Annotated in this window: 32 protein-coding genes, 2 tRNA genes and 2 pseudogenes (1 of these 36 only partly in view); 16 read left to right on the forward strand and 20 right to left on the reverse strand. The window is 68.5% G+C overall.

Annotation, left to right across the window (positions count from 1 at the left end; all coding sequences use genetic code 11):
• Together ACFWWR_RS11045 and ACFWWR_RS11050 are read right to left on the reverse strand one after the other, a co-directional pair.
• A protein-coding gene (locus ACFWWR_RS11045) for a protein kinase (RefSeq protein ID WP_384302885.1) crosses the window boundary here: on the reverse strand, positions 1 to 28 show its start. The gene continues 2,111 nt to the left of window position 1, outside the view; 28 of the gene's 2,139 nt are visible here — the first part of the coding sequence; its start codon is at positions 26 to 28; its stop codon lies off the left edge, out of view.
• 203 nt (positions 29 to 231) lie between these two features.
• The gene (locus tag ACFWWR_RS11050; protein WP_307676052.1) at positions 232 to 780 is read right to left on the reverse strand and encodes a DNA-binding protein; all 549 of its coding nucleotides are present in this window, start codon (positions 778 to 780) and stop codon (positions 232 to 234) included.
• Positions 781 to 963: 183 nt separating this feature from the next.
• Here ACFWWR_RS11050 and ACFWWR_RS11055 point away from each other — a divergent pair.
• Positions 964 to 1,036 (forward strand) — tRNA-Ala (locus ACFWWR_RS11055).
• Positions 1,037 to 1,214: 178 nt separating this feature from the next.
• On the opposite strand, the gene ACFWWR_RS11060 is transcribed toward ACFWWR_RS11055, so the two are convergent.
• A complete protein-coding gene (locus ACFWWR_RS11060) occupies positions 1,215 to 1,928 on the reverse strand; it encodes a DUF5324 family protein (RefSeq protein ID WP_383862239.1) in 714 nt (237 codons plus the stop codon).
• Positions 1,929 to 2,293: 365 nt separating this feature from the next.
• Here ACFWWR_RS11060 and ACFWWR_RS11065 point away from each other — a divergent pair, with 365 nt between their 5' ends.
• Together ACFWWR_RS11065 and ACFWWR_RS11070 are read left to right on the forward strand one after the other, a co-directional pair.
• Entirely contained in the window at positions 2,294 to 2,827 is a 534-nt protein-coding gene (locus ACFWWR_RS11065; protein ID WP_383862236.1) for a peptidylprolyl isomerase, read from the forward strand.
• A gap of 100 nt (positions 2,828 to 2,927) precedes the next feature.
• Entirely contained in the window at positions 2,928 to 3,815 is an 888-nt protein-coding gene (locus ACFWWR_RS11070; RefSeq protein WP_383862233.1) for a rhomboid family intramembrane serine protease, read from the forward strand.
• 264 nt (positions 3,816 to 4,079) lie between these two features.
• Here the strand turns inward: ACFWWR_RS11070 and crgA are convergent, their stop codons facing one another.
• Positions 4,080 to 4,334 carry a cell division protein CrgA gene (gene crgA, locus ACFWWR_RS11075; protein WP_217243031.1) on the reverse strand — a complete coding sequence of 85 codons (255 nt, stop codon included), beginning with the start codon at positions 4,332 to 4,334 and terminating at the stop codon, positions 4,080 to 4,082.
• Between the two features lie 140 nt (positions 4,335 to 4,474).
• On the opposite strand from crgA, the gene ACFWWR_RS11080 reads away from it, so the two are divergent.
• The 6 genes from ACFWWR_RS11080 to ACFWWR_RS11105 are packed head-to-tail and all read left to right on the forward strand — an operon-like array spanning position 4,475 to position 8,663.
• Positions 4,475 to 5,254: a DUF881 domain-containing protein gene (locus ACFWWR_RS11080; RefSeq protein WP_383862230.1), complete on the forward strand. Its 780-nt coding sequence runs from the start codon at positions 4,475 to 4,477 to the stop codon at positions 5,252 to 5,254.
• A 28-nt stretch (positions 5,255 to 5,282) separates the two neighbouring features.
• Positions 5,283 to 5,969 (forward strand): class E sortase, encoded by a 687-nt coding sequence (locus ACFWWR_RS11085; RefSeq protein WP_383862227.1) that lies wholly within the window; start codon positions 5,283 to 5,285, stop codon positions 5,967 to 5,969.
• 52 nt (positions 5,970 to 6,021) lie between these two features.
• Positions 6,022 to 6,183 carry a hypothetical protein gene (locus ACFWWR_RS11090; RefSeq protein WP_383862224.1) on the forward strand — a complete coding sequence of 54 codons (162 nt, stop codon included), beginning with the start codon at positions 6,022 to 6,024 and terminating at the stop codon, positions 6,181 to 6,183.
• Positions 6,180 to 6,818, forward strand: coding sequence for an aminodeoxychorismate/anthranilate synthase component II (locus ACFWWR_RS11095; RefSeq protein ID WP_383862221.1), 639 nt, complete (start codon positions 6,180 to 6,182; stop codon positions 6,816 to 6,818). Before ACFWWR_RS11090 ends, ACFWWR_RS11095 begins: the two co-directional genes overlap by 4 nt.
• Positions 6,815 to 7,897: a class E sortase gene (locus ACFWWR_RS11100; protein WP_384302887.1), complete on the forward strand. Its 1,083-nt coding sequence runs from the start codon at positions 6,815 to 6,817 to the stop codon at positions 7,895 to 7,897. Before ACFWWR_RS11095 ends, ACFWWR_RS11100 begins: the two co-directional genes overlap by 4 nt.
• Before the next feature lie 13 nt (positions 7,898 to 7,910).
• On the forward strand, positions 7,911 to 8,663 hold the full coding sequence (locus ACFWWR_RS11105) for a class E sortase (protein ID WP_383862217.1): 753 nt from the start codon (positions 7,911 to 7,913) through the stop codon (positions 8,661 to 8,663).
• Positions 8,664 to 8,746: 83 nt separating this feature from the next.
• On the opposite strand, the gene pknB is transcribed toward ACFWWR_RS11105, so the two are convergent.
• The 6 genes from pknB to ACFWWR_RS11135 all read right to left on the reverse strand — a co-directional run bounded on the left by pknB (position 8,747) and on the right by ACFWWR_RS11135 (position 16,946).
• Positions 8,747 to 10,768 (reverse strand): Stk1 family PASTA domain-containing Ser/Thr kinase, encoded by a 2,022-nt coding sequence (pknB, locus tag ACFWWR_RS11110; protein WP_384302890.1) that lies wholly within the window; start codon positions 10,766 to 10,768, stop codon positions 8,747 to 8,749.
• A gap of 170 nt (positions 10,769 to 10,938) precedes the next feature.
• On the reverse strand, positions 10,939 to 12,417 hold the full coding sequence (locus ACFWWR_RS11115; protein ID WP_383862211.1) for a peptidoglycan D,D-transpeptidase FtsI family protein: 1,479 nt from the start codon (positions 12,415 to 12,417) through the stop codon (positions 10,939 to 10,941).
• Positions 12,414 to 13,856 carry an FtsW/RodA/SpoVE family cell cycle protein gene (locus ACFWWR_RS11120; RefSeq protein WP_217243022.1) on the reverse strand — a complete coding sequence of 481 codons (1,443 nt, stop codon included), beginning with the start codon at positions 13,854 to 13,856 and terminating at the stop codon, positions 12,414 to 12,416. Before ACFWWR_RS11120 ends, ACFWWR_RS11115 begins: the two co-directional genes overlap by 4 nt.
• Before the next feature lie 27 nt (positions 13,857 to 13,883).
• A complete protein-coding gene (locus tag ACFWWR_RS11125; RefSeq protein ID WP_384302934.1) occupies positions 13,884 to 15,443 on the reverse strand; it encodes a Stp1/IreP family PP2C-type Ser/Thr phosphatase in 1,560 nt (519 codons plus the stop codon).
• Between the two features lie 98 nt (positions 15,444 to 15,541).
• Positions 15,542 to 16,060 (reverse strand): FHA domain-containing protein, encoded by a 519-nt coding sequence (locus ACFWWR_RS11130; RefSeq protein WP_383862207.1) that lies wholly within the window; start codon positions 16,058 to 16,060, stop codon positions 15,542 to 15,544.
• Positions 16,061 to 16,070: 10 nt separating this feature from the next.
• Positions 16,071 to 16,946, reverse strand: a complete 876-nt coding sequence (locus ACFWWR_RS11135) for an FhaA domain-containing protein (protein ID WP_383862203.1) — start codon at positions 16,944 to 16,946, stop codon at positions 16,071 to 16,073.
• A 486-nt stretch (positions 16,947 to 17,432) separates the two neighbouring features.
• Between ACFWWR_RS11135 and ACFWWR_RS11140 the strand changes: the two genes are divergently transcribed.
• Positions 17,433 to 17,516, forward strand: a tRNA-Leu gene (locus ACFWWR_RS11140).
• Positions 17,517 to 17,708: 192 nt separating this feature from the next.
• Here the strand turns inward: ACFWWR_RS11140 and ACFWWR_RS11145 are convergent.
• Both ACFWWR_RS11145 and ACFWWR_RS11150 read right to left on the reverse strand, forming a co-directional pair.
• Positions 17,709 to 19,508 carry a hypothetical protein gene (locus ACFWWR_RS11145; RefSeq protein WP_384302892.1) on the reverse strand — a complete coding sequence of 600 codons (1,800 nt, stop codon included), beginning with the start codon at positions 19,506 to 19,508 and terminating at the stop codon, positions 17,709 to 17,711.
• Complete coding sequence (locus ACFWWR_RS11150) at positions 19,505 to 20,428, reverse strand: hypothetical protein (RefSeq protein ID WP_384302894.1); 924 nt, start codon at positions 20,426 to 20,428, stop codon at positions 19,505 to 19,507. Before ACFWWR_RS11150 ends, ACFWWR_RS11145 begins: the two co-directional genes overlap by 4 nt.
• A 183-nt stretch (positions 20,429 to 20,611) precedes the next feature.
• On the opposite strand from ACFWWR_RS11150, the gene ACFWWR_RS11155 reads away from it, so the two are divergent.
• Complete coding sequence (locus ACFWWR_RS11155) at positions 20,612 to 20,836, forward strand: multiprotein-bridging factor 1 family protein (protein WP_384302896.1); 225 nt, start codon at positions 20,612 to 20,614, stop codon at positions 20,834 to 20,836.
• 251 nt (positions 20,837 to 21,087) lie between these two features.
• Here ACFWWR_RS11155 and ACFWWR_RS11160 read toward each other — a convergent pair whose 3' ends face one another.
• Together ACFWWR_RS11160 and ACFWWR_RS11165 are read right to left on the reverse strand one after the other, a co-directional pair.
• Positions 21,088 to 21,540: a hypothetical protein gene (locus ACFWWR_RS11160; protein ID WP_384302898.1), complete on the reverse strand. Its 453-nt coding sequence runs from the start codon at positions 21,538 to 21,540 to the stop codon at positions 21,088 to 21,090.
• A 1,075-nt stretch (positions 21,541 to 22,615) separates the two neighbouring features.
• The gene (locus ACFWWR_RS11165; protein WP_384302900.1) at positions 22,616 to 24,193 is read right to left on the reverse strand and encodes an alpha/beta hydrolase; all 1,578 of its coding nucleotides are present in this window, start codon (positions 24,191 to 24,193) and stop codon (positions 22,616 to 22,618) included.
• A 1,008-nt stretch (positions 24,194 to 25,201) separates the two neighbouring features.
• On the opposite strand from ACFWWR_RS11165, the pseudogene ACFWWR_RS11170 reads away from it, so the two are divergent.
• The 4 genes and pseudogenes from ACFWWR_RS11170 to ACFWWR_RS11185 form a co-directional block, all read left to right on the forward strand.
• Positions 25,202 to 25,297, forward strand: a pseudogene (locus ACFWWR_RS11170) (flavoprotein); the annotation flags it as partial.
• A 419-nt stretch (positions 25,298 to 25,716) separates the two neighbouring features.
• Entirely contained in the window at positions 25,717 to 26,493 is a 777-nt protein-coding gene (locus tag ACFWWR_RS11175; RefSeq protein WP_384302902.1) for an ABC transporter ATP-binding protein, read from the forward strand.
• A gap of 122 nt (positions 26,494 to 26,615) precedes the next feature.
• Positions 26,616 to 29,132, forward strand: coding sequence for an ABC transporter permease (locus tag ACFWWR_RS11180; RefSeq protein ID WP_384302904.1), 2,517 nt, complete (start codon positions 26,616 to 26,618; stop codon positions 29,130 to 29,132).
• A 434-nt stretch (positions 29,133 to 29,566) separates the two neighbouring features.
• Entirely contained in the window at positions 29,567 to 33,274 is a 3,708-nt protein-coding gene (locus tag ACFWWR_RS11185) for a hypothetical protein (protein WP_384302906.1), read from the forward strand.
• Here ACFWWR_RS11185 and ACFWWR_RS11190 read toward each other — a convergent pair.
• From ACFWWR_RS11190 to ACFWWR_RS11205, 4 genes are all read right to left on the reverse strand, one after another.
• On the reverse strand, positions 33,268 to 33,762 hold the full coding sequence (locus ACFWWR_RS11190) for a hypothetical protein (protein ID WP_384302908.1): 495 nt from the start codon (positions 33,760 to 33,762) through the stop codon (positions 33,268 to 33,270). The two genes, ACFWWR_RS11185 and ACFWWR_RS11190, sit on opposite strands and share 7 nt — an antisense overlap.
• 254 nt (positions 33,763 to 34,016) lie before the next feature.
• The gene (locus tag ACFWWR_RS11195) at positions 34,017 to 34,664 is read right to left on the reverse strand and encodes a hypothetical protein (protein WP_384302909.1); all 648 of its coding nucleotides are present in this window, start codon (positions 34,662 to 34,664) and stop codon (positions 34,017 to 34,019) included.
• Between the two features lie 71 nt (positions 34,665 to 34,735).
• Positions 34,736 to 35,137 (reverse strand): hypothetical protein, encoded by a 402-nt coding sequence (locus ACFWWR_RS11200; RefSeq protein ID WP_384302911.1) that lies wholly within the window; start codon positions 35,135 to 35,137, stop codon positions 34,736 to 34,738.
• Positions 35,138 to 35,934: 797 nt separating this feature from the next.
• Positions 35,935 to 38,271 (reverse strand): alpha-L-fucosidase, encoded by a 2,337-nt coding sequence (locus ACFWWR_RS11205; protein ID WP_384302913.1) that lies wholly within the window; start codon positions 38,269 to 38,271, stop codon positions 35,935 to 35,937.
• Between the two features lie 342 nt (positions 38,272 to 38,613).
• Here ACFWWR_RS11205 and ACFWWR_RS11210 point away from each other — a divergent pair, with 342 nt between their 5' ends.
• A complete protein-coding gene (locus ACFWWR_RS11210) occupies positions 38,614 to 40,053 on the forward strand; it encodes an RICIN domain-containing protein (RefSeq protein WP_384302915.1) in 1,440 nt (479 codons plus the stop codon).
• Positions 40,054 to 40,141: 88 nt separating this feature from the next.
• On the opposite strand, the pseudogene ACFWWR_RS11215 reads toward ACFWWR_RS11210, so the two are convergent.
• A pseudogene (locus ACFWWR_RS11215) lies at positions 40,142 to 40,505 on the reverse strand (RidA family protein); the annotation flags it as partial.
• On the reverse strand, positions 40,454 to 40,795 hold the full coding sequence (locus ACFWWR_RS11220) for a hypothetical protein (protein WP_384302917.1): 342 nt from the start codon (positions 40,793 to 40,795) through the stop codon (positions 40,454 to 40,456). The gene ACFWWR_RS11220 and the pseudogene ACFWWR_RS11215, both read right to left, overlap by 52 nt.
• Between the last annotated feature and the right edge of the window lie 138 nt (positions 40,796 to 40,933).

Here is a 40,933-nt window from a genome sequence, read left to right on the forward strand (position 1 = left end):
CGTACCGGCCGGCGAAGACCTCACCCATGGCTGTGCGTCGCCCCTCCCCCTTCGGCTGCCCCCCTTGCTTCTCCCTGCTTCCCCCGTGATGAGCGATACGACCCCTCTCGCGTCCTCGTCGGTGTGGGACACACCCCCGCGTGTCCCTCCCGGCGAGGACGCGCCCCCTCGCGTTCCTCCTCGGCCGTCGGCCCGGCTGCCGAACCCCCTTCGGCGGGCCGGGCCGCGGTTTCAGCTCTGGTGGGACTGGTAGTGCGTGACCGCGTCGGAGGTGCGGCCCGCGCCGTACACCCGGAGGAACTCTGCCAGTTCCGGGTGGGTGGGGGCGAGAGTGTCGGCCGCCTCGATGATGTCTCCCGCGGCCGCCACCGAGCGCAGCAGCGACTGGATCTCGCGGACCACCCGCTTGACCGTGGGCGCTCCCGAACTGCTGGTCGTCTGTGTGGTGTTGCTGAGCACCGAACCCCCCTGCGACTTCTTGATCTCCTCCATGCGGTCGGTCGCCTCGGCCGCGCTGACGCTGCCGTCCGCGACCTGCCCCGCCAGGTCCTGGAGCAGTTGCACCCGCTGGACCACGGCAGGATTGCCGATCTTCGCCCGCTGACCGCTCATCAGCTGCGAGAGCATCGGCGCGGACAGTCCCAGCACCCCCGCGAGACGAGCCTGGTTGAGACCAAGATCGTCTATGAGCTTACGGAAGAGCGCCCCCAGCGGCTCCCCGTACCAGTTCCGCTGCAGTTCCCGCGCTCTTGCGGTGGCTTCCTGCTGTGCGGCGTCCATTGCGTCTCCCCATCGCTTCCCCAAAAAACGGTGGTTCGCTGTAGCGAACCACGCGGAGCATCTTACGGAGAGTGGTCGTTCACGGGGACCCCCAATCTTTTTGCGAGATCCAGGGGATGACCCGGTACTCTGGTCTGCGTCGCCTCCCGGTACGCGGTTCTTCCGGGTGGTCGGCCATCTTCCGGGGCCTTAGCTCAGTTGGTAGAGCGCTGTCTTTGCATGGCAGATGTCAGGGGTTCGACTCCCCTAGGCTCCACACAGGAAATGCCCCCTGAACTGCGGAAACGCAGTTCAGGGGGCATTTTTTTCGTCACCGGGTCAGGGCTCCGGCACGAGCAGGCGGCGTTTCACGTGAAACACGCGCAGCCCAGGGCACACGTGCAGACCAGAGTGGGGCGGTAGACCATCGGTCTCCGCCCACACCAGGATCTTGCTCAGCCGCGTTCGTCGCGGTGTGCAGCCTCCTCCTCGGCCTGCTTGGCCTGTACCTCCGGGTCGAGCACGGCCTGGCCGCTGCCGTCGACCGAGGTCAGGCGGCTCGACTCCGGTACCTCCGTCGCGGCGGGCGGCTCGACCAGCCAGTCTGGGTTGGCCTGCTTGTCCCACCACTTCCATGCGGCGAAGGCGCCGCCGGCGACGAGACCCGCCACCGCCAGTGCCTTGGCGAGCCGGCCGGCCCGCGCCCGCCGCTGATGCTTGCGGACCAGCTTCTGGATGTCCTTCGGCGAGACCTGACCGCGCAGCGCTGCCAACGCGGCCGTGCTTCGGGCCGCGGCCTCGTCGCGGACGGGGCCTGTCACGGCCACCGCCTGCTCGATCCTCGGCCGGGAATAGTCGGCGGCCTGCTTGGCCGCCTTACGGGTACGGGTCGCGGCCTCGTGGGCGGCCTGGTCGACCTTCGGCGGGACATGTGCGAGAGCCTGCGAACGGGCGGACTCCAGACGCGGCGCGAGATGGGCGTCGTACTGGACACGAGCCTGTTCGGCGGCCTGCGTCACCTTCGGCGCGAGCCGTACGCGTGCCTCTTGCGCGTAGTGCGAGGCCCTGTCCTTGGCCGTGTCGGCGTAGGGCGCCACCACTTCCGCGGCGTGCAGCACGCTGTCCTTCGCCGAGCCGGTCGCGGCGCGCACGCTGTCGATGCGGGTCACGGGTTCCTCCTCCTCGGTGGCGTACGGTATTTCGACTTTCCACCCTTTTACGGATCATGCCTGCCGGGGAGCTCTTAGGCATGTGTAGGGCGGGCATCCGGGTCACAGCCACAGACTCCGGAGCATCTGCGATCAAGAACTTCTCAAGAACTGATCACGTGCAATAGCGGATGAATACAGGGCAACGGGAGCTTGTCGTCGACAATGCCACGGATCGCCGCGCAGCGCCCCCGCCCCGTGACCACTCGACCGGATTTCTGTGGGCGAATCCGCCGAACGCCCGGTCCCCGGGCGGGTGCCGGGCGACGCACGGCACGAACCGTGCAAGGATCGGAAGGGCACAGAAGAACAACGGAAGGCAGATCGTGGCCGAGCAGCTTTACGCCACCCTGAAGACGAACCACGGGGACATCGACGTCCGGCTTCTGCCGAACCACGCCCCCAAGACGGTCCGTAACTTCGTCGAGCTCGCCCAGGGCGAGCGGGAGTGGACCCACCCCGCCACCGGCGAGAAGTCCACCAAGAGGCTTTACGACGGCACGATCTTCCACCGCGTCATCAGCGGCTTCATGATCCAGGGTGGCGACCCGCTCGGCACCGGGATCGGTGGCCCGGGCTACGAGTTCGAGGACGAGTTCCACCCCGACCTCTCCTTCAACAAGCCCTACCTGCTGGCCATGGCCAACGCCGGCCCGGGTACCAACGGCTCGCAGTTCTTCGTCACCGTCTCCCCGACGGCCTGGCTCAACCGCAAGCACACCATCTTCGGCGAGATCACCGACGCGGCCAGCCAGAAGGTCGTGGACGCCATCGCCGCCGTGCCGACGACCCGCCCCAACGACCGGCCGGTCAACGACATCGTCATCGAGTCGGTCGTCATCGAGACCCGCGAAGGCTGAGACAAGACCTCTCCGGCCTGCGCGAAGGGAACCAATCGCCCCGCTCGTCCGTAAGGATGGGCGGGGCGGTGCATGTGTGTACGACGACTTAGGGGATGTCATGGACCAGGCGGCAAGCAGCTCGCAGGGTGCCCAGAGCCTGCCCGGCTGCTATCGGCACCCGGACCGCGAGACCGGTATTCGCTGCATCCGCTGCGAACGGCCCATCTGCCCCGAGTGCATGGTCAGCGCCTCCGTCGGCTTCCAATGCCCCGACTGCGTCCGCAGCGGTTCCGGCACCGGCCACGCCCCGACCGCCACCCAGCCGCGCACCATCGCCGGCGGCACGATCGCGGCCGACCCCCGCCTGCTCACCAAGATCCTGGTCGGCATCAACGTCGCGGTGTTCATCGCGGTCCACGTCCGGTCCGCCCTGCTGAGCGACCTGGTCCTCATCGGCGCCTGGCCGCCCGCCCCCTTCGCGCCCACCGAAGGCGTCGCCGGCGGCGAGTGGTACCGCCTGGTCACCTCGATGTTCACGCACAACGAGGTATGGCACATCGGCTTCAACATGCTCAGCCTGTGGTGGCTGGGCGGCCCCCTGGAAGCCGCCCTCGGCCGAGCCCGCTACCTCGCCCTCTACTTCGTCTCGGGCCTGGCCGGCAGCGCACTCGCGTATCTGCTCGCCTCCCCGACCACGGCCACCCTCGGAGCCTCCGGGGCCATCTTCGGCCTCTTCGGCGCCACCGCCGTCCTCATGCGACGCCTCGACCACGACCTGCGGCCGATCATCGCCCTGCTGGTGATCAACCTCATCTTCACGTTCAACCCGGGCTTCAACATCTCCTGGCAGGCCCACATCGGCGGCCTCGTGGCGGGCCTCATCACCGGTTACGCCATGGTCCACGCACCGCGCGAGCGCCGCGCCCTGGTCCAGTACGGCACCTGCGCGCTGGTTCTAGCTGTAATCGTGGTCATGACACTCCTGAGGACCGCACAGCTCAGCTGAAGCGGGCGTTCTCGCAGCTGAGCGGCTGTTGTCCACAGCGAGTGGCCAGTCCTGTGCATACCGTGCGGGAACAGCTGTGCCCCCTGTCGCTGACCTGAGTTTCCGCAGGTCAGGCAGGGGGCGAACAGGGTTTCGGATACCGGTGTGTCAGTCGTACCGGCGTCAACACCCGATGGGTTATCCACAGATCGTCGTCTTTTCCCCAGCGAGCTGTGGAAATTTGCCCAGGGCTGTGGATAACTCAGCGGATACCCCTGGGCAGAGCTACTTCCACTGCGTGGAGACACCGAATCCGGCGGCGATGAAGCCGAAGCCCACCACGATGTTCCAGTTGTCCAGAGAGTCGATCGGAAGCGAACCGTCGGTCACGTAGAAGACGACGATCCAGGCCAGGCCGATGAGGAACATGGCCAGCATCACGGGTGCGACCCAGGAGCGGCTGTTCAGCTTGATGGTGGTCGCCTGCTTCGCCGGGGGCGGCGTGTAGTCGGCCTTCTTGCGGATACGTGACTTCGGCACGAGGGTCTCTCCTGTCGATGCGCTGTGGCCGCGCAGGGAACTGGGGCGGGCTCCGGGGCAGCGTACAAGGGGACACTTAGTGCTCCCCCGGGCGTCCGTTAGCGTAGTGCTTCCGCGCCGCCGAAGGAGATAAGGGTACGTTGAGCAATTCTGCCGACTTCCCCGGGACGGGATCCAGCCCAGCCGGCCGGCGACGTTTTCGGCCCGTGCGGGTGCTGACGGCGGCCGTCTTCGCTCTCGCGGGGCTCATTTTCTTCACGAGCTTCGACACGGCCAAGGGCACCAACATCCGGACGGACACGTCCTTGCTGAAGCTGTCCGACCTCATCCATGAGCGCAGCCGCAAGAACGGCGAGCTGGACGAGTCCAACGGCGTCCTGCGTCGCGACATCGAGTCGCTCGCCGAGCGTGACGACGGCAGCACCAAGGCCGAGGACGACAAGCTCGCGGCCTTGGAGGAGAACGCGGGCACGCAGAAGCTCTCGGGCAAGGCGGTCTCGGTCACGCTCAACGACGCCCCGCCCAACGCGACGGCCAAGCTCCCCGGCTATCCCGAGCCCCAGCCCGACTACCTGGTCATCCACCAGCAGGACCTCCAGGCCGTGGTGAACGCCCTGTGGCGGGGCGGGGCCAAGGGCATCAAGGTCATGGACCAGCGGCTGATCTCGACCAGCGCCGTGCGCTGCGTGGGAAACACGCTGATTTTGCAGGGCCGGGTCTACTCACCGCCGTACAAGATCACGGCGGTCGGGGACCCGGACGCGCTGCAGAAGGCGCTGGCGGAGAGTCCGGCGATCCAGAACTACATGGTGTACGTCAACGTCTACGGGCTCGGATGGAAAGTCGAAGAGGACGGGGCGGTGACTCTGCCCGGCTACTCGGGCACAGTGGATCTGCAGTACGCGAAGCCCGTGGAGTGAGTCCCGAGTAGGCCCCCAGGAGCTGCCGGTGCGCGTCGTGATCAGGACCGTCAGCGAGTTATGCATCACTGTCGGCGCCCTGATAGTCCTGTTCGTCGTCTATACGCTCTTCTGGACCGGTGTGAAGGCCGACCATGTGATGGACGACCAGATCGACCTGTTGCAGGAACGGTGGTCACAGGAGCCCGTGCGGCCCACGGCGACGGCGGGTGGCTCCGAGAGTCCGCCCGAACCGGCGGCGTACGCGGCGGGGCAGCCGTTCGCGATCATGTACATTCCGCGGCTTGGTTTCACGTGGAACAAGCCCGTGCTGGAGAACACCGCCACCAACACCCTGAAGAAGGGCCTCGGGCACTACGCGGGAACCGCGCAGCTCGGGCAGCGGGGCAACTTCGCGGTCGCCGGCCACCGGCGGACGTACGGCGATCCCTTCAAGGACTTCCCGAAGCTGCGACGGGGCGACGCGGTGGTGCTGACGGACGGGACGACCTGGTTCACGTATCGGATCGACAAAGGCCCTCACAAAACCGTGCCCTCGGACGTCGAGGTGATCGACCCTGTGCCACGTAAGTCCGGGTATACGCGTCCGGGCCGCTACCTCACCCTGACCACGTGCGATCCGGAGTGGGGGCACAGCCACCGGCTGATCGTCTGGGCGCATCTGGACTCCACACAGCCTGTGGAGGCAGGGAAACCACCGGCCCTGCGCCGTTAGTCTGGTGCGGTACGGCGTGAGTCTGGTGCCGTGGTGCGACAGAAGGGACGGCATGTACAGCTTTATCTGGCGGCATCTGCCGGGGAACGCCTGGGTGAAGGCGATCATGTCACTCGTGCTGGTCGTTGCTGTGGTCTACGTCCTTTTCCAGTACGTCTTCCCGTGGGCCGAACCGCTGCTGCCCTTCAACGATGTGACGGTGGACAACCAGTGAGTGCGCGGATTCTCGTCGTCGACAACTACGACAGCTTCGTCTTCAACCTGGTCCAGTACCTGTACCAGCTGGGCGCCGAGTGCGAGGTGCTGCGCAACGACGAGGTGTCGACGGCACACGCCCAGGACGGCTTCGACGGCGTGCTCCTGTCCCCGGGGCCGGGGACGCCCGAGGAGGCCGGGGTCTGCATCGACATGGTGCGCCACTGCGCGTCGACCGGCGTGCCCGTCTTCGGCGTGTGCCTGGGCATGCAGTCGATGCAGGTGGCGTACGGCGGTGTCGTGGACCGTGCGCCCGAGCTGCTGCACGGCAAGACCTCGCTGGTCGAGCACGAGGGCTCAGGCGTCTTCGCCGGGCTGCCGACACCCTTCACGGCGACCCGGTACCACTCGCTGGCCGCCGAGCCGGCCACGGTTCCGGCCGAGCTCGAGGTCACGGCACGTACCCACGACGGCATCATCATGGGCCTGCGCCACCGGGAACTGCCCGTCGAAGGTGTGCAGTTCCACCCCGAGTCGGTGCTGACGGAGCACGGGCACCGGATGCTGGCCAACTGGCTGGTCGAGTGCGGGGACCAGGGCGCGGTGGCGAGGTCGGCGGGGCTCGCCCCGGTGGTGGGCAGGGCCACGGCGTGACCGCGCTGCGCCCCGAGCGCGAGGACTCGTACGGCGGGGTGCCGTACGAGTCGTACGACTCGGTGCCGTACGAAGCGTCGATCGGCAACGAGGTGCCGTACGAACCGCCCTTCGACGACCAGGCGCCGTACGAACGGCCCATCGACGACGAGACGGTGGCGCTGCGGATACCCGAGCCGCCGACGCGTCCGGTCGGCGGCGAGTCCCTATCCGCTTCTGGCGCCTCATCAGCCTCGTCCGCCACAGGATCCCCCACGGGTGGGCGTGCGGCCCGGAGAAAGGCCGCCAAGGGGCGTCACGGGCGTCATGGGGGCGCTTCCGAGAACGCGGCCGAGCCGCCGGAGTCTCCCGACGAGGGCAGGCCGCTCTCCCGGGTGGAGGCGCGGCAGCAGGCACGGGCGCGCAAACCCGGTGCGGCCGTCGTCGCGAGCCGGGCGATCGGTGAGGTGTTCATCACCACCGGCGTCCTCATGCTGCTGTTCGTCACCTACCAGCTGTGGTGGACGAACGTCCGGGCGCATGCGCAGGCGGACAGGGAGGCGAGCAGCCTCCAGGACGACTGGGCGAACGGCAAGCGCAACCCCGGGGCTTTCTCGCCGGGGCAGGGCTTCGCCATCCTGCACATTCCGAAACTGGACGTGGTGGTGCCGATCGCGGAGGGCGTCAGCAACAAGGGGGTGCTGGACCGGGGCATGGTCGGCCACTACGGCGAGGATCCGCTGAAGACGGCGATGCCCGACGCGAAGACCGGCAACTTCGGGCTGGCGGGCCACCGCAACACCCACGGCGAGCCGTTCCGGTACATCAACAGGCTCCAGCGGGGCGACGCGATCGTGGTGGAGACGCAGGACAAGTACTTCGTCTACAAAATGGAGTCGATCCTGCCGGTGACGTCGCCGAGCAACACGAGCGTGCTGGAGCCCGTTCCGCCGGGGTCGGGGTTCACGACGGCGGGTCGCTACATCACTCTCACCACATGCACCCCGGAGTTCACCAGCAAGTACCGGTTGATCGTCTGGGGCAAGATGGTCGAGGAACGGTCGCGCAGCAAGGGCAAGCCGGATGCGCTCGTCGAGTAAGGGCAGATGACAAGTGGCAGCGACCACCGACGGCACCGCAGAACAGACCGGCACGTCCGGACCCGGGCCCGCACCCCGTCGCCGCGGCCCCGGCCGGATCGCCATGGCGGTCAGTGTCTTCGGCGAACTCCTCATCACCGCGGGTCTGATCCTCGGCCTCTTCGTCGTCTACTCCCTGTGGTGGACGAACGTCCTCGCCGACCGCAAGGCGGATCAGCAGGGCGACAAGGTCCGCGACAACTGGGCCGCCCAGAAGGACACCGGTCCCAGCGCCTTCAGCCCCGGGGCCGGCATCGGTTTCCTGCACGTGCCCGCGATGAAGAACGGCGAGGTCCTGGTCGAGAAGGGCACCTCCTCGAAGGTCCTCAACGACGGCGTCGCCGGCTACTACACCGACCCGTCCAAGGCGACGCTCCCCACCTCCGGCAAGGAGGGCAACTTCACCCTCGCCGCCCACCGCGACGGCCACGGCGCGAAGTTCCACAACATCGACAAGCTCAGGAAGGGCGACCCGATCGTCTTCGAGACGAAGGACAAGTGGTACGTCTACAAGGTCTACGCGGTCCTTCCCGAGACCTCGAAGTACAACGTCAAGGTCCTGTCGGCGGTCCCCAAGGAGTCCGGCAAGAAGAAGGCGGGCCACTACATCACCCTGACGACGTGCACGCCGGTGTTCACGTCCAAGTACCGGTACGTCGTCTGGGGCGAGCTGGTGCGGGTGGACGCGGTGAACAACGAGCGCACGCCGCCCGCTGAACTGAGCTGACGCAAGAGTCCTGGGCACACGGCGAAGCCCCGGCACCCTCCTCAGGAGGGTGCCGGGGCTTCGTTCGTACCGGGCGGAGGGGGTCAGTCCTCGGTGCGGGCCGCCGTTCCGGTGGCGCCGCCGAAGAAGCCGCCGTTGTCATTGCCGCCGTTGCCGTTGCCACCGTTGTTGCCGACGCCGATGGTCGTCAGGGTGATCTGGGTGCCGGCGGGGTCGTCGACCTCGTTGCCCGCACCCGGGTCCTGCTGCTGTACGAACGCGGTGTCACTCTGGTCGCTGCCGTTGGCGAACTGGATGTTCGTGAAGCCGGCCGCGTTGAGGATCTGCTTGGCCTGCCCCACGGTCTGGCCGACGACGTTCGGGACCTCCGTCTTGTCCGCCGCCTTGCCGACCTGGATGTTGACCGAGGAGTTCTTGTCGGCCTGCTGGCCGGCCGACGGCGTGGTCTGGATGACCTTGCCGATCTGGTTGACGTCGTCGGTCTCGACGTCGGTGCAGTTGCCGACCAGGTTGTTGGCCGTCATCTGGGCCTTGGCCTCGTCACAGGACTTGCCGAGAACGTCCGGGACCGTGGCCTTCTCCTCGGCCTTGGCGATGATGAGGGTGATCGTGGAGCCCTTCTCCACTTCCTCGCCCTTGACCGGGTCCTGGTCGAGCACGGATCCGGGGTCGTCCGAGGACACCCGGGTCTCCGTCTTGATCGTGAACTCGTAGTCGTCGCCGGTGAGCTGGTCCTTGGCCTCGTCGAGCGGCAGGCCGATGACGCTCGGGACGGTGACCTTCGGGGCGCCGGTCGAGATGACCAGGTTGACGGCGGTGTTCTTGTCGACCTTGGTCTGGGGGGCGGGGTCCTGTTCGCAGATATTGCCCTTGGTCTGCGCCTCGCAGGCCTTCGGCGTGATCGTCCCCACGACCAGGTCGCTGTTGGTCAACTGCTTCTTGGCATCGGCTTCGGTCTGGCCGACGAGGGAGGGTACGGGCACCTGCTCGTTGCCCGCACTGCTGCCGTCGAAGATCCACTTGCCGATGAGAATCGCGCCGACCAGCACCAGGACACCGGCCACGACCAGGAGGATCGTCGAGGTGTTCGACTTCTTCTGGCGGCGCCGGTCGGGGCGGTCGTCGTAGCCGTAGCCGCCGTCGTCCGGGTTCATGGGCGGCAGCATGGCCGTGGCGCCCGCGTCGGCGCGCAGGGCCGTCGTCGGCTGGTCGTCGGGGTAGCCGCCGTAGCCCACGGAGCCCATCGCGGCGGTGGCCGCGACCGGCTGGCCGTCGAGGCAGGCCTCGATGTCGACGCGCATCTCGTCGGCGGACTGGTAACGGTAGTTCGGGTCCTTGACCAGCGCCTTCAGGACGATGGCGTCCATCTCGGGCGTGAGTTCCGGATCGAACACGGACGGGGCCTGGGGCTCCTCCCGTACGTGCTGGTACGCGACCGCGACCGGGGAGTCGCCCACGAAGGGCGGCCGGACCGTCAGGAGCTCGTACAGCAGACAGCCCGTGGAGTAGAGGTCGGACCGGGCGTCCACCTGCTCGCCCTTGGCCTGCTCCGGGGAGAGGTACTGGGCGGTGCCGATCACCGCGGACGTCTGCGTCATCGTCATGCCGGAGTCGCCCATGGCGCGGGCGATGCCGAAGTCCATCACCTTGACCTGGCCGTTGCGCGTCAGCATGACGTTGGCGGGCTTGATGTCGCGGTGGACGATGCCGGCCCGGTGCGAGTACTCCAGGGCCTGGAGGATGCCGATGGTCATCTCCAGCGTGCGCTCCGGCAGCAGCCGGCGGCCGCTGTGGAGGAGTTCACGGAGGGTGGAGCCGTCGACGTACTCCATGACGATGTACGGGATCGAGACCCCGTCGATGTAGTCCTCGCCCGTGTCGTAGACCGCGACGATCGCGGGATGGTTGAGCGAGGCGGCCGACTGGGCCTCCCGGCGGAACCGGGCCTGGAAGGACGGGTCGCGCGCGAGGTCCGCGCGCAGCGTCTTCACCGCCACGGTGCGGCCGAGCCGGGTGTCATGTGCGAGGTATACCTCCGCCATGCCACCACGGCCGAGCACCTGGCCCAGCTCGTACCGGCCGCCGAGGCGACGCGGCTCTTCCATAGCTTCCTACCAGCCCTCTCCGTCGGTCCCGACCGGCACATCAGTGCGGTCGGGTGGCTGCCGTCCGGGCCTACCGTACCCGGATGGCCGTGTGTGACCTGGCCAAGCCCGTCACCCGATACAGGACCGGTATCGCAACGTGCACCGATGTGAGGGGGACGTGATCTGGGTCACTGCTTGCTCTTGATGACCGCCTCCATCACGCTCTTCGCGATGGGCGCCGCGAGGCCACCGCCGGAGATGTCGTCACGGACGGCGCTGTCATCCTCGACGACCACGGCCACGGCGACCGGCGAGCTGCCGTCGGCGAGCTTGGCGTACGAGAGGAACCAGGCGTAAGGCTTCTCACTGTTGTCGACGCCGTGCTGGGCGGTGCCGGTCTTGCCGCCGACCTTGACGCCGTCGATCTGCGCGTTCCTGCCGGTGCCGTCCTTGACGACGGTCTCCATCATGTCCTGGAGGATCTGGGCGTTCTTCGCCGTCAGCGGCTGGCTCAGCTTTTCCGGCTCGGTCTTCTCGATGGGATCGAGGCTCGGCGCCTGGAGCTCGTCGACCATGTACGGCTTCATCAGGGTGCCGTCGTTGGCGATCGCCGAGGCGACCATCGCCATCTGGAGCGGGGTCGCGGCGGTGTTGAACTGGCCGATGGAGGACAGTGCGACCTCCGAGGGAGCCATGTCCTCGGAGAAGACCGAGGAGCTGGAACGGATCGGCGTGAAATGCTCCTCGCCGAAGCCGAACTTCTTGGCCTCCGCGAGCATCTTGTCGTTGCCGAGGTCGGAACCGACCTTGCCGAAGACGGTGTTGCAGGAGTACTGGAGGGCGACCCGCAACGTGGCGTTCTTGCAGGGGATGTTGCCCTCGTTCGGCAGCACCGTCGTGGTGCCCGGCATGGTCCAGGGCAGCGGCGAGTCGGTCTTCTCGTCCGCCGAGGTGTACAGCCCGTTCTCCAGCGCGGCGGCGGCGGTGACGACCTTGAAGGTGGAGCCCGGCGGATAGGTCTCGCGCAGGGCGCGGTTGAGCATCGGGTCCTCGTCGTTGTTCGCCTTCTGGAGCTTCTGCCACGCCTCGGTGTCCGTCGTCGTGGAGTTGCCGGCGAACGAGGAGGGGTCGTACGACGGGTAGGACGCCAGCGCCAGGATCGCGCCGGTGGACGGGTCGAGGGCCACGACGGCACCCTTGCCGCCCTGCTTCTTCAGGCCGTTGTACGCGGCCTTCTGCGCGGCGCCGTCGAGGGTGGTGACCACATTGCCACCCTCCTTCTCGTCGCCCGTGAACATGTCGAGGGTGTTGCGGAAGAACAGCCGGTCGTCGTTGCCGGTGAGGATTCCGTCCTCGATGTTCTCCAGCTGGTTGGCCCCGAAGGCCTGTGAGGCGTACCCGGTGACGGGCGCCCACATGGGGCCGTTCGTGTAGGTGCGCTTGAACTTGAAGTCGCTGCCGGCGGTCTCCTTGGAGCCGGTGACCGGCTTGCCGTCGACGATGATGTCGCCGCGTGGAGTGGCGTACCGCTCGATGATGACGCGGCGGTTGTCCTTGTCGGACTTGAGCTCGTCGGCCTGGACGTACTGGATCCAGTTGTCGCGGATGAGCAGTGACAGGACGAGGAGTCCGCAGAAGATCGCGATCCGGCGCAGGGGCTTGTTCATGACGGGCGGACCACCTGGGTCATCTCGGCGTCGGGGCTGGGGGCGGGGGCGGGCGCCGGACGGCGTGCGGTGTCGCTGATGCGCAACAGGATGCCGATGAGTGCCCAGTTGGCGATGACGGACGAACCGCCGTAGGCGACGAACGGCAGTGTCATACCGGTCAGCGGGATGAGGCCCATGACACCGCCTGCCACGACGAAGACCTGGAGGGCGAAGGCGCCGGACAGGCCGATGGCGAGCAGCTTGCCGAACGGGTCGCGGGCGGCGAGGGCCGTACGCACGCCGCGTTCCACGATCAGGCCGTAGAGCAGCAGGATCGCCATGACGCCGGCCAGACCCAGTTCCTCGCCGAAGGTCGCGAGGATGAAGTCGGAGTTGGCGGCGAAGCCGATGAGGTCGGAGTTGCCCTGCCCGAGGCCGGTACCGAGCGTGCCGCCGGAGCCGAAGGCCCACAGGGCCTGCATGGCCTGCTCGGAGTGCACAATGCCGTCACTGGCCCCGGAGCGGCTGAGCTGGAACTCGCGCATCGGGTCCAGCCAGGCCTGCACACGCGTCTGGATGTGCGGCTCGAAGCTGGCCACGCCGACGGCGCCGACCGCGGACATCAGCAGACCGAAGACGATCCAGCTGGTCCGCTCGGTGGCGACGTACAGCATGATGATGAACATCCCGAAGAACAGCAGGGATGTTCCGAGGTCCGTCTCGAAGACCAGGATGAGGATCGAGATCACCCAGACGACGAGAATCGGACCGAGGTCGCGGCCGCGCGGCAGGTAGAGCCCCATGAACCGTCGGCTGGCCAGCGCCAGGGCGTCTCTCTTGACCATGAGGTAGCCGGCGAAGAACACCGCGAGGGCGATCTTCGCGAATTCACCGGGCTGAAGCGTGCCGAGGCCGGGGATCTTGATCCAGATCTTGGCGCCGTAGATGTTCGCGCCGAGTCCGGGCACGAGCGGCAGGACCAGCAGGAACAGCGCGCCTGCCATGGAGATGTAGGTGTAGCGCTGCAGGACGCGGTGGTCCTTCAGGAAGATCAGCACGGCCACCAGCAGAGCGACGCCCATCGCGGAGTACAGCAACTGGCGCGGTGCCGCCGCGGCGTAGTTGCTGAGCCGCTTCGACTGGTCCAGACGCCAGATGACGACCAGGCCGAGCCCGTTCAGCAGCGTCGCCAGCGGCAGCATCAGCGGGTCCGCGTAGGGCGCGAACTTCCGTACGACGAGATGGCCGACGCCCGCGAGCAGGCCGAGTCCGAGACCGTAGCCCAGCAGACCGGGCGGCACCTCGTCGTTGATGGCCAGGCCCACGTTGGCGTAGGCGAACACCGGGATCACCACGGCGAACACCAGCAGCGCGAGCTCGGTGTTGCGGCGGCTCGGCGTGCCGATGGCACCGATGGTGGACGTGTGGTGCGTCGATGGGTTGGTAGAACTGCTCATCGTGTGACAGGGCCTCTCACGGCTCGGCTACTGCTTGTCGCACTGCGAGACGACCTTCTGCTCCTGGTCGGAGAGGCTGGGGCCGGGGGTGGGCGTGGGCGCAGTCGTGGACGGGGCGGGCGAGGTCGGCGCCGATGGGTTCGGCGTCGGTGAGGCCTTGGACGACCAAGAGGCGGGTGTGGTTCCCGTGGTGCCGCCGGCCTCGCCTTCGCCGGTCTTGGCGTTGTTCTCGCTCTCGGCCTTCTGACGTGCGGCTTCCTTCTCGCACGCGGACGCCTGGACCGCCAGGGCGTTGATCTTCGTCTGGGCGTCCTTGAGGCCGCCCTCGGTGATCGTCGCCTTGACCTGCTTCTGCATGTACGTCGGCAGGTACTTGAGTTCGATCTCGGGGTGGTCCTTGTGCACCTTGGACAGCGAGACCCAGGCGAGGTCCTGGCTGATGCCCCGGTACAGGGCGACGTGTTCGCCGTTGGCGCCGACGTAGTACTGCGTCTGCGTCCAGCGGTAGCCGCCGTACAGCCCGCCGCCGACGACGGCCAGCACGAGCGCGATGTAGAAGGATCTCTTGAGCCACCTGCGGCCCTTACGGGGCTTGACGAAGTCGTCGTCGCCGTAGTCGCCGAAGCCGGCTGTGGAGATGTAGCCGGTGGTGTCGCCGGAGCCGGGCGGGCCGAACTCGCCGCCGCCCTGTCCGGGCACCTGGCGGCCGAGCCCGGAGGCGCGGCCTGCCGGGGTCTGCATGATGCCGTTGTCGTGCAGCTGGAGCTGGTTCTCGGCGACCGCGCCGACCACGACCGGGGTGTCGGAGAGCTGCCCGGCGAGGGTGTCCCCGGTGTCGAGGTCGAGGACGTCGGCGATGATGACCGTGATGTTGTCGGGGCCACCGCCGCGCAGCGCGAGCTGGATCAGCTCCTGCACGGTCTCCTGGGGCCCCTGATAGCTGGCGAGGGTGTCCTCCAGCGTCTGGTGGGACACGACCCCGGACAGGCCGTCGGAGCAGATCAGGTAGCGGTCGCCGGCGCGGACTTCACGGATGGAGAGGTCGGGCTCGACGTGCTCGCCGCTGCCCAGCGCGCGCATCAGCAGGGAGCGCTGCGGGTGGGTGGTGGCCTCTTCCTCGGTGATACGGCCCTCGTCGACCAGGCGCTGCACCCACGTGTGGTCCTGCGTGATCTGCGTGAGGACGCCGTCACGTAGCAGGTAGGCGCGCGAGTCGCCGACGTGTACGAGGCCCAAGCGCTGGCCGGTCCACAGCAGGGCGGTGAGCGTGGTGCCCATGCCCTCCAGCTGCGGGTCCTCCTCCACCATCGCGCGCAGCTGGTCGTTGGCGCGCTGTACGGCGGTGCCGAGGGAGGTGAGGATGTCGGAGCCGGGCACGTCGTCGTCGAGGGCGACGATGGTGGAGATGGCCTCGGAGGAGGCGACCTCGCCGGCCGCCGCGCCGCCCATGCCGTCGGCGATGGCGAGCAGGCGCGGACCGGCGTATCCGGAGTCCTCGTTGCCCTCCCGGATCATGCCTTTGTGCGATCCGGCGGCGAAGCGCAGTGACAGACTCATGCGCACCTCGCCCGTCGGCTCCGGGTACATCCGCACGGTGCCCACCCTCCGGTCGGGAGCGCGCCGGGGCCCGGGGTGCCGGGCGCCGCTGCGTGCTCGCTCCGCTCGCGCTCATTCATGACGTGGCACTACTTCCGCAGCTCGATGACGGTCTTGCCGATGCGGAGGGGCGCGCCCGGCGCAATCGGTGTGGGGGTCGTCAGCCGCGTTCGGTCGAGGTACGTGCCGTTGGTGGAGCCCAGGTCCTCGACGATCCACTGGCCGTCGCGGTCCGGGTAGATCCTGGCATGACGGCTGGAGGCGTAGTCGTCGTCCAGCACGATGGTGCTGTCGTGCGCCCGGCCCAGGGTGATGGTCTGGCCCTGGAGCGCGACGGTGGTGCCGGTGAGTGTGCCCTCGGTCACCACCAGTTTGGTGGGTGCGTTACGACGCTGGCGGCCGCCGGCCGCCTGTTGGCGCTGCTGCGGAGGCGCGGCCTGCCGGGCGGCGGCGGCCTGCTGCTGCCGCCCGCTCTCCCGGCGCGAACCGCGCTGGGTGACACGCGTACCGAACAGGTCGCTGCGGATGACCTGCACGGCCACGATCACGAACAGCCACAGAACGGCCAGGAAACCCAGCCGCATGACCGTGAGGGTCAGCTCTGACATTGCCCCCGCTTCACCCTTCGGCTTGCCGGTAAATGATGGTGGTACTGCCCACGACGATCCGCGAGCCGTCGCGGAGCGTAGCGCGGGTGGTGTGCTGCCCGTCCACCACGATGCCGTTGGTGGACCCGAGATCCTGGATCGTCGGGGGCGTTCCGGTCCGGATCTCACAGTGCCGGCGGGAGACGCCGGGGTCGTCGATCCGCACGTCGGCCTCGGTGCTGCGGCCCAGCACCAGCGTCGCGCGGGAGATCTGATGGCGGTTGCCGTTGATCTCGACCCAGTGCCGCATGCGACCGCCGGCCGCTGGTGCGGCAGCGGGTGCCGCAGGGGGGCGCTGTCCGCCGACGGGCTGCGGGTAGCCGTAGCCACCGGCGCGGCCGCCGGGCGGCGGCGCGGCGGGCATGGGCGGGGCGCCCGCGGGCGATGCGGGGGGCGGGTAGCCGTAGCCGCCGGGGGCCGGCCGGCCTGCGGCCGGGGCCGCCGGGGCGCCGCCGGGGGCCTGCTGGTTGGTGGAGGAGGCGAGCGTACGGCTGCGCACCCGGTACAGGCCGGTGTCGAGGTCGTCCGCCTTCTCCAGATGGACCTTGATGGGGCCCATGAAGGTGTAGCGCTGCTGCTTCGCGTAGTCGCGCACCATGCCGGCGAGCTCGTCGCCGAGCTGGCCGGAGTAGGGGCTGAGCCGCTCGAAGTCCGGCGTGCTCAGCTCCACGATGAAGTCGTTGGGTACGACCGTCCGGTCGCGGTTCCAGATGGTCGCGTTGTTGTCGCACTCGCGCTGGAGCGCTCCCGCGATCTCCACGGGCTGTACCTCGGACTTGAACACCTTGGCGAAGGTGCCGTTGACCAGACCTTCGAGACGCTGCTCGAACTTCTTCAGGACTCCCATGGGGCACCTCCTCCGTCGCTGCTGCCGTCCTGCGTCCCGCTGAGCGGGTACTGCCTTGCCCGGTACTGCTGGTACTGCTTACTGATCGTATCCACGCGCCGGTAAATCGGCTGGTTCCCCCTGTCGGCCCGGTCGACGGTGTCGACGCCTCCGAAGTTCCCTCCGGAGCACCCCTTCGAACTCTTCTCGGACGTCGTCCTGTGAAGGATCGTAGAGGCGGCCGAAGACAAGTGTCCCGCACCTGACTGTGGACCCGGACCGGCTCCTGCGGAGACGGCCTGGACCGGTACGAGGTTGATACGTGAACCGGTCCGCGTTGATACGTAGCCGCGGACTCGGAGGTGGGGTGGCGGACGGAGGCAGAGTGTGCTGGTCGGCTGCTGCCCGGCCATAAGGGATGTGAACCCACCCCTTCCTGCGTGCTAATGTTCTGCGTGTCGGAAGGCGCCAACCCCAAGGGGGACGGGGCCTGAGGACACACCCAATGCGCGGGTGGCGGAATAGGCAGACGCGCTGGATTCAGGTTCCAGTGCCCGAAAGGGCGTGGGGGTTCAACTCCCCCCTCGCGCACAGCGAGAAACCGACGAAACGGGTCTCCACCAGTGACGGAAGTCATGGTGGGGCCCGTTTCTCGTTGTAGCGATGGGCTGCGGCCCGGACGGTGACGCGGCAGGGCCCCGGCGGTGAGGTATCTCACGGTCGGGGCCCTGCTTTTGGTGCTGCTGGTTGTTTTCCGGGGTGGTGCTGGGGGTGGTGGCCGGATCAGGCGGTTGCCGCCAGATGACCAGTGGGTGTCCAGGTCCCGGGCTCCTTGGTTTTCCGCCTGTGGTGGGTGCGGCGGCGGGGGCGGTCGCCGCCGAGTGCGAGTGTCTCAAGCCATTTTTTGATCTTGCGGCGGTTGGCGTGGGCGAGTTGGAAGGCCAGCAGGATCGTCTGGGCGGCGATGCCGCGGATGCGGCGTGAGCCCGCCGCCTCGATGCCCTCGGCCAGCGGATTCTTGGCGTAGCCGTTGTAGCCCTCGATGCTGTTGCGGAGCCGGAAGTAGACCTTCTGCCATTCCGGACCGCCGTACTCCAGAGCCTGCCACTGCTTGGCGCCGGCTTCCGGGCTCACGGTGATGGCGTTCTGGCGGCAGACCTTGACCGGGCCGGTTGGGCTGGGCTCCGGGTCGATGAGGGGGAGGTGGATGCCGCGGCCCAGGGTGTGGGGCTTGATGAGGCACTGGGCCTTGCCCGCTTCGGCGGGGCACATCATCCGCTGGTAGCCGTCGGCGTCGGCGTTCTGTTTCGGCATGAGGCGGTATCCGCGGCGGGCGGAGATCAGCCGGACCCACGTCTCCCGGTCGATGCGTTCGGCGTGCAGGTCGATGGTGGCGTTGATGAGGGGCTCCGGCATGGACGGGCAGTACCAGCGGCCCTCGACGAGGATCGCGCCTTCCGTTCCGCCTTGCTTGCCGAGCTGGTCCGCCCGGTAGTCGTAGACGGGCTTGTAGCCCATGGCCCGGACGGGGACCTGCCACTCGGCGGGCTCGGAGTTGTTGTAGGCGCGGTCGCCGGCAAGGTAGCCGGGTTTGTATCCCCGTTCCTGGAGCCGGTTGAGGACCTTCAGACCGTTGTACGCAGGGCGCTGGCCGGGCTTGTCGAGTGCGACGCCGAGGACGAGAACCGGGAGGATGTTGGGGTTCGGGGTGCCGTCGTCGAGGAGCACGGCGTCGTGTTCGGTGTCACGGGCCACGATGAGGTGGGCGTCGTAGCCGAAGAGGTACTTCTTCTTGAGTGAGGTCTTCTTCTTGACCAGAGACGTCTTGGCTTTGCCCTTCTTGGCGGGCGGCGGAGGCGGACGCATGGAGTCGGACACCGGTGCATCCGGGTCTCGGTGGTCGCCCTCGCGGACGTACCAGCCGGCGTCCGGGTCGGTGGCGAGCTCGGGGCCCTGCGTGGCACGGCCACGGGAGAACGTGCGGACGGGGGTGGCGTCGATGCCCAGAGAGACCTCCGCCAGTTCTGCCAGCAGCTCCTGGAGGGGGCGTACAGAGGCGTCCAGCACGAACTCGGTGAACAGGGCCAGCCGCCGCTCCCGCTCCGCCAGGTCGTCGATGTCGGCTGCCGCCGTCAGTGCGTGCGCCTCCAGGCGCGAGAGGTGTCCATTGGGTGGCAGCGGGGAGGGGTTCATGGCGTCTTTCATGGCGTGGAAGATTCGCCTGACGACGGCGTAGGCCGCCTCAAATCCCTGGTCGTGGTCTTCGTACTCGGGTATGTCGAGCCGGGCGCGCAGCTGCGGGCTGAGGCGGAAGTACAGGATGTCCGTGACCCGTTCCAGGACGATCTTGCCGCCGGTGTCCTGGGTGCAGAGGTGGAGGCCGATCAGGAGGTTTCTGAGGTGCAGGGTGCGGTGCCGGCCGCGCGGGAGGTGGACGAACTCCTTTAGCAGGGGGACGAGTTGGCTGTTGTCGACTTCCTCGATCGCCGTCTCGACGTCGGCGTCGTCGATGAGACGGCGCTTGGCGCGCATCGCCAGGAGGCGGTCGTGGCGATCGCTGGGCAGGCCGCGTGGTGCCGTCATTGGCTGCCTCGCAGCAGCCGGGCGGCTTCCTCGGCGGGGACGGCACGCAGGAACGGCAGGATGCGGGAGAGGCCGTGGAGGGTGTCGACGCCGGCCGCCGCCACGATGACGGTGATGGGAAGCCGCTCTTCGAAGAGTTCGGCCAGCCACGTGGACCTGAGACGGCCCATGACCAGACGAGGGACGTTCGGGCTGGGCTGGGTTCGGGCCAGGAAGTTCGTGACGGTGTTGGTGCCGCGGCTGTGGGAGTTGGGGCGGAACAGGTACCGGGCGGTGCCCGGGGTCTCGAGACGGTCGGCGGCGGAGGCCAAAACGCCTTCCCAGGGACGGCGGCAGAGGATTTCGCGTTTCCGGGCCCCGCGAGTGACCACGACGGCCGGACCGCCGCCTCCAGGGGTTCTGCGGACGTCGTGGACGCGAACCCGGATGACCTCCGGTGAGTCGAGGCCGACACCGAGCCCGAGCGCCATGAGCGTCTTGCAGCCCCATCGGAGCTCCTCGGTGGGCTGCCCGGTGACCCAGCCCCACAGGTCCGCGAGTTCGGTCCGGGTGTAGGGGCTGTTGGGAACCGAGGCCGACAGCTTGGCGGGCTTCCCAGTCCGGCATTCGCCGCCCAGGACGATCTCGCTGAGCCGCAGGAGCCTGGTCCGGTAGTTGCCGCGGCTGCTCTCCTTCACGTTGGGGCAGCCGACCGCGATGAATCTCTCGATCACCTCCAGGGAGAGCCACACCTCGGCCTTTCCGGGAAGGCCCTCGCCGTTGCAGAAGAGCGCCAACTGGGCCAGCGCGGAAAGCAGTTCACGTGCTTTGTAGGACGTCAGGGGATCGGCGAGGCGGACGACACGGCGCACTTCGTCGCCGACGCGGCTCCACCCCGCGGGGGAGCCGGACGGGCCGTAGGAATCAATCCGCTGACTCATCACATGTCGCCAGACCAACACCCCAGCCGGAGGGGTGTTATTCGAATAACATGTACTCGTGGCAGCAGCCGCGCGCGACCGGGGAGGACCGGATGGGTCAGACTTCACCTCATGCCCCAAGGAGATGCCCGCCGACTGCCGCCGCGCGCGTACTGCGCCGGCGGTGCGTGGCCTGAGGCCGTCATGGAGGAGCACCACGGGGCGCGGGTCGCCCAGGCCATGGCTGCCCGGCTCAAGGCTGCGCTCGACCAGCGGGGCTGGACCGTCGCTCACTTGTCGCGCGAGAGTGGCGTCGCCCGCTTCACGATCGCCAAGGCGCTCGCCGGTGAGGCGTGGCCCGACCTGCTGACCATTGCCAATCTCGAAAAGGCGCTGGACTGTGATCTCTGGCCCGGCCGGGAAGTGTGAAGCGGGCCGCAGCGGGGAGCCGCCGGTATACGGACGGGGGGCACGGAATGGCTGTTCGAAACCGAACATGCGGGCGGTCATCCCTTCGGGCGAAGGGCGGGACCATATTTCGTCATGCGCTACCGGCGGCCCTCGGCCGCTCGTAAAATGCAACGTGACGAACTGATCCGGCGCTGTGGAAGGTTCTAGGTGGGTTCGTCGCCGTTGGCCGTCACCTTGGACTGGACTCCTTGGTGGCGGCCTTCTTTGTCTTAAGGCTGCTGAGGTGGTGCGTACTGGTAGAAAGCATTCGGCAGCTTGATCAGAGAACCGGACTTCGCCAGTTCATCCGCTGCCACACGAACGCTCTTGATCTTGTCTGCCTCGTTGAGGGCATTGGCAACTTCCAGCGCTTTCCACTGCCGCGTGGGGTCCTGGGACATGAGCCGCAAGATACGAGTCTTGCGGGGTGCGGCCTGGAAACCGCCGGCTGCTGCCGTCGGCTCGACGTCATCGGAGTCCGTGTCGGACTGTCGCTGCTCAGGGATGCCTGATGACCGCCACTCGTCTGCGATCTGCATCTGCTTCTTCACCTGACGAACGAGGCGAAGTTCTTGGCGGACCTTGAACATATCGCGCTGTAGTTCGATCTCCTTCTCCTCCAGGAGCTGGATGTACTTGTCAGGATTACCGGCTACTTCTTCCCACGGAAGGGCTTCGATCATTGCAGAACCCTACCTATGAGAGTGCATAACTTACCCAGCTCGCAAGGGGTGCTTCACTCGAAGTAGCGACGAGGTCAATTACCTGTCGGGTTACCTGTGCGAACAGAGTCGAAAATTCCGTTTTGTATCCAGGGCCTGTCTGGGTGGAAGGAACGTTTCACTGTCTCGCTGCAAAATGCAGGGCTGCTGTATCTGGTTGGCATTCCACCCCCCTGTGATTCAAAGATAATTAGCGACAGGGGAGGCTGTCGCGTTTTGCAGTTCTCTGGTCCCTGTGGTGAAAGCCCTGTCTTTTCCGTGGCGCAGGAAAAAGTAAACCCCTGTCTCGGGCATGTGCCCTGAGCTCCGTGATGCGGGCGGTTTCTCCGACATGAGGTAGGGCGACACAGGGGATGTGGGGTCGCCGGGGACGGATAGGGGCTGGCGGACACGGACCAGGTGCTGTGACTTGGGTGTGCCGTTCGTCCGTCGGTCCTGTCCTTCTGGCCCTGATGTCTCAGCGATCTCTGGACGAGAGAAGTTGCCTCAGGGCAGAGGAAGCCTCAAAACGCAACTGGTGGCGGATGACGGAGACAGGGGTGTGTCAGGAAGGCGCCAGCGGATGTCCGGCGATTGGGCAGCCATCCCTGTCTGTAGGAAGGGGTGGATGGCCAGGGTCGCTGTGGGAACGGTCAGGGCTAGGCACCCGGAGATGGGTGCCACCACTACCCCATAGCTAGAGGAACCGGTCCGGGTGGGATGCCAGAACCCGCACAGGGACAGCGACACGGGAGACAAGCAGGGCGCGGTAATAGCGCCTCTCAGGCCAGGTCCTGCGAGTTGCCCCGGGAGTACCTCTCCGGCATGCAGCAGAGAACTCGCGGTTACTTCGATGCCTCGGCCGGCTCGCTGATCGGCCAGGCTGATGCGGCGCGGCCTGTGAAGCGCGTGGGCTGGGTCCACACCTGCATCTTGCACCTGCTGCCTGCCGGGGGAAGTCGTATGAAGAGGTCGTGCGCCCGAGATACGAGAAGGGCTCCCGGTGAGCACCGGGAGCCCTTCCCCCTTCTGGGTACACGGGACAGACCCCGTACGTTCAGCCGCGGAAGCCGAGCATCCCGTGCAGTGAGCCGCCGACCGGTGCGGTGGCCGACTGCACCGTGCTCAGTGGTGCCGGGTCGGGCATCTTCTGGCAGACGGCGTCGGCCACGCCGGTGCCGCGCGGTGCCGTGCCGTCGGACAGATAGTTCGCCAGGTACTCGTCCAGGCAGGTGTTCCCCCTCAGCGTGATGCTGTGGTTCCCGCCGCCCTGCTCGACCACCAGGCTGGAGTGCTTCAGCAGGTGGTGAACGGTGACGCCGCCCTCATACGGGGTGGCCCCGTCGTTCGTCGCCTGGAACAGCAGCACCGGCGGCAGCTTGGTGTTGGCGACGTTCATCGGCTTGTGCGGCTTCGTGGGCCAGAACGCGCACGGCGCGTTGAGCCAGGCGTTGTTCCACGTGAGGAACGGCGCCTTCTCGTACATCGCCCAGTTGTCCTTGCGCCACTGGTTCCAGTCACGCGGCCAGGGGGCGTCACCGCACTCGATCGCGGTGTAGATGCTGTAGTTGTTGCTGCTGCTGCCGGCCTGCTCCGCGTAGTACTCGTACTCCTTGACCAGGTGGTCGGAGCTCTTGTCGTTCACGTAGGCAGCGAAGGCCCGCGCGAGGTAGGGCCAGGCATCGTTGCCGTAGACACCGGCCAGGAAGGTGTCCTCCAGCTCGGAGACGCCCACCTTGCCGCCCGCCGGGTTCTTGGCGAGTTCCGCACGCATCGCGTACCACTTGGCTTCGATCGCGGCCGGTTCGGTGCCGAGCTTGTACGTGTCGTTGTACGTGGCGATCCACGCCATGAGCGCCTTGTAGCGACCCTCGATCGCCGGGTCCTGGGACATGTTGGAGTCGTACCACGCCTTGGTGGGATCGACGATCGAGTCCAGGACCATGCGTCGCACCCGCTCCGGGAACAGCTTGCCGTAGACCGCGCCGAGGTATGTCCCACCCGAGTAGCCGAGGTAGTTGATCTTTTTGGCGCCGAGTGCCTCGCGGATCGCGTCCATGTCCCTGGCGGTGCTGATCGTGTTGATGTACGGCAGCACGTCCCCGTACTTCTTGCCGCACTCCTCGGCGAAGGACTTGGCGCGCGCGAGGTTGACCTTCTCCAGGGCGGGTGTGCCCGGCAGCGAGTCCGGGCGCACCGGGGCGAAGTAGCCCGGCTTGCAGTCCACGGCGGGCTTGCTCTGGCCCACTCCGCGCGGGTCGAAGCCTATGAAGTCGTACTGGGCCGCGACCGCCTTGGGCAGCAGGGGCGGGAGCCATCCGGCGATGTCCAGTCCGCTGACGCCGGGGCCGCCGGGGTTGATCAGCAGCGGGGCCTGGGACTTCTTGGCGGTGTGCGGGGTGCGGGACAGCGCGAGGGTGATCTGCCGCCCGTGCGGCTCGGCGTAGTTGAGCGGCACCTTCAGCGACGCGCACTGGAGGGTCGGATAGTCGTCCGTGTGGCAGTCCCTCCAGGTGATTTCCGAGGGCTGGGCGGTGGTCGCGGAGGGCGATGTGCCGGCCTGGGCAGGGACGGCCGTGAGGGTGCCGGCCAGTGCGACGGTCGCACTGAACAGCGCGGCTGCGCTTCTTCTCATGAACTTTCCTCAGAGCGTGGGGGGTTGCGTAAGGAAAAAGGACCGTGCGTGCACGGTCCCGGTCGAGATGCCTGGCCGGTGCCGAACAACCCTGTCGGGCCAGCCCAGTTCGGGGCGGCGATCAGCGCGTCGATGTGTCCGGCCGAGGCGAACCCGGTCCGGGGCATGTGCCCTTCGCGGAGCATGGGCGCATCCGGAAACCAGGCCGAGGTGTTGGACGACCCGTCGGCAAGGTCACGTGTCGCTGGCCGACGGGTCTGGGAGGGGGCGAGCACTGTCGGCACGTGCAGCGCTTGGGCCTTGCGCCGGGTGATGTCCGCTTCGACCGAGTGGCGCACCTCGTAGCGCTGGCGGTCGAAGGCTGGAGGGCGTTCCGCGCTCTTCCCAACCGTGCGCGGTGGCCGAAGTGTTGACCGACAAGCCGACGGGGCAGTTGCTGGGCGCTGCGCGTGCGCTCTGGTAGATCCATGGACGCCCTTGGCAGCGTATGAGAGATGCCCTTGTGGAGGGGCGGGCGTCATCGTTGCCTGACAAGACCGGCGCCTACGCCCTCACCGGAGCCGAGGCGACCACCGCGGTCCCTTTGCCCGCTGGGAGCGGGCGGTGGGCGCGCTGGTGGTCCTGGGCGTGAGTAATCGGCAGATCCGTGCACGGCGACGGTTACCGCGCACGGTTGACGGTCAGGTCGAGAGCATCCTGGCCAAGGGTGGCTTCAGGTCCCACGCCCGGGCTGCTTCCTGGTGGACAGCGGCTCAAGCGCTCCCTCGAAGGGCTGGAGTTCCCGCAAGCGAAGACTCAACGGCAACCGCGGCATGGTGCCTTCTCAGCCCGACACGCACCGTCCCCGCGTGCATAGCCCGCCAAGCCATCATCATCGAGAAGGGTGACCCTGTGCCGCGCGCTGGATCGTGGGCAAGGCCTGGAAGGCGTCCTGCTGTCGGCTCAGGGGTCCGAGGACCTGGTGCACGTCGTGTGTCTTGCCGCTGAGTTCCAGTCCACTCCGGTGGAAGTGTGGACCGGCTACGCGAGATGGGCGTCGTGATCGGCTCGTACGAGCTTCACCGGACGAAGGCCAGCGGCGGGGCCGACCGCCGCCGATGGGAGGCGTGGGCCGGAGTGCACTGTCGGCAGGGTCGCGGTCAGCACGGGCGGCGGCAACCGGGGCACCGGCCTGGCCATCCCGCACCGCCCCGACCACGGCCAAGCCGGGCTGCCTCGGCCGAAAGGCCGAGACGCCGATGGGGCGGTCTCGTCGGCACGGGGCGCCTCTTGCCGGTGAGGGGGACGGTGGCCCCCTGCGGCAGCCCCCTTTCCCAGGCGTTTTCTCCATTGCGTCACCCCCGGAGACGACGCGATGGCACCCCCGAGGCTGACGAAACCGGCTCTCGGATCAGACCCAGGGGGTCGGCAATTCGGCTGATCCACGGGAGCTGCACAAACCGGACGATGGAGGTGTTCCCAGCCAGGGGCGGGCCCGCACCCCCGTCCCAGCGCTGTCTGCGCCCTCGATCGGAGTAGGCCCCATGACCACCACCGCGCCCACCGGCTCTCGTGCCATCACCACCGTGGCCGCCCGCGCCACCGAGCTCTCCAAGGTCTACGGACAGGGCGAGACCCGGGTGATCGCCCTCGACCGGGTCTCCGTCGGCTTCGGACAGTCCCAGTTCACGGCGATCATGGGGCCTTCCGGGTCCGGCAAGTCCACGCTGATGCACTGCGTCGCCGGACTCGACAGTTTCTCCTCCGGCTCGGTGCGCGTCGGCGACACCGAGCTCGGGTCTCTGACCGACAGGCAGCTCACCAAGCTCCGCCGGGACAAGATCGGCTTCATCTTCCAGGCGTTCAACCTGCTGCCGACCCTCACCGCACTCGAGAACATCACGCTCCCGATGGACATCGCGGGCCGCACACCGGACAAGCAGTGGCTGGACACCGTCATACGGATGGTCGGCCTGTCCGGCCGGCTCAGCCACCGCCCCGCTCAGCTCTCCGGCGGCCAGCAGCAGCGAGTCGCCGTTGCCCGGGCGCTCGCCTCCAGGCCGGACATCGTCTTCGGGGACGAGCCGACCGGCAACCTGGACTCGCGCTCGGGTACCGAGGTCCTCGGATTTTTGCGTGACTCCGTACGGGAGTTGGGTCAGACCGTCGTCATGGTCACCCACGATCCCGTCGCCGCCTCCTACGCGGACCGGGTCGTCTTCCTCGTCGACGGGCGGATCGTCGACGAGATGTACGAGCCCACCGCGGACGGGGTCCTCGATCGCATGAAGGCCTTCGACACCAAGTTCCGCACGAGCTGAGCGGTACGCATGGGCGCGAACAGACCCACGCCCCCAGGCGACAGCACCGACCGCATTGACAGGCGCTGCGGCAGACCGAATCCGGCCGCCCAGCCCCGCCCTCACTCCATCAGGACACCACCATGTTCCGCACAGCCCTGCGCAACGTCCTTGCGCACAAGGCCAGACTGCTGATGACCCTGCTCGCCGTCATGCTCGGCGTCGCGTTCGTCTCCGGCACCCTGGTCTTCACCGACAGCCTCGCCAGCGCCTACCGCGACCAGGCGGCCAAGAGCTACGCGCACGTGGACGTCGAGGTCCGCGCGTACGCCGACTCCTCGGGCAAGAACCCCGGCCTCAGCCGGAAGACGTTCGACGAGATCGCCCGGCTCGACGGGGTCGCCGATGCCGTCGGGCGGTTCTACGGGGGCGCTTCCGTCGCCGACAAGGACGGCGGGCTCATCGGCAGTGCCGCGTCCAACCTGGGCGGCAATTTCGCGCCGGGGAAGGACGGCAAGGACGGGCTCTACGTATTCACCGACGGTAGTGGTCCCACCAAGGCCGGGCAGATCGCCCTCGACAATGCCTCGGCTTCGAAGGGCGGCTTCGACGTCGGCGACACCGTGCGTGTCGCCGTCAAGGGTCCGGCGAAGACGTACAAGCTCTCCGGGATCTTCACGACCGAGGACAGCGCGGTGGCCGGCGGCGGCAGCCTGGTGCTGTTCGACACCCCGGTCGCCCAGCGGCTCTACATCCGGCCGGGCGTCTATCAGGCCATCACCGTCACCGCCGCTCCCGGCGCCTCGGACAGTGAACTCGCCGCCGCCATCGGGAATCTGCTGCCGGACTACGCGGATGCCCAAACCGGTCAGCGGCTCGCCGCCCGGGACGCCTCTTCGGCCGCTGGAGACGCGAAGATGCTCAACACGATGCTGCTCGTCTTCGCCGGGGTCGCGCTCTTCGTCAGTGTCTTCCTGATCGCCAACACCTTCACCATGCTGGCCGCCCAGCGCACTCGGGAGCTCGCCCTGCTGCGTGCCGTCGGCGCCTCCCGTAAGCAGGTCACCCGGTCCGTGCTGGTCGAGGCCATGGTGGTTGGTGCTGTTGCCGCCGCCGCTGGTCTGGGGCTCGGGGTCGCCACGGCCGCTGTGCTGCGTTCCACGATCGGTGGGCTCGGCGGGGAGATTCCGGACGGGCCGCTGATCGTCACATCGTCGACCGCCCTGGTCGCGGTCCTCGTCGGCGTTCTGGTCACCATGCTGGCGGCCTGGCTGCCGGCCCGTCGTGCCGCGAAGATCCCGCCCATCGCGGCTATCGGCAGCGCGCACCTGCCGGCCACCACCAAGTCCCTGGTCCTACGGAACTCCCTCGGCGGCATCATCACGCTGCTCGGCGCCGCGGCCGCCGTCGCGGGTGCCGGGTCCGGCGGCTCCGGGGGCGCAGCGCTCGTCGGGCTCGGTGCCTTCCTCGCGCTGGTCGGTGTCATCGTGCTGATCCCGTTGCTGTCGCGGCCCGCGATCGCGGTCGTACGGCCGCTGCTGCGGCGCGGGTTCGGGGTCTCGGGGCAGCTCGCGGGACAGAACGCCGTACGCAACCCGCGCCGTACCGGCGCCACCGCCTCCGCGCTGGCCATCGGGCTCACGCTGGTCACCGCTCTGACCGTGCTCGGTGTCACCCTCGGTCAGAGCGTGGACAGGATGACGACCGACATCGTCAGGGCCGACTACATGGTCACCGCGGACGGCGGCGACGGACTGGACGCTTCGACGGTCGCCGCCCTGCGCAAGGCCGAGGGCGTCAGAGCGGTCTCGCAGGAACAGCCCGCGTCGATGCAGGTCGGCGACAGCGAGCAGCAGGTCACCGGCGTCACTCCCGCGGACTTCGAGAAGGCCATGCACCTCACGGTGGTCTCCGGCTCGCTGGACACGCTCGCAAAGGGGCAGATCGCCGTTGCCGAGGACGTCGCGCGGGCTCACGGCTGGAAGGCCGGGGACGCCCTGCCCGTGACGTGGGACGACTCCAAGAGCGGCAAACTGACCGTCGGGGCCGTCTTCGAGAGCAACACCGTCGTCTCGCCGGTCGTCGTCTCCACGGACCTGCTCGAGCCGCACGAGGCCAAGACGGTCATCTCGCGGATCTACGTCAAGACGGACGGCAGCACGACCGAGAAGGCACTCCTCGACGCCCTTGCCGGGAACCCGGCGATCAAGGTCGGCGACCAGCAGGACATCCGAAACCAGTTCGGTGGGTTCCTCAGCACCGTGCTGAACGTCATGTACGGGCTGCTCGCGATCTCCCTCGTCATCGCGGTGCTGGGAGTGGTGAACACCCTCGCGATGTCGGTCTTCGAGCGGCGGCGGGAGATCGGGATGCTGCGGGCGATCGGCCTCGACTGGCCGGGTGTGAAGCGGATGATCCGGCTGGAGGCCGTGGTCATCTCGCTCTTCGGCGCGGCGGTCGGGATCGGGCTCGGGGCCTTCCTGGGCGGGGCCGTCGGCCAGGCCATGAAGGCGGACATCCCCGGCTACGCACTGGTGCTGCCGTGGGGACGGTTCGCGCTCTTCCTGGCACTGGCAGGTCTGGTCGGCACGCTGGCCGCCATGTGGCCGGCCCGCAGCGCGACCAGGCTGAACATGCTCACCGCCATCAAGAGCGAGTGACCGGTCGAGCATCCGGCGAGCGGTGAATCGCCGTATCTGCGGCGGGTCCGCGCACCTGGGCAAGGTGCGCGGCCCCGTCGGCGTACGGCGGTCTGCTCCGGCCCCAGCGGCCGGTGGCTCCAGCGCCCAGCACCTCGGTCTTGGCCAGGGCCGCACGGTCAAGGGCCTGCGGCCCAGCGACATCCCGGCGTGGAGGCCGATCATGCACGCCGCTGTCGTGACCCGTTTCGGAGAGCCCGAGGTCTTCGAGGTCACCGGACTGTCGGCCCGGGCCCCGGTACCCGGTCAGGTGGCCACGCAGAAGGCGGAACGAGCTTGCGGACGTTGCCTTTCATTTGCCCGAATGTCATTCGGTGAGCCATTGCAGGAAACCCTCCTGAAAAATCGCCTCGCCTCTGATATCACTATTCGTCTCTCGTGGGAGGTGCGCGCTCATGGGGCGTCCGGAAAAACCCCTGGATCCGCAGGCAGGTCCCGTCCAACGGCTGGCCCATGAGCTGCGGGAACTGCGCAGGACGGCGGGCAGTCCCTCCTACCGCACCATGGCCGAGACCGCGGGCTTCTCCGCGACAACTCTGACGCAGGCCGCGGCGGGGGAACGGCTGCCGTCGCTGGCCGTCGTGCTGGGGTACGCGCGCGCGTGCGGAGCCGACCCAGGGGAGTGGGAACCCCGCTGGAAGGAGGCCCGGACGGAGGCCGAGGGGGCGACGCGCGACGAGGACGAGGGCGAGACGCCACCTCCGTACCGGGGCCTCGCCCGCTTCGAACAGGACGACCATGCGCTGTTCTTCGGCCGGGACCGGATGATCGAGGACCTGAACCGGCTCGTGTGCGACCACCGGTTCGCGGTGCTGTTCGGGGCGTCCGGCAGCGGCAAGTCCTCCCTCCTCCGGGCTGGGCTGATCCCGCGTCTGCGCCAGGAGATCGCGGCCCAGGATCGCCCGGCGGTGCTGCGGGTGCTCACCCCGGGGCCCAGACCGGCCACCACGTACGGCCATCTGCTCGCGCCCGCGCGCGAGGAGCCGGAGAGCTGGGTGGTGGTCGACCAGTTCGAGGAGGTCTTCACCCTCTGCCGGGACCGCGCCGAGCGCGCCCGCTTCATCGACCTGCTGCTGTCCTCTCGGGGCCCGGACAGCCGGCTGCGGGTCCTGGTCGCCGTACGGGCCGACTTCTACGCCCGCTGCTCCGAGCACGGCGGCCTCGCGGAGGCGCTGCGCGGCGCCGGCCTGCTGCTCGGCCCGATGACGGCGGACGAGCTGCGGGCGGCGGTCGTCAAGCCGGCGCAGGCGGTCGGGCATTTGGTGGAGCGGGAGCTGACCGCACGGATCGTCGAGGACGTGCTCGACGAGCCCGGCGGCCTGCCGATGCTCTCGCACGCCCTCCTGGAAACCTGGCGGCGGCGCAAGGGCCGGATGCTGACACTCGCCGCGTACAAGGCAGTCGGCGGCGTCAGCGGCGCGATCGCGGCGAGCGCCGAGGAGGTGTACGGCGAGCTGTCCCCGGCGCGTGCGGACGCCGCCCGTCGGCTGCTGCTGCGGATGGTCGAGCCAGGTCAGGGCACCCCCGACACCCGGCGCCCACTCCTCAGGACGGAACTTGAGGAGTGGGCCGACCCGGACGTGCCCGACGTCGTGGAACGGCTGGCCCGCGCCCGGCTCCTGACCACCGACGAGGAGGGCGTCCACCTCGCCCACGAGGCACTGATCACCTGCTGGCCGCGCCTGCACGGCTGGGTCGAGCAGGAGCGCGGGCGGCTGCGCCACCACCGGGCGCTCACCGAAGCCGCCCGCTCCTGGCTGGAACACGACCGCGACCAGGGCGCGCTGTACCGGGGCACCCGGCTGGCGCGCGCGGAGGAGCTGTTCGCCGACGGCGGCCTGTTGACCGTGTCCGAGCGCGCCTTCCTCACCGCCGCGCTGGATGCCCGGGACGCGGAGCGCCGGGCCGCTGCCCGGTCCACCCGCCGGGCACGGATGCTGGTGAGCGCGCTCTCCGGCGTCCTCGCGGTCGCCCTGGCCGCCGCGCTGGTCGCCTGGCAGACACAGCGCGACAACGACCAGCGCCGCACCGACGCGGCCGCCCGTCGCATCGCCGACGTCGCCGACGCCCTGCGCACCACCGACCCGCGCACCGCGATGCTGCTCGGTGTCGCCGCCTGGCGCGTCGCCCCGCTGTCGGAGACCCGTCGCGCCCTGCTCGGATCCCTCGCCCAGCCTGAGCGCGACACGTTCACGGATCCCACCCCCGGGTCCATCCCGAACCGCTTCGTCCTCGACTCCGGCCGCACCCTGCTCAGCATTGAAGGCAGCACCTGGCGCACCTGGAACATGGCCACGCACACCCTCACGGGCTCGGGCCGCCTGCCGGACGGAAACGTACAGTCCGCCTCCCCGGGCGCCCGGGTGCTGGCGGTGAGCATGGAAGGGGACGGCGTACGCCTGTGGAACACGGCCGCCGGCGCCTGGTTGCCCGGCGCCCCCCTGCCGCCCTACTCCACCGTCCGCTTCACCGGCCACACCTACCTGGAGGGCGGCCCGGACGACGACCGCGTACGGCTGCATTCCCTCACGGACGGCAAGGTCCTGTACGAGACGCGGGCGCCGAGTCTGGAGACCGTGGCCCCGAGCGCCGACGGCAGGCTGGTCGCGGTCTGCCCGTCCGGCGGCTCCCCGCAGGTCCGGGACCTCGCCGACCGGCGTACCCTCCACGGCGCCTGGGAGAAAACGGACGGCCTCTGCGACGACTACAGTTCGATGCTGTTCTTCGGCAGCGGCACCCGGCTGGCGGCCTTGTCGGACTCCGGAGTACGGGTGTGGGACACGGCATCCGGGGCCGGGATCGCCGACATCGCCGACCCGGGCGTGAGCTACGCCGCCTTCGGCAAGGACGACGGCTTCCTCGCGACGGCCGACGCCACTGAGATACGGGTGTGGCGCCTTACCTCACCCTCGGCCCCGGTATTCCGCCACGCCTTGAACAATCAGTATCTCTACGACGGCCTGGCCTGGGACCCCGCCCGCCCGGTCCTCCGCTACCTGGCGGGCGGCACCGTCCACTCCGTCGACGTCACCCAGGCTGTGACCCCCGCCTGGCGCGCCCGGCCCGTGAACGACGTCCGGTTCAGCCCGAACGGCAGCAGGATGGTCACCGCCCAGCGCGACGGCACGCGCTACCGCTTCCAGCTGTACGACACCCGCACGGGCCGCGTGCTGCGGACGCTGCCGCCCACGCCGGTCCCCGTCTCCAGCGACACCACGTTCCCGGTCGTACCGTCCGACACGGTGCCGCTGATGACGTTCGCCCCGGACGGCCGCACACTCGCCTACGGTGTCTCGGCCCCCGGCAGCGACGCGGCACGCCAGCACTTCACGCTCTGGGACCTGACCCGCGACCGCGCCCGCACCACCCTCAACCTGACCGGCTCGGCGGTGGTCTCCGTCGCCCTCGGCCCCGGCGGCCGCACTCTGTACGCCGCCCGCACGCCGGACACCGGCGACTTGACCGACGAGGTGTGGGACACCGGGACACACCGCAGGACGGGCGTGCTCAAGGGGATGGCCGGTATGCACCTCGCCGTCCACCCCGACGGCCGGCTGCTGGTCGGTGACAACAGCACCGCCGCCCTGCCGTCGGGGAAGGTCGCCGCCCACGACCTCGTCCAGGCCGAGCAGACGACCGCCGTGGCGTTCAGCGGTGACGGCGCCCTCCTGGTGGCCGGCGACCAGGCGGGCCGGGTCGCGCTGTGGGACGGGAGGCTGAAAAACCGGGCGGGCCTGCTGCGGAACGTCTTCCCGGCCCCGCTCCGCGACACCCCCGAGGCGGTCTCCGAGCTGGCGGTGAGCTCCGACGGCCGGACGCTGGCGGTGGGCGGCGACGCTGGGAGCGTACAGCTGTGGGACGTGAGGACCCAGCAGCCGCTGGGCGGCCCCCTGACGACACCGGGCGAGGCCGTCGACTCGCTGGCCTTCAGCCCCGACGGCACGACCCTGTACGTGGGCAGTGCGCACGTACCACTGCAGCGGTACGTCGTGGATCCGGAGCGGGCCGTGCGGGAGGTCTGCGCCCGGGAGGGCGCGGAACTGACGCGGGCGCAGTGGCGGACGTACGTGCCCGAGGAGCCCTACCGCCGGATCTGTCACTGAGGGAGCCGGGGGGTGATCCGCCCGGCCAGAGACACGAGCCGGTCGGCGCCCTCGGCCCACCCGATCCGCGCGAGAGAGAGCACCCAGCTCCGGGCACCCGGGCGCCACACCACGTGGCTGACGTCCTGCTGCTCCCGCACCAGGTGGCCGCTTTCCCGGAAGGCGGCTTGTCCCAGCCCGTCGACCTCGGTGACCCGCACGTCGCTTATCCCTGCGGACGAGGGGTCGCCGGCCAGGTTGTGGGCCACGGCGAGTGCGGCGTCATAGGACCGCCTGGCGAGGCTCAGCGACAGCAGCACCGCCCCGTCGCCGGTGGCATAGCTGCTGGTGTCCAGGGCCGTGCCGTTTTCGGGCCGACCTGCGATGCGGACTTCAGCTCCGGCAGCACCGTACCGGCGGGCGGCCAGGCCGAGGGCGGAGCACAGCCGCGAAGGGGGCGGCGTCTTCACCGTGGGGTCGGGGCTGGGGTCCGGAGAGACCGTGACCACCTGCGGGGAGGGGGCAGAGGCGGCGGAGTCGCTGCCGCTGGTGCAGGAGGTCAGCAGCGCGATGCCGACCGGCGCCGACTGCCGGGAGGGCGGCGGGCAGGGAACGGCGCGGGTTCATGGGGTGGGTTCCTCGTGAGGTGAACGGGGGGAGCTGGGGGTGGGCCGGCCCCGGTGCCTGGGGGGATGGTCACTGAGGCCGGCCGGCACGACGGGTCAGGCACTGACCACGGGCGGGTCAGGCACTGACCAGGGGATCACTTTGGATAGGTGTTGTACGTCGCGTAGTCATCGACCCGGATGTTGGTCTGCCACTTGCCGAACTGGTAGTCGCCGTCCCACCAGAACCGCTGCTTGCCCGAGCCGCAGCTGGAACCGTCGGTCCGGAAGGCGCCGACGTAGGTGCCCTGGACCCAGCGGCGCTTCACCACCATGATCGGCTGGGTGTACTGGCCGGGCTTCAGGTCGACGGACAACATGTACTTGGTGGTCGTGGATCCGCCGCGCTTGTAGGACGGGCTGACCTCGAACAGCTTCCCGACCTTGGGGATAGCGACGTCGACCTTCAGGCCGATCGACCACTCCCAGCTCGTCGTTTTGTCCTGGCCATAGGAGTAGGTGCACTTGGGGGCGTTCACGGGGCATTGGAACTTGGGTCCGCGCCACACCCAGTCCTCCCAGGTGTTGCGGGCCTGGATCTTTGGCTTCGCCCAGGTGGTGTCACCGGGGCGGTAGCTGGCACCGTCGGACTTGAAGCACCAGGTCTGCGCCGATGCCGAGCCGGGCGAGGCCAGCAGGATGAGCGGAGCCAGGCCCAGGCTCATCGCCGGCGCCAGCCAGCGGCGGATGCTCTTCTTGCTCACGGCGGGCTCCGCCTCGGAGGCTGCCATGGTGTGGGGACGCACTTGGATGGCTCCTTGAAAGGAGAGGGTCGACGGGGAGAGAGCGGTCCGGCGTTTCGAGCGGTGCGCCACGGTCATCGCCGGTAGGCGACGAGCATGTGGTACTGGTCGGTGGTCTGGCTCCACTCGCCCCGCCATTTGTCCGTCTGGGACCATCCCTCGCAGTTCTTGCCGCGGTAGGCCGTCATCGAGACCCGGTCACTGTTGGAGAACCACACGTTCTTCCAGTAGGTCGTCTTGTGGGGCTGGTTGCCGGTCAGGCACCGGTTCCACTTCTTGCCGTTAGGCCGGGTGACGTTGATACGCCAGCTGTACGCGTCCACGTTCTGGTTGACGATCTTGACGCAGGCGGTGAAGACGGGGGAGTTGCAGTTCGGGGCGGCACTGGCCGGGCCGGCGGTCAGGGTGAGTGAGGCCAGGGCGATGGCGGTGACGCCCAAAGCGCCGGTGAGTCTCCTGCGGAGTGAACGGGACACGGCCCCGCTCCCTTCTGTTCGTCGATCGGACCGGGTGCAATCGACTTTCGGGGCGGAGAAGTTGAACGGCAATCCGGTTCCGTGGAGGCGATCAACCCGGTGATCAGGCCGATGAGCCGAGGCTCCGGCACTGGAGGTTGCCCATGCATGACGTCGGGGTGAACGAAAGGCGTCTTCGGGCGCCGATGGGTGGTTGGATGAATCCCCCAGCACACGGGCCCGCGCGGCACCAAGCTCACCGCGACGACACCGGCGAGAAATACCTCTTCCGTCCGCGTGCACAGCCCCGCCACCTGGGGCGAGTCGAGCGCCAGGGATCGGGAGCGCTGGCGGCGTATACGGCGCGCCCCAGGGCAGCCCCCTCCCCCGGCTGCACGTTCAGTCGATCATCCGGACCCGCAACGGCAACGACTACAGAAAGGAGCTCCTCAGGCAGAACCACCTGCCGGCACTGCACCAACTGACCTGGCCCCGTCACCTCGTGGGTGCGGGGCATCTGACACGCGGCCGACGCGACCGCCATTTCACCGAGGAGCTGGACTTCAGGGGTCCACCGTGAAGTTCCACGTTTGCGAGCAGGTGGTCTCGCATCCGCTGGTGAGCCAGCCCTGACGGAACTCCGCATTCGCAACCGACGGTGGTCATAGGCGCACAACGGTGGCCGCAGCGGGTCGTGGGGCCGACACGCAGGTGGCGGAACCCCGGGCGAGGGGTTCGCGGCTGGCGCGCCGTCGTTGAGGGGAAAAGGAGGCCGAGGGCCGGCGCAGCGTGGCACCGGCCCCCTCCCGCATCGCCGGCTACAGGGCGATGACCTGCCATTCCTGGTTTGACCCGCCCGTGTCGGGCCATTGGATGACCGGGGTGCCGTCCGTGGTGGAGGCGTCCTTGATGTCGGCGCACCAGCCGTTGTGGACGTTGACGAGCCGGTAGTAGCCGCTGGTCGCTGGGACCAGCTTCCACCACTGGTTGCTGCTGTCGGTGTCGGTCCACTGGTCGAGGGCGGCGCCCTGAGCGGAGCCGCTGGGGCTGTCGAGGACCTTGCCGCTGCGGACGTTGGACAGCCGGTAGGAACCGTCGGTGTTGGGGAGCAGTTTCCACTGCTGGTTGGTGCCGCCGGTCGAGGGCCACTGGATGACGGCGGCACCGTCGGCGCTGGAGGCTCCGCTGACCTCCAGCACCTTGCCGCTCTTGCGGTTCACCAGGCGGAAGGTGCCCAGGTCCGCGGTGAAGGGGCGGTCGTAGACCTCCAGGTTGCGGATGGAGGCCCACACGCCGGAGGGCAGTCCGGTCACGGTCACGCGAACGTACCTGGCCTGGGCGCTGAACGTGGCGACCTGGACCTGGCTCGTGCTGGTGGTGTCGGTGCGGTCGGCCAGTGTGGTCCAGTTCGCGTTGTCGGTGGATCCCTCGATCCTGTACCGGTAGTTGGTGGCGTCGGACTCCCAGGCGATACGTGCGCCGGTGATCGACTTCGTCGCCCCCAGGTCCACCCTCAGCCAGTGCCCGGTGTTGCCGTTGTTCGCGCACCAACGCGTAGCGGTGGAGCCGTCGACCGCCTTCGCCGCAGTGTTGCCCTTGGAGGATTCCTGGCTGCTCGCCGTGGCGGTACCGCCCGCTGCGACATCGGCCGGCTGCACCGTCCGGTCCAGCGTGACGCCGAGGATGCTGTCCTCGGGGATGCGGGTGCGGTTGATGCCGGTGACGGTCACCTTGCCGCTGCCGTCCACGCTGTACGACAGGTCGGCGCCCGAGGCGACGTCGAAGACCCGGGTGACCTGGGCGTCGCCGATGGACGGGGTGGTGAACGACGTGCCGCTGTAGGCGGAGAGGAGGTGGATGTAGAAGGTGTTGTCCTTGTATGTGTACCCGTACTGGCCGTCGACCGGCTCCCAGGGGCCTCCCCGGGTGCCGTACACGGCGGCGCCGCAGCTGGATAGGAAGGATCCGATCTGGCGCACCAGGGTTGCCTGGGCGCTGGGCACCGCGCCGGAGCGGTTCGGTCCGACGTTGACCAGGCAGGTGATGTTCCGTACCCAGGCGTTGACCAGGATGTTCATGGCGGTGCCGAAGCTCATCACGCTCGAGCCGGCCTTGTAGCCCCAGGCACCGCCGATGGTGAAGCACTTCTCCGCCACCTTGCCGGTGCGGATCGCGCCGGTCGGGACGGAGGAGCCTTCCTCACTGGTGAAGTCGCCGATCCAGCCGGAGCGCAGGGTGGTGACGATGTCGGGCTGGTGCTTGCGGACCAGGCCGGTCAGCCCCAGCGGCTTGCCCGTGGCCGGGTCGGTGTCGCTATAAGCGGCGTCCACCGGCCACTCGTTCGCCGTGTCGAGGAACTTGCCGGGCTCCCAGAAGAAGGCGGCGTCCGCGTCGGAGCCCTGCTGGCCCAGCCAGCCGCCGTCCCACCAGAGGTCGTCTATCTTGCCGTACTGGGTCACCAGCTCCTTGACCTGCTGGTACACCTCGTTCTTCATGATCCGCGCGTTCTCCTTGTGCGCGGGATCAGTGGTGTAACCCCAGGCGTTGTCCAGGCAGTTGGTGCCGTGGACGTCGTAGTAGCCGGGGTAGCGCCAGCTCAGGGGCGAGTAGTACAGGCCCACCTTGAGGCCGGCGTCGCGCACAGCGGTGACGTACTGGCCGATGAAGTCGCGCTGCAAAGGCTCCTGGCCGCTGTGCCAGGCGTTCGGGTGGGTGGACGGCCAAAGGGCGAAGCCGTCGTGGTGGCGGGCCGTGAGCACCGTGTACTTCGCGCCCATGTCCTTGGCCAACTGGGCCCAGTCGGCCGGGTTGTAGGCGCTGGCGGTGAACTGCTCGCCGGTGGCGTCGGTGACGTACTTCTTGTAGTTCTCCGGGGTGACGGCGGCGTTCTCCATGTACCACTCGCCCTTGGCCGGGCCGGAGTAGACACCCCAGTGGATGAACATGCCGATCTTGGCATCCTGCAACCACTGGATCTTCTCGTCGGGCTGCTGTTCCACACCCAGGTCGAGCTCGGGAATGCGCAGCGGCCGCAGGGGCAACGGCTGGGTGGAGGCGGCATGAGCGGGGGCCGCCAGGGTCGGCGTGACGGCGGCGGCGACCGTCATGGCCGCCATTCCCGTCAGCACTCTTCGTCGGGTGATCGGTTCTGACAAGGGAGATCTCTCCTGACTGTCCACAGGACAGCACGGACCGTGCTGCGACTCAGCATCCGGGACCGAACAGATCGGATGAATCATCCAGTGAATAGCGGGCGCAAGGGGGCCGCACGGAGGCGTGCACCTCACCGGATGACACTGGACGAATTAACGGGCCAGAAGTCAGGTCTTGTCCAGAGGTTGGGCTGGAAATTCCGGGAACTCACAGGTCGATCACCCGCGAGTGCGAGAGAGCGTCAGACATCGGATGTACAGCCCTTGACGCGACCATGTCCCACCCTTACCGTCCCTCACCAGGGCCGCACACAACCAAACATTTCGAACCACCGTGAGGAATCCATGCTCCGACGCACCCTCACTCTCGCGCTGGCTGCCACGCTGAGCGTGTTCACCCTGCTGGTCGCTGGATCGCCCGCGCAGGCCGCCCCGGTCACCGTGACCAACGCGACCCAGTTCACCGACACCACCGGCGCCGTGGTCCATGCCCACGGTGGTGGGGTGATCAAGGTGGGCACGTACTACTACTGGTTCGGCGAGAACCGCAACGCCGACAACACCTTCAAGGCCGTCTCCGCCTACCGCTCCACCGACCTCAAAACCTGGGAGTTCCGTAACAACGTCCTCACCCAGGCCAGCGATCCCGAGCTGGCCGTCGCCAACATCGAGCGCCCGAAGGTCATCTACAACAGCACGACCGGCAAGTTCGTGATGTGGATGCACAAGGAGAACGGCACCGACTACACCCAGTCCCGTGCCGCCGTGGCCGTCTCCGACACCGTCGACGGCGACTACACCTGGCAGGGCAGCTTCCGGCCGCCGTCCGGCACCACGTCCCGGGACATGACCCTGTTCAAGGACGACGACGGCACGGCGTACCAGATCACCTCCGCGGCCGGCAACGCCGACCTGCACATCTACCGGCTCACCGCCGACTACACGACGTACGAAAGCCTGGTCGCCAACCCGTGGGCCGGAACCTTCCGGGAGGCGCCGGCGCTGTTCAAGCGCAACGGCGTCTACTTCATGCTGACCTCCGGCAACAGCGGCTGGAGCCCCAACCAGCAGAAGTACGCGACCGCCACCAGCATCACAGGCCCCTGGACCGCCATGACCGACATCGGCGATGCCACCGCCTACGGCTCCCAGACCACCTTCGTCCTGCCCGTCCAGGGCACGCAGGGCACCTCTTATCTGTACATGGGTGACCGCTGGGGCAACTCCATGGGCGGCACGGTCAACGACTCGCAGTACGTCTGGCTCCCGCTGACCTTCCCGACCAGGACCACCATGAACCTGCCCTGGTACCCCCAGGTCGCCATTGACACGGCCGCTGGCACGGTCAGCGGAGTGGGCGGCGGCCCGTACTACAGCCTGGTCGCCCGGCACAGTGGCAAGTGCCTCGACATCTCCGACAACTCGGCCGCCGACAGCTCGGTCGCCCTCCAGTACACCTGCGGCGGCGGCCTCAACCAGCAATGGCGGCTGCAGGACGCGGGGGGCGGATACGTCCGCGTTCTCGCGCAGCACAGCGGCAAGTGCCTGGACGTCGCGGACAACTCCACCGCCGACGGCGTCTTCGTGAACCAGTACCGTTGCACCACCGGCACCAACCAGCAGTGGATGTTCCAGGACCAGGGAAGCGGCTACTACCGACTTCTCGCCCGGCACAGCGGCAAGTGTCTTGACGTGGCGAACGCATCCACGGCCAACGGCGCCCGCCTCATCCAGTGGAGCTGCGGCACCGGAACCAACCAGCAGTTCCAGCGCCCCACCGTCTGACAACGAAGCCCGCCCGGCAGATGGCACCTTATGCCTGCCATCCGCCGGGCTCTGGACTGTCCCCCGCCATGCCGCAACTCGTCCACGACTACGACGATGTCCGGGATCCGTGGCCCGTGCACGCCCTCGACACAGACCACTTCGGAACGCCTACAGCACTGCGGGCGTGAATACCCTTGTCGGCGAGGATGTCGCCGAGCAACTCGCTGGCACCGTTGATGACGCCGGGCTGGCCGGTGAACGTAGGCGCGGAGGCGACGAACCCGACGACCTTGACGATCCGCTTGATGTGGTCCAGGTCCCCGGCGACCGACTTCACGGCAGCCAGCGCGTTCAGCGCGCAGGTGCGGGCCAAATCCTTCGCCTGCTCAGGAGAGATTTCCGCAACCGACCTTGCCGGTCAGCGCGAGCCTGCCGTCGACGAGGGGAAGTCGCCCCGAAGTGTAGATGTAGGGGCACCCGGGCGTCCGGAGCGGCGGAGGGCACGTTCTGAGGCGTCCCCGGGCACGGGGTCGGTGAAGGTGTCCGTCTCGGGCTGGGCGAGGGAGCCGAGCAGGGCCCGGCGGGTCTCGGGCAGCTTAGCGGTGCGCCACGCGGCGACGCCGAGCAGCATGGCGGTGCGCGGCTCGGTGGTGCGCAGCGCGTCGGCGACCTCGGCGACCTGGCGGGCCGCGTCGTCCGTGCGTCGCCGCTCGTTGTCCAGGTACTGCTGCCAGACGGCGAGCCCGCTGACCAGCGCCACCGCCAGGACGGCGTAGAGCGCGGTGAGGAGGGTCCGGGATCTGCGGGGGGGGGGGGGGGGGGGGCGGGGGGGCGACCGGGGTTTCCCCCACGCGGGCACCTTTGCGGGGGGTGGGGAGTTCCCCGCACGACCCGGGCA

The organism is Streptomyces sp. NPDC058678 (assembly GCF_042714835.1).
In the GTDB taxonomy this organism is placed as follows: Bacteria; Actinomycetota; Actinomycetes; order Streptomycetales; family Streptomycetaceae; genus Streptomyces.

Coding starts and splice junctions, on each gene's coding strand:
- ACFWWR_RS11050 (WP_307676052.1), bottom strand. CDS start 780: ATGGACGCCGCACAGCAGGAAGCCACCGCAAGAGCGCGGGAACTGCAG.
- ACFWWR_RS11070 (WP_383862233.1), top strand. CDS start 2,928: ATGGACCAGGCGGCAAGCAGCTCGCAGGGTGCCCAGAGCCTGCCCGGC.
- ACFWWR_RS11090 (WP_383862224.1), top strand. CDS start 6,022: ATGTACAGCTTTATCTGGCGGCATCTGCCGGGGAACGCCTGGGTGAAG.
- pknB (WP_384302890.1), bottom strand. CDS start 10,768: ATGGAAGAGCCGCGTCGCCTCGGCGGCCGGTACGAGCTGGGCCAGGTG.
- ACFWWR_RS11115 (WP_383862211.1), bottom strand. CDS start 12,417: ATGAACAAGCCCCTGCGCCGGATCGCGATCTTCTGCGGACTCCTCGTC.
- ACFWWR_RS11120 (WP_217243022.1), bottom strand. CDS start 13,856: ATGAGCAGTTCTACCAACCCATCGACGCACCACACGTCCACCATCGGT.
- ACFWWR_RS11125 (WP_384302934.1), bottom strand. CDS start 15,443: ATGTACCCGGAGCCGACGGGCGAGGTGCGCATGAGTCTGTCACTGCGC.
- ACFWWR_RS11130 (WP_383862207.1), bottom strand. CDS start 16,060: ATGTCAGAGCTGACCCTCACGGTCATGCGGCTGGGTTTCCTGGCCGTT.
- ACFWWR_RS11135 (WP_383862203.1), bottom strand. CDS start 16,946: ATGGGAGTCCTGAAGAAGTTCGAGCAGCGTCTCGAAGGTCTGGTCAAC.
- ACFWWR_RS11145 (WP_384302892.1), bottom strand. CDS start 19,508: ATGACGGCACCACGCGGCCTGCCCAGCGATCGCCACGACCGCCTCCTG.
- ACFWWR_RS11150 (WP_384302894.1), bottom strand. CDS start 20,428: ATGAGTCAGCGGATTGATTCCTACGGCCCGTCCGGCTCCCCCGCGGGG.
- ACFWWR_RS11155 (WP_384302896.1), top strand. CDS start 20,612: ATGGAGGAGCACCACGGGGCGCGGGTCGCCCAGGCCATGGCTGCCCGG.
- ACFWWR_RS11160 (WP_384302898.1), bottom strand. CDS start 21,540: ATGATCGAAGCCCTTCCGTGGGAAGAAGTAGCCGGTAATCCTGACAAG.
- ACFWWR_RS11165 (WP_384302900.1), bottom strand. CDS start 24,193: ATGAGAAGAAGCGCAGCCGCGCTGTTCAGTGCGACCGTCGCACTGGCC.
- ACFWWR_RS11175 (WP_384302902.1), top strand. CDS start 25,717: ATGACCACCACCGCGCCCACCGGCTCTCGTGCCATCACCACCGTGGCC.
- ACFWWR_RS11180 (WP_384302904.1), top strand. CDS start 26,616: ATGTTCCGCACAGCCCTGCGCAACGTCCTTGCGCACAAGGCCAGACTG.
- ACFWWR_RS11185 (WP_384302906.1), top strand. CDS start 29,567: ATGGGGCGTCCGGAAAAACCCCTGGATCCGCAGGCAGGTCCCGTCCAA.
- ACFWWR_RS11210 (WP_384302915.1), top strand. CDS start 38,614: ATGCTCCGACGCACCCTCACTCTCGCGCTGGCTGCCACGCTGAGCGTG.